At 41.0% G+C, this 57,426-nt stretch carries 59 protein-coding genes, 5 tRNA genes, 1 other RNA gene, 1 pseudogene and 1 riboswitch (1 of these 67 cut by a window edge); of the genes and pseudogenes, 29 read left to right on the top strand and 37 right to left on the bottom strand.

The features are described from left to right. Nucleotides 1-572 carry the 5' portion of an All-trans-nonaprenyl-diphosphate synthase gene (gene sdsA, locus FTV37_RS05630; protein WP_078191391.1) on the bottom strand. 406 nt of this gene lie to the left of the window's left edge, so 572 of the gene's 978 nt are visible here — the first part of the coding sequence; its start codon is at nt 570-572; its stop codon lies off the left edge, out of view. 459 nt (nt 573-1,031) lie between these two features. On the opposite strand from sdsA, the gene rplU reads away from it, so the two are divergent. The 10 genes from rplU to FTV37_RS05575 all read left to right on the top strand — a co-directional run bounded on the left by rplU (nt 1,032) and on the right by FTV37_RS05575 (nt 9,451). Continuing rightward, nucleotides 1,032-1,343, top strand: coding sequence for a 50S ribosomal protein L21 (gene rplU, locus FTV37_RS05625; RefSeq protein ID WP_078191390.1), 312 nt, complete (start codon nt 1,032-1,034; stop codon nt 1,341-1,343). Nucleotides 1,344-1,362: 19 nt separating this feature from the next. After that, nucleotides 1,363-1,617 (top strand): 50S ribosomal protein L27, encoded by a 255-nt coding sequence (rpmA, locus tag FTV37_RS05620; protein ID WP_067764378.1) that lies wholly within the window; start codon nt 1,363-1,365, stop codon nt 1,615-1,617. Between the two features lie 330 nt (nt 1,618-1,947). Further along, entirely contained in the window at nt 1,948-2,913 is a 966-nt protein-coding gene (locus FTV37_RS05610; RefSeq protein ID WP_373683559.1) for a hypothetical protein, read from the top strand. Between the two features lie 12 nt (nt 2,914-2,925). Beyond that, nucleotides 2,926-3,189: a YadA-like family protein gene (locus FTV37_RS05605; RefSeq protein ID WP_180063223.1), complete on the top strand. Its 264-nt coding sequence runs from the start codon at nt 2,926-2,928 to the stop codon at nt 3,187-3,189. 232 nt (nt 3,190-3,421) lie between these two features. Then, entirely contained in the window at nt 3,422-4,117 is a 696-nt protein-coding gene (lolA, locus tag FTV37_RS05600) for an outer membrane lipoprotein chaperone LolA (protein WP_111885313.1), read from the top strand. A gap of 176 nt (nt 4,118-4,293) precedes the next feature. Next, nucleotides 4,294-5,070 carry an RsiV family protein gene (locus FTV37_RS05595; RefSeq protein WP_180063222.1) on the top strand — a complete coding sequence of 259 codons (777 nt, stop codon included), beginning with the start codon at nt 4,294-4,296 and terminating at the stop codon, nt 5,068-5,070. A 117-nt stretch (nt 5,071-5,187) separates the two neighbouring features. After that, nucleotides 5,188-6,459, top strand: a complete 1,272-nt coding sequence (serS, locus tag FTV37_RS05590) for a serine--tRNA ligase (RefSeq protein ID WP_180063221.1) — start codon at nt 5,188-5,190, stop codon at nt 6,457-6,459. Nucleotides 6,460-6,532: 73 nt separating this feature from the next. Then, the gene (gene cysG / locus FTV37_RS05585) at nt 6,533-7,933 is read left to right on the top strand and encodes a siroheme synthase CysG (protein WP_168378121.1); all 1,401 of its coding nucleotides are present in this window, start codon (nt 6,533-6,535) and stop codon (nt 7,931-7,933) included. 369 nt (nt 7,934-8,302) lie between these two features. After that, nucleotides 8,303-8,782 carry a tRNA (cytidine(34)-2'-O)-methyltransferase gene (locus FTV37_RS05580; protein WP_111885295.1) on the top strand — a complete coding sequence of 160 codons (480 nt, stop codon included), beginning with the start codon at nt 8,303-8,305 and terminating at the stop codon, nt 8,780-8,782. A 168-nt stretch (nt 8,783-8,950) separates the two neighbouring features. Beyond that, nucleotides 8,951-9,451, top strand: a complete 501-nt coding sequence (locus FTV37_RS05575) for a hypothetical protein (protein ID WP_218947560.1) — start codon at nt 8,951-8,953, stop codon at nt 9,449-9,451. 110 nt (nt 9,452-9,561) lie between these two features. Here the strand turns inward: FTV37_RS05575 and FTV37_RS05570 are convergent, their stop codons facing one another. Both FTV37_RS05570 and FTV37_RS05565 read right to left on the bottom strand, forming a co-directional pair. Continuing rightward, nucleotides 9,562-11,175 carry a PT dipeptide repeat lipoprotein gene (locus tag FTV37_RS05570; protein WP_180063220.1) on the bottom strand — a complete coding sequence of 538 codons (1,614 nt, stop codon included), beginning with the start codon at nt 11,173-11,175 and terminating at the stop codon, nt 9,562-9,564. Nucleotides 11,176-11,245: 70 nt separating this feature from the next. After that, entirely contained in the window at nt 11,246-11,641 is a 396-nt protein-coding gene (locus FTV37_RS05565; protein ID WP_180055768.1) for a hypothetical protein, read from the bottom strand. A 152-nt stretch (nt 11,642-11,793) separates the two neighbouring features. On the opposite strand from FTV37_RS05565, the gene FTV37_RS05560 reads away from it, so the two are divergent. From FTV37_RS05560 to FTV37_RS05550, 3 genes are all read left to right on the top strand, one after another. Further along, entirely contained in the window at nt 11,794-12,990 is a 1,197-nt protein-coding gene (locus FTV37_RS05560; protein ID WP_180063219.1) for a cupin-like domain-containing protein, read from the top strand. Between the two features lie 71 nt (nt 12,991-13,061). Continuing rightward, nucleotides 13,062-13,865, top strand: coding sequence for a DUF6502 family protein (locus FTV37_RS05555; RefSeq protein ID WP_180034460.1), 804 nt, complete (start codon nt 13,062-13,064; stop codon nt 13,863-13,865). Then, the gene (locus tag FTV37_RS05550; RefSeq protein ID WP_180063218.1) at nt 13,852-14,496 is read left to right on the top strand and encodes a hypothetical protein; all 645 of its coding nucleotides are present in this window, start codon (nt 13,852-13,854) and stop codon (nt 14,494-14,496) included. The genes FTV37_RS05555 and FTV37_RS05550 overlap by 14 nt, the downstream gene beginning before the upstream one ends. Before the next feature lie 119 nt (nt 14,497-14,615). On the opposite strand, the gene FTV37_RS05545 is transcribed toward FTV37_RS05550, so the two are convergent. The 7 genes from FTV37_RS05545 to rpoD form a co-directional block, all read right to left on the bottom strand. Then, a complete protein-coding gene (locus tag FTV37_RS05545) occupies nt 14,616-16,013 on the bottom strand; it encodes an APC family permease (protein ID WP_078192195.1) in 1,398 nt (465 codons plus the stop codon). A gap of 265 nt (nt 16,014-16,278) precedes the next feature. Next, nucleotides 16,279-17,463: an iron-containing alcohol dehydrogenase gene (locus tag FTV37_RS05540; protein ID WP_180063217.1), complete on the bottom strand. Its 1,185-nt coding sequence runs from the start codon at nt 17,461-17,463 to the stop codon at nt 16,279-16,281. Nucleotides 17,464-17,466: 3 nt separating this feature from the next. After that, nucleotides 17,467-18,000, bottom strand: coding sequence for a hypothetical protein (locus FTV37_RS05535; RefSeq protein ID WP_168378113.1), 534 nt, complete (start codon nt 17,998-18,000; stop codon nt 17,467-17,469). Between the two features lie 76 nt (nt 18,001-18,076). After that, nucleotides 18,077-18,730 carry a lipoyl(octanoyl) transferase LipB gene (gene lipB / locus FTV37_RS05530; protein WP_180063216.1) on the bottom strand — a complete coding sequence of 218 codons (654 nt, stop codon included), beginning with the start codon at nt 18,728-18,730 and terminating at the stop codon, nt 18,077-18,079. A 53-nt stretch (nt 18,731-18,783) separates the two neighbouring features. Further along, nucleotides 18,784-19,077 carry a DUF3144 domain-containing protein gene (locus FTV37_RS05525; RefSeq protein WP_180063215.1) on the bottom strand — a complete coding sequence of 98 codons (294 nt, stop codon included), beginning with the start codon at nt 19,075-19,077 and terminating at the stop codon, nt 18,784-18,786. A gap of 56 nt (nt 19,078-19,133) precedes the next feature. Next, nucleotides 19,134-19,421 (bottom strand): YbeD family protein, encoded by a 288-nt coding sequence (locus FTV37_RS05520; protein ID WP_180063275.1) that lies wholly within the window; start codon nt 19,419-19,421, stop codon nt 19,134-19,136. Nucleotides 19,422-19,548: 127 nt separating this feature from the next. Then, nucleotides 19,549-21,438, bottom strand: coding sequence for an RNA polymerase sigma factor RpoD (rpoD, locus tag FTV37_RS05515; protein WP_078192191.1), 1,890 nt, complete (start codon nt 21,436-21,438; stop codon nt 19,549-19,551). A 399-nt stretch (nt 21,439-21,837) separates the two neighbouring features. On the opposite strand from rpoD, the gene FTV37_RS05510 reads away from it, so the two are divergent. Both FTV37_RS05510 and FTV37_RS05505 read left to right on the top strand, forming a co-directional pair. Continuing rightward, on the top strand, nt 21,838-22,047 hold the full coding sequence (locus FTV37_RS05510) for a PA3496 family putative envelope integrity protein (protein ID WP_078191373.1): 210 nt from the start codon (nt 21,838-21,840) through the stop codon (nt 22,045-22,047). Nucleotides 22,048-22,114: 67 nt separating this feature from the next. Then, on the top strand, nt 22,115-22,639 hold the full coding sequence (locus FTV37_RS05505; protein ID WP_078191372.1) for a YecA family protein: 525 nt from the start codon (nt 22,115-22,117) through the stop codon (nt 22,637-22,639). 80 nt (nt 22,640-22,719) lie between these two features. On the opposite strand, the gene FTV37_RS05500 is transcribed toward FTV37_RS05505, so the two are convergent. From FTV37_RS05500 to FTV37_RS05480, 5 genes are all read right to left on the bottom strand, one after another. Continuing rightward, on the bottom strand, nt 22,720-23,136 hold the full coding sequence (locus tag FTV37_RS05500) for an ABZJ_00895 family protein (RefSeq protein ID WP_180063214.1): 417 nt from the start codon (nt 23,134-23,136) through the stop codon (nt 22,720-22,722). 124 nt (nt 23,137-23,260) lie between these two features. Then, nucleotides 23,261-23,671 (bottom strand): ABZJ_00895 family protein, encoded by a 411-nt coding sequence (locus tag FTV37_RS05495; protein ID WP_180063213.1) that lies wholly within the window; start codon nt 23,669-23,671, stop codon nt 23,261-23,263. 21 nt (nt 23,672-23,692) lie between these two features. Next, the gene (locus tag FTV37_RS05490; RefSeq protein ID WP_111885305.1) at nt 23,693-24,304 is read right to left on the bottom strand and encodes a DedA family protein; all 612 of its coding nucleotides are present in this window, start codon (nt 24,302-24,304) and stop codon (nt 23,693-23,695) included. 363 nt (nt 24,305-24,667) lie between these two features. Further along, nucleotides 24,668-24,964 carry a hypothetical protein gene (locus FTV37_RS05485; protein ID WP_180023226.1) on the bottom strand — a complete coding sequence of 99 codons (297 nt, stop codon included), beginning with the start codon at nt 24,962-24,964 and terminating at the stop codon, nt 24,668-24,670. Between the two features lie 194 nt (nt 24,965-25,158). After that, on the bottom strand, nt 25,159-26,091 hold the full coding sequence (locus FTV37_RS05480) for a rhodanese-related sulfurtransferase (RefSeq protein WP_180063212.1): 933 nt from the start codon (nt 26,089-26,091) through the stop codon (nt 25,159-25,161). Nucleotides 26,092-26,303: 212 nt separating this feature from the next. Here FTV37_RS05480 and FTV37_RS05475 point away from each other — a divergent pair, with 212 nt between their 5' ends. Then, nucleotides 26,304-26,792 carry a DUF1289 domain-containing protein gene (locus FTV37_RS05475; RefSeq protein ID WP_168378110.1) on the top strand — a complete coding sequence of 163 codons (489 nt, stop codon included), beginning with the start codon at nt 26,304-26,306 and terminating at the stop codon, nt 26,790-26,792. A 62-nt stretch (nt 26,793-26,854) separates the two neighbouring features. Then, a pseudogene (locus FTV37_RS05470) lies at nt 26,855-27,453 on the top strand (LysE family translocator). 88 nt (nt 27,454-27,541) lie between these two features. Here FTV37_RS05470 and ribB read toward each other — a convergent pair. Further along, nucleotides 27,542-28,201, bottom strand: a complete 660-nt coding sequence (gene ribB, locus FTV37_RS05465) for a 3,4-dihydroxy-2-butanone-4-phosphate synthase (RefSeq protein WP_078191365.1) — start codon at nt 28,199-28,201, stop codon at nt 27,542-27,544. A 103-nt stretch (nt 28,202-28,304) separates the two neighbouring features. Continuing rightward, nucleotides 28,305-28,458: riboswitch (FMN riboswitch) on the bottom strand. Nucleotides 28,459-28,628: 170 nt separating this feature from the next. On the opposite strand from ribB, the gene FTV37_RS05460 reads away from it, so the two are divergent. Together FTV37_RS05460 and FTV37_RS05455 are read left to right on the top strand one after the other, a co-directional pair. Then, a complete protein-coding gene (locus tag FTV37_RS05460) occupies nt 28,629-30,470 on the top strand; it encodes a DUF2157 domain-containing protein (protein WP_180063211.1) in 1,842 nt (613 codons plus the stop codon). After that, nucleotides 30,467-31,081 carry a GDYXXLXY domain-containing protein gene (locus FTV37_RS05455; RefSeq protein WP_257224212.1) on the top strand — a complete coding sequence of 205 codons (615 nt, stop codon included), beginning with the start codon at nt 30,467-30,469 and terminating at the stop codon, nt 31,079-31,081. The genes FTV37_RS05460 and FTV37_RS05455 overlap by 4 nt, the downstream gene beginning before the upstream one ends. A gap of 131 nt (nt 31,082-31,212) precedes the next feature. Here the strand turns inward: FTV37_RS05455 and panD are convergent, their stop codons facing one another. From panD to FTV37_RS05400, 11 genes are all read right to left on the bottom strand, one after another. Further along, nucleotides 31,213-31,593: an aspartate 1-decarboxylase gene (gene panD / locus FTV37_RS05450; protein WP_180063210.1), complete on the bottom strand. Its 381-nt coding sequence runs from the start codon at nt 31,591-31,593 to the stop codon at nt 31,213-31,215. 150 nt (nt 31,594-31,743) lie between these two features. Further along, entirely contained in the window at nt 31,744-32,319 is a 576-nt protein-coding gene (pth, locus tag FTV37_RS05445; RefSeq protein WP_168378106.1) for an aminoacyl-tRNA hydrolase, read from the bottom strand. A 20-nt stretch (nt 32,320-32,339) separates the two neighbouring features. Further along, nucleotides 32,340-32,636, bottom strand: coding sequence for a 50S ribosomal protein L25 (rplY, locus tag FTV37_RS05440; RefSeq protein ID WP_168378105.1), 297 nt, complete (start codon nt 32,634-32,636; stop codon nt 32,340-32,342). Nucleotides 32,637-32,734: 98 nt separating this feature from the next. Then, on the bottom strand, nt 32,735-33,688 hold the full coding sequence (locus tag FTV37_RS05435) for a ribose-phosphate pyrophosphokinase (RefSeq protein WP_078191360.1): 954 nt from the start codon (nt 33,686-33,688) through the stop codon (nt 32,735-32,737). 37 nt (nt 33,689-33,725) lie between these two features. Then, nucleotides 33,726-33,800, bottom strand: a tRNA-Gln gene (locus FTV37_RS05430). Nucleotides 33,801-33,891: 91 nt separating this feature from the next. Beyond that, nucleotides 33,892-33,966, bottom strand: a tRNA-Gln gene (locus FTV37_RS05425). A 28-nt stretch (nt 33,967-33,994) separates the two neighbouring features. Then, nucleotides 33,995-34,069 (bottom strand) — tRNA-Gln (locus FTV37_RS05420). A 38-nt stretch (nt 34,070-34,107) separates the two neighbouring features. Beyond that, nucleotides 34,108-34,182: transfer RNA gene (locus FTV37_RS05415), tRNA-Gln, on the bottom strand. Nucleotides 34,183-34,185: 3 nt separating this feature from the next. Then, the gene (gene ispE, locus FTV37_RS05410; protein ID WP_180011570.1) at nt 34,186-35,025 is read right to left on the bottom strand and encodes a 4-(cytidine 5'-diphospho)-2-C-methyl-D-erythritol kinase; all 840 of its coding nucleotides are present in this window, start codon (nt 35,023-35,025) and stop codon (nt 34,186-34,188) included. Between the two features lie 28 nt (nt 35,026-35,053). Then, entirely contained in the window at nt 35,054-35,632 is a 579-nt protein-coding gene (gene lolB / locus FTV37_RS05405) for a lipoprotein insertase outer membrane protein LolB (RefSeq protein WP_180005450.1), read from the bottom strand. Between the two features lie 9 nt (nt 35,633-35,641). Beyond that, entirely contained in the window at nt 35,642-37,354 is a 1,713-nt protein-coding gene (locus FTV37_RS05400; protein ID WP_180063209.1) for a hypothetical protein, read from the bottom strand. 78 nt (nt 37,355-37,432) lie between these two features. On the opposite strand from FTV37_RS05400, the gene hemA reads away from it, so the two are divergent. Beyond that, nucleotides 37,433-38,716, top strand: a complete 1,284-nt coding sequence (hemA, locus tag FTV37_RS05395; RefSeq protein ID WP_078191358.1) for a glutamyl-tRNA reductase — start codon at nt 37,433-37,435, stop codon at nt 38,714-38,716. Between the two features lie 55 nt (nt 38,717-38,771). On the opposite strand, the gene FTV37_RS05390 is transcribed toward hemA, so the two are convergent. Further along, nucleotides 38,772-40,700, bottom strand: a complete 1,929-nt coding sequence (locus FTV37_RS05390) for a DNA primase (protein ID WP_180055762.1) — start codon at nt 40,698-40,700, stop codon at nt 38,772-38,774. Nucleotides 40,701-40,911: 211 nt separating this feature from the next. Further along, the gene (locus FTV37_RS05385) at nt 40,912-41,904 is read right to left on the bottom strand and encodes an outer membrane protein assembly factor BamD (RefSeq protein WP_180021948.1); all 993 of its coding nucleotides are present in this window, start codon (nt 41,902-41,904) and stop codon (nt 40,912-40,914) included. Nucleotides 41,905-41,975: 71 nt separating this feature from the next. On the opposite strand from FTV37_RS05385, the gene rluD reads away from it, so the two are divergent. From rluD to FTV37_RS05365, 4 genes are all read left to right on the top strand, one after another. Continuing rightward, nucleotides 41,976-43,028, top strand: a complete 1,053-nt coding sequence (gene rluD, locus FTV37_RS05380) for a 23S rRNA pseudouridine(1911/1915/1917) synthase RluD (RefSeq protein ID WP_078191355.1) — start codon at nt 41,976-41,978, stop codon at nt 43,026-43,028. 44 nt (nt 43,029-43,072) lie between these two features. Further along, nucleotides 43,073-43,813, top strand: a complete 741-nt coding sequence (gene pgeF / locus FTV37_RS05375; RefSeq protein WP_180063208.1) for a peptidoglycan editing factor PgeF — start codon at nt 43,073-43,075, stop codon at nt 43,811-43,813. Between the two features lie 40 nt (nt 43,814-43,853). Further along, nucleotides 43,854-44,405, top strand: a complete 552-nt coding sequence (locus FTV37_RS05370) for a flavodoxin family protein (protein WP_180059759.1) — start codon at nt 43,854-43,856, stop codon at nt 44,403-44,405. 233 nt (nt 44,406-44,638) lie between these two features. Continuing rightward, nucleotides 44,639-45,967 carry a hypothetical protein gene (locus FTV37_RS05365; RefSeq protein WP_180063207.1) on the top strand — a complete coding sequence of 443 codons (1,329 nt, stop codon included), beginning with the start codon at nt 44,639-44,641 and terminating at the stop codon, nt 45,965-45,967. Nucleotides 45,968-46,018: 51 nt separating this feature from the next. Here FTV37_RS05365 and smpB read toward each other — a convergent pair whose 3' ends face one another. After that, the gene (gene smpB / locus FTV37_RS05360) at nt 46,019-46,492 is read right to left on the bottom strand and encodes an SsrA-binding protein SmpB (protein ID WP_078191351.1); all 474 of its coding nucleotides are present in this window, start codon (nt 46,490-46,492) and stop codon (nt 46,019-46,021) included. Nucleotides 46,493-46,629: 137 nt separating this feature from the next. On the opposite strand from smpB, the gene coaD reads away from it, so the two are divergent. The 4 genes from coaD (at nt 46,630) to FTV37_RS05340 (ending at nt 47,942) form a co-directional block, all read left to right on the top strand. Continuing rightward, complete coding sequence (gene coaD / locus FTV37_RS05355; RefSeq protein ID WP_078191350.1) at nt 46,630-47,121, top strand: pantetheine-phosphate adenylyltransferase; 492 nt, start codon at nt 46,630-46,632, stop codon at nt 47,119-47,121. A 1-nt stretch (nt 47,122) separates the two neighbouring features. Further along, entirely contained in the window at nt 47,123-47,386 is a 264-nt protein-coding gene (locus FTV37_RS05350; RefSeq protein WP_078191349.1) for a YfhL family 4Fe-4S dicluster ferredoxin, read from the top strand. A gap of 26 nt (nt 47,387-47,412) precedes the next feature. Continuing rightward, nucleotides 47,413-47,792, top strand: an RNA gene (rnpB, locus tag FTV37_RS05345) — RNase P RNA component class A. 73 nt (nt 47,793-47,865) lie between these two features. After that, a tRNA-Met gene (locus FTV37_RS05340) sits at nt 47,866-47,942 on the top strand. Between the two features lie 68 nt (nt 47,943-48,010). Here the strand turns inward: FTV37_RS05340 and FTV37_RS05335 are convergent. From FTV37_RS05335 to FTV37_RS05320, 4 genes are all read right to left on the bottom strand, one after another. Next, nucleotides 48,011-48,589, bottom strand: a complete 579-nt coding sequence (locus FTV37_RS05335) for a hypothetical protein (RefSeq protein ID WP_180063206.1) — start codon at nt 48,587-48,589, stop codon at nt 48,011-48,013. A 307-nt stretch (nt 48,590-48,896) separates the two neighbouring features. Continuing rightward, the gene (locus FTV37_RS05330; protein ID WP_168378097.1) at nt 48,897-50,336 is read right to left on the bottom strand and encodes a P-loop ATPase, Sll1717 family; all 1,440 of its coding nucleotides are present in this window, start codon (nt 50,334-50,336) and stop codon (nt 48,897-48,899) included. A gap of 32 nt (nt 50,337-50,368) precedes the next feature. Beyond that, entirely contained in the window at nt 50,369-50,983 is a 615-nt protein-coding gene (locus FTV37_RS05325; RefSeq protein WP_168378096.1) for a CatB-related O-acetyltransferase, read from the bottom strand. Nucleotides 50,984-51,067: 84 nt separating this feature from the next. Next, nucleotides 51,068-51,478 (bottom strand): RidA family protein, encoded by a 411-nt coding sequence (locus FTV37_RS05320; RefSeq protein ID WP_180005422.1) that lies wholly within the window; start codon nt 51,476-51,478, stop codon nt 51,068-51,070. A 138-nt stretch (nt 51,479-51,616) separates the two neighbouring features. On the opposite strand from FTV37_RS05320, the gene FTV37_RS05315 reads away from it, so the two are divergent. Next, nucleotides 51,617-52,204 carry a TetR/AcrR family transcriptional regulator gene (locus FTV37_RS05315; RefSeq protein WP_180063205.1) on the top strand — a complete coding sequence of 196 codons (588 nt, stop codon included), beginning with the start codon at nt 51,617-51,619 and terminating at the stop codon, nt 52,202-52,204. 77 nt (nt 52,205-52,281) lie between these two features. Here FTV37_RS05315 and greA read toward each other — a convergent pair whose 3' ends face one another. The 3 genes from greA to carA all read right to left on the bottom strand — a co-directional run bounded on the left by greA (nt 52,282) and on the right by carA (nt 57,252). Next, entirely contained in the window at nt 52,282-52,758 is a 477-nt protein-coding gene (gene greA / locus FTV37_RS05310) for a transcription elongation factor GreA (RefSeq protein ID WP_078191345.1), read from the bottom strand. A 107-nt stretch (nt 52,759-52,865) separates the two neighbouring features. Further along, the gene (carB, locus tag FTV37_RS05305; RefSeq protein WP_180063204.1) at nt 52,866-56,096 is read right to left on the bottom strand and encodes a carbamoyl-phosphate synthase large subunit; all 3,231 of its coding nucleotides are present in this window, start codon (nt 56,094-56,096) and stop codon (nt 52,866-52,868) included. Nucleotides 56,097-56,109: 13 nt separating this feature from the next. Beyond that, nucleotides 56,110-57,252, bottom strand: a complete 1,143-nt coding sequence (carA, locus tag FTV37_RS05300) for a glutamine-hydrolyzing carbamoyl-phosphate synthase small subunit (RefSeq protein ID WP_168378093.1) — start codon at nt 57,250-57,252, stop codon at nt 56,110-56,112. Nucleotides 57,253-57,426 lie beyond the last annotated feature (174 nt).

Raw genomic sequence — 57,426 nt, 5'->3', positions numbered from 1 at the left:
CCAGTCAGAATCGCTGCACCTTCGGTAGCGAGCTCAAATAAACGCGAAGTTTTACCGTGAATAATATCTAAATAAGTTTGTTCAGTAGTTTCGGGTTGGTGCTGTGATTGAAGTTGTAAAACTTCACCTTCAGCAATTTCACAGGTACCCGTTGAAAAGTCTTTGAGTAATACCTTGCTGTCTAGATCCACCAATAAATCAAAAGCACGAGAAATTAGAAAATCACCCACAAGTACGGCAGTTTGATTATTCCATGTCGCATTTGCGGTTGGGCGACCACGGCGTAAACCCGATTCATCGACTACGTCGTCATGAACCAAGGTTGCGGTATGTAGCATTTCAATAATTGCTGCAAGTTTACGGTGTTTTTCTAAATCTTCTGCGCCACAAGCCTTTGCTGCAAGTAAGCACATAATGGGACGCATGCGTTTACCGCCTGCTTCGACTACATGTTTACTGACTGCCATGACCAAGGCAACTTTAGACGTGATCCCTTCATTAATAAATTTGTCCATCGCAGCAAAGTCAGTAGCAACAGGCGCGAGAATATCTTGCTTAAAGTCGATGGTCATATGAAGAGAAACCTCAATAATTTTTGAATTACAGACGTAGTGTAGCAATTTGTTATATGAATAACAGATAAGAACTTACTCAATTGACTTAATCTTAAGTGATTTTTTTCATCAAGCGGAAGTATTGTACTTATTTTTTAACAGACTTTTATCTTTAGCATGTTGTTTGAACAGCATGTTGTTGATGTAAGTCCAGTGTATATTAGCGAATTGTTGCTAAAAATCTATGTCAAACCTTGCCAAAAGCATGATAAGTGAAATAGAGCACTCATTTTAATGGTTTTAATGACACTGTTTATATAATAAACGCATACTCATCTAATATTTTACGGAAATGACTTGTTGTTTTTCGGGTTATCCCTTAAAATCTTTGCCTTTGCGAAACCCCAGTGACGATCGTTTTAAGATCGGTATATCCCTTTACCGGCACGACAACACGGGCATGTTTGGAGTACTTAAATGTACGCAGTAATCCAAAGCGGTGGTAAACAACACCGTGTAGTTGAGGGTGAAACCCTTAAAGTAGAATTATTGAAAGCTGAAACTGGCTCAACTGTTACTTTTGATGACGTGTTGATGCTTGTTAACGGTGACAGCATTCAAATTGGTGCACCAGTAGTAGCTGGCGCTAAAGTAACTGCTGAAGTAGTTAGCCATGGTCGTCACGACAAAATCCGCATCATCAAAATGCGTCGTCGTAAACACTATCGTAAACAACAAGGTCACCGTCAATGGTTCACTGAGTTGAAAATTACAGCTATTTCAGGCTAATTACGAGGAGTAAGTAGACATGGCAACTAAAAAAGCCGGTGGTTCGACTAAAAACGGTCGTGACTCGAACCCAAAAATGTTGGGTGTTAAAATCTACGGCGGTCAATCTGTGACTGCTGGTAACATCATCGTTCGTCAACGTGGTACTGAATTCCACGCTGGTGTAAATGTAGGTATGGGCCGTGACCATACTTTATTTGCAACTGCTGACGGCGTTGTGAAATTCGAAGTGAAAGGCCAATTCGGTCGTCGCTACGTATCTGTTGAAGCGTAAGCTTGAATAGAAAAAAAACCCGCATTTTTGCGGGTTTTTTTTCGTCTGAATAAAATATGAGGTATTTTTTAGATTGTTACAAAGGGTTTACAAATCAATAAATCACCATAAATAGTGATTTAAATCACAAAACATAAAGAGCGTAATAGAGGAGTACAAATACAAAAAAAGGATAGGGACATGAATAAAATATTGAATACAGTTTTTATCAATGCTGACTATCAGAAAAGGAATTGTCCTGATAAAAGCCAACAAATTGCATTTTAAAAGACACTACAACTTGGTGAAACAACTTCAATCGCTATTAAAGCTGTACCAAAATTACTTGCTGTGAGTATTTTACTTTCTCTAGGTTCAATTGCATGGGCTGGTGGGAGTGGCTCGTCATATCCTGAGCATACTTGTAATCGTTGCAATAGTGGTATTCCTGGGCCAGTAGGGCCAATGGGACCTCAAGGTCCTGCTGGTGAGACAGGAGCAACAGGTGCACAGGGTGAGACTGGAGCTAAAGGTGACAAAGGAGATACTGGAGCAACAGGCGCTACAGGTGCTACTGGTAAAGATGGATTAAATGGCCGAGACGGCATCGATGGTAAGGATGGGTTGAACGGTCTGAATGGTAGCAATGGTTTAGATGGTGCAAGTGCTTATCAAGTTGCGGTGAACAATGGTTATGAAGGCAATGAAGACCAATGGCTAGAAAGTCTACATGGTGCAGTTGGCGCACAAGGGCTAACAGGTGAAAATGGTTTCAGTGCATATGAACTTGCGATAAAAAATGAATTTGTCGGTACTGAAGTTGAATGGTTATTGAGCTTAAAAGGAACAGATCCGTACATTAAAATACAATCAAACGTTGCCAATATAGCACCTAAACCAACTGCGAATGGACAAGATGCGATTGCAGTTGGTGCAGGTAATAAAGCTGATGGTAATCAGTCTATTGCCCTCGGTGTAAACAATACAGTCAGTGGTGATGGATCTGGTGCATTAGGTACCAATAATACAGTCACTGGTAATAATACCTATGTGGTTGGTAACAATATCAACACCTCTGCAAATAATGCTGTTGTACTTGGCAATGGTTCAAGCTCTGACCGCAATAATACGGTTTCCGTTGGCTCGGCTGGTGCAGAGCAGCAAATTATCCATGTGGCAGCTGGTACGGCAGACACCGATGCGGTAAACGTGAAACAAATGCGTCAAGCAGATCTAGAAGTGTTAAATAGTTCAAAAGCATATACAGATCAGCATGGGGCAAATGTACTTAATCAAGCCAATAGTTATACCAATTAACGTGTGAATGAATTGAACCATAATTTCAATAAATTTAAAGATAATGTTTACGGTGCTGTTGCTTCAAGTATTGCAATCGCCTCCTTACCTCAACCCACAGATGCTGGATATAACATGTTCAGTGTAGGTATGGGGACTTGGGAAGGTTCACAAGGCTATGCAGTAGGTTTTGGTGGAGTAACTGAGAGCAATAAATATGTGTATAAATTGGCTGCAACAGGGAACTCTGAAGGTGACTTTGGCGCTGGTGCATCGATCGGTTGGCAATGGAAATAACTCAATATTGGATTATTAAAATTGCTAAATCGTTGTTTAACTATTTGAAAGGCATTTGAATCAAATCAAGTGCCTTTTTATTTTATATTTCTCCATCATGATGAATAAAAAACAGCAATTTGCATTAATAACCATACAAAACTTCTTATTTTCTCTAAATTTAGTCAATGAAAGTGGTTTAAGATGGAGCCATCTAACAAATTGCGTTGATGCAAATATAAAAGGTGAATCTATGAAAATGCTTCGTAAAACCATCTGTGCTATGGCATTAGGTGCAGCGACACTGGCACCGGTTATGAGTACGACAGTATTCGCGGCACCAGTTGCAGCGTCGGAGCAGCAGGCAACTGCCAATTTGGTGAAACAATTATCGGGTATTAAAAGTTTTACTGCTAACTTTCAGCAAACTACAAAAGTGACCAACCCGAAAGCTACTCAAAAGAAAGGTTTAAGTGCGCAGCATATGAACCAAACTTTTACTGGGGTCATGAAAGTTCAGCGTCCGGGTAAATTCTATTGGGAAACAACCAGCCCATCTAAGCAAACCATTGCGACTACAGGTAAAACGGTTTGGATCTATGACCCAGACCTACAACAAGCGGTACGCCAAAGCTTAGATGACCAAGTTGCGAATACGCCTGCATTATTATTGTCAGGTAATACAGCTCAAATCATGAAGTCTTATCGTATTACACAGCCGAATAAGACCAAAACCTATTACACCTTATATCCAAAAAGTGATGATGGCGTGTTTCAAAGCTTAACCATTAGTTTTGGTGCGAAAAATGCACCGACCTTAATGATCCTCCAAGACTCATTAGGTCAAACCACGCATGTACGTTTCAATAATGTGAAGGTGAATGCATCCATTCCTGCATCAACCTTTAACTTTGTGCCACCCAAAGGTACAGACATTATTGATCAATAATTGTTATGAACGAAAAAAAGCAGACATTGGTCTGCTTTTTTTTATGGAAAAATGTAAAGAAAGCAAGCTGAATTCAAGTGAAATTTAGTAGTATGCTGATATTCACAGGTTGCTTAAATGAAGTGACTTGTGGTTTTGATTGTTGCTCTAGGGAACTTTGGGATGAAAAAAATCATATGAATAATATAGCTTGGGCTGTTTCAGCAGTGGTTTTAATCGGGTCATTAACGGCCTGTCATCCTCGAAATGAACCTGTTGAAGGTGCAACAACGGAACAGAAGCCAGCGGTCGTCGCTGATGTGATTCCACTTATTCAATCTAAATCTGTTGCGATGCAATTACCAAAAGCACAAGCTTGCGATGCGGAAGGTTGTACCCAATATACGATTCAAACGGTTGAAACCAATGTTGATTGGATTAATCAATATTTTACTGACCGAATTAAAAAGGCAGATCCAATTGCATTTTCAACTGAGCCGAATCAAAAAATTGATTTATCGGACAAGACGGATGCAGGCCTAAGTCAAAGTACCACTTCTGTTCGATATATTAGTCAGTGGGGACATATCGCAACTTTTGCGATCGAAAGCTATACCTACGCAGCGCATGCTGCTCATGGCATGTCTCATGTTGAATATGTCAATTTTGATTTAAAAGCCAAAAAACGTTTGGCTTTACAAGATGTCTTGGTCAAAGGTGCAGATGCGAAAGTGATTAGCGCACTTTTTGATGCCAACTATATGTGGTTAGATAGTCACGATATTGAACGTTCAAAACTACAGTTAAGCGATAATTTTTATTATGGCGCGAACGGGATCGTATTCGCTTATCCACTGTATGAATTGGCGAGCTACGCAGAGGGCATGCCTGAGCTAAAACTTCCATATTTTATGGCTAAAGGGCTATTTAAACCTGAATATTTACCAAGTTTGCCAAATTACGAAACCAAATAAGACAATTTGCAGCAAGATTATTGGTCTAATAAGGGGCAGCTGTAAGCTCGGTCACTGTATTTTTGAGTGTTAAGAGCTTACACTATAGCCAGTTTTTTTCTTTACTTAAGATTGGCTATGATCGACCCGAAATTACTCAGAAATAATATTGAGGCTGTAAACTTAGCCTTAGCAAAACGTGGTGTTCAACTCAACGTAGCAGAGTGGGCAGACCTTGAAGCTCGCCGTAAGGAAATTCAGTCTAAAACTGAGTCGTTACAAGCTGAACGTAATGCTGGTGCAAAACAAGTTGGTCAAATTAAAAAAGCTGGCGGTGATGCATCTGAAATCATGGCACGTATGTCTGCCATTGGTGATGAAATTAAAGCGGCTGAACTCGCACTTTCTGACCTTCAAGCTGAACTCGAAGCCAAATCTTTATCGATTCCAAACTTACCTCATGAGTCTGTGCCAGAAGGTAAAGACGAAAATGACAATGTTGAAGTTCTAAAATGGGGTACACCACGTCAGTTTGATTTTGAGATCAAAGACCATACTGACCTTGGTGAAATGATGGGCGGTTTAGAATTTGAAACCGCAACCAAATTGACTGGTACCCGTTTTAGCGTACTCAAAGGCCCATTGGCGCGTTTACAGCGTGCAATTACCCAATTTATGTTAAATACACATACCTTGGAAAATGGCTATACAGAAGCGTATGTACCTTATTTAGTTAATGCAGATTCTTTACGTGGTACAGGCCAATTGCCTAAATTTGAAGAGGATTTATTCAAACTTCAAGGCGAAAAAGAATACTACCTGATCCCGACCGCAGAAGTGCCTGTAACCAACTTCGTGCGTGACGAAATCATTGACCCAGAACGTTTGCCATTAAAATATGCAGCGCATACGCCATGTTTCCGTAGTGAAGCGGGTTCGTATGGTCGTGATACACGTGGTTTAATCCGTCAACACCAATTTGACAAAGTAGAAATGGTTCAGATTGTAAAACCTGAAACTTCGATGGATGCTTTGGAAGAATTAACGGGTCATGCCGAAGGTATTCTTCAAGCATTAGGCTTACCATACCGTAAAGTCGTTCTGTGTGGCGGAGACATGGGCTTTGGCGCAATCAAAACGTATGATTTAGAAGTTTGGGTACCAAGTCAAAATACCTACCGTGAAATTTCATCTTGCTCATGCATGGGTGACTTCCAAGCACGCCGTATGAAAGCGCGTTACCGTGCTGACCAAAAGAAAACTGAGTTTGTACACACGCTGAATGGTTCAGGTTTGGCAGTTGGTCGTACTTTACTTGCCGTGATGGAAAACTATCAACGTGCAGACGGTTCAATTGAAATTCCAGCAGTACTTCGTCCATATATGGGCGGTGCTGAATTTATCGATTAATAGTCGATAAAGTGCATACATTTGTGCACAAAAATTGCTTAAGACAATCAGATTTAAACTATTGAGGTCGTGTGTGGATATCTTTCCAATCTCTTTGAAGTTGCAGCAGCAACCTTGTCTGATTGTTGGTGGTGGTCGAATTGCATATCGAAAGGCTGTGCTGCTTGCAAAAGCGGGCGCTCAGCTGACAGTTTGCTCACCTGAAATTGAAGATGATTTATTGAGCTTGGTTAATAAAACCCAAGGTCAATATCTCAACTCGATTTATCACGAATCGGTTTATCAAGAAAATGCCATTGCGCTGCGTCAGTTTCGTTTAGTGATTGCAGCAACCAATGACAAAGCTGTCAATCAGGCGGTATTTGAAGCCTGCGAAGCTGAAAATGTCTTGGTCAATAGTGTTGATGATCCGCCGCATTGCCGTTTTATGGTTCCTGCGATTATTAACCGTTCTCCGCTGGTCATCTCCGTAGCATCCAATGGCACATCGCCAGTACTCTCGCGTCAAATACGCACCCAGTTAGAAAGCTCAATACCGCATGGCATGGGCAAACTGGCTGAGTTCTCAGGTAAGTGGCGCGCAGCCGTTAAATCCAAAATCGTCAATCCAGATGAACGCCGTATTTTTTGGGAAGACTTGTATGCAAGTCCGCTCAAAGAGCAGGTATTTAATGACAATTTGACCGAAGCCAATCGTTTGATTGAACAGGCCATATTGGAATGGAAACAGCCGAAAGGCGAGGTGTATTTGGTGGGTGCAGGGCCGGGTGATCCTGAACTGCTAACTTTAAAAGCCCTGCGTTTAATGCAGCAAGCGGATGTGGTGATCTATGACCGTTTGGTTTCTCAGCCGATTATGGACCTCTGCCGCCGTGACGCTGAAAAAATTTACGTAGGTAAAGCACGATCTAATCATGCTGTTCCGCAAGAAGGCATCAATGCCTTACTGGTGAAATATGCAAGTGAAGGCAAACGTGTCTGCCGTTTAAAAGGCGGAGATCCATTCATCTTTGGCCGCGGCGGTGAAGAAATTCAGGAACTTTTTGCGGCAGGCGTTGCCTTCCAAGTCGTTCCAGGGATTACTGCTGCATCTGGTTGTTCGGCTTATGCAGGGATTCCTTTAACGCATCGTGATTATGCGCAAAGTGTACGCTTCCTGACAGGCCATCTGAAAGAAGGTTCGCCTGAGCTGCCTTGGAATGAGTTGGTTTATCAAAATCAAACGCTTGTGCTGTATATGGGCTTGGTCGGTCTAGAAAAAATTTGTGAGAAACTCATCGCGCATGGGCAGCGTTCAGACATGCCTGTCGCATTGGTTTCTAAAGGGACGACACCTGAACAAAAAGTCGTGGTCGGGACATTGGCAGATATTGCATCTAAAGTCAGTGAATACCAAATTCAGGCGCCTACATTGACGATTATTGGTGATGTGGTGAGTCTGCGTGAACAGCTTCAATGGCATGAGCGAGGATAAGCAACGCAACGCGTTGCCCGAGCGCAAGGCGAAGGCTATGCCTGAGCAAAGAGGATAAGCAAGTTCTGGTATTGTCCAATTGCAATGCGCAAACTAAGCAAAGAGGATAAGCAAGCTGCTCAATTGTCCAAATGCAAGGCGAAGGCTATGCCCGAGCAAAGAGGATAAGCAAGTTCTGGTATTGTCCAATTGCAATGCGCAAACTAAGCAAAGAGGATAAATAAGTTCTGGTATTATCCAATTGCAATGCGAAAGCTAAGCAAAGAGGATAAACAAGCGCTTGTAGTATCATCTAAACTTATGCTTTAGCTTTGTAACTATAGCCTGAGTTTTAAGCCATTATTTAACTAAAGAGTAGAGAAAAAAACTGTGATCCATGTTGTTTTATACGAGCCAGAAATTCCTGCAAATACAGGGAATATCATTCGTTTATGTGCCAATACTGGAGCGCAGTTGCATTTGGTCAAGCCATTAGGCTTTGAGCTGGATGATAAAAAACTTCGCCGCGCCGGTTTGGATTATCATGAATGGGCGCACATGAAAGTGTGGGAAAACTTTGAAGAATGCCTTGCGGGCTTAAAAGCGCAAGGTATTGAGATGGATGCCATTTATCCATTAACCACCAAAGGATTTGAAACACCGCATACCTCTAATCTAAATCGCCCTGTAGCATTGTTGATGGGGCCAGAAACACGTGGTTTGCCAGAAGATGTCCGTATGATGTTCCCGAAAGAACATTGGATTCGCCTGCCGATGGCACCAAATTCACGCAGTTTAAACTTGTCTAATGCTACTGCTGTGATTTTATATGAAGCTTGGCGTCAGCAAGACTTTAAAGAATTGGTCTAAGTGTGATCTGTTCAAAAAGCCGCTCTATCGAGCGGTTTTTTATTGGGAGTGAACACAGTGAACCGTTTACAGCAATGAAGTTTTGTAAAATAAGGGCTTAAAAACTTCAGCATCAATATAAAAATGTGTATAAGAACACTGTGAAGAAATAAAACGGGTACTTAAAACTTGAAATCTATAAATTTAAAAGCTTTTGGTGTCGTGATTGCGACCGGATTCATTTCATCAATGAGTTGGGCTAATCCAACCGTATCGAACACAACAGAACAGACACCAGTGACCGTCACTGCTACTACAGAAAATGTTCCAGTTGTACCGAAGGTTGAGGTAATCAAGCCTTTTACTAAGGCTGAAATCAAGCAGGGCATGCTGGAAATGCAGCAAAGACAAAATCAGCGTATTGAGGAATGGGGAAAAACACTAAAAGCCGACGATTTTGAACGTTCATGGTATGGTGGTCGTCAATTGAAAAAGTCTAAGCGTCAGGAAGTTTGCGGGATCTATCAGGGTTTAGTGAATGAAACCTATGGGTTGGCACAAAAAAATAAAGCAAGATTGAGTCAAGCGGATCAAAAACAAATATCAGACCGCAACCAATTTATTCAAAGCTTAGGTTATGAAAATAATATCGTTGATACCAAGATGGGTTTTAATTGCCGCTTAAAATAAGTGATTTTTATCACTGCTTTGATTTATGTGAATGATCCATGTCCTTGATGTAAAAAATAAAGGACATGGAAAAGCTTAAGTACTTTTAAAAGCTCGAGAAACCTAGTGAATTAATCAATTAAATTAAAGTCACTCAGTTCTGTTTGCAGATGTTTTGGATTGTTTGCAAACAGCAGTTGACTACTAGTGTATAACCAACCGAGTTGACCTTGCTGCTGAAGACGTTTCAGCAAGACATCGTTAAACGTCGACGTTGCAAAGACAGTTTCGCTAAAGACTTTAAACTCACCGACATTAGTGTTTTCACTGTCTTTCATAAACAGCATGCCGTTTTTGGTGGTTGAACTCATATCTAAAGCACGGCTGACTAAGCGGTAACCGTCTTTAGCTTGCTCATCAATCAACGCCTGTAATTTTAAGCTGCGCTCTACACTATTGCTGCCGGTAGGGTAAGTTTTATAGCGATAGCTGTAAGTGCCATGGTGTGCGCTGCTATTTATACAGGTTGCAACTTTAGGACTATTTTGTTTGCCGTTCAGAACTTCAGGTCGTAAACCTGTGAAATAGCTTTTGAACTGAATAATACGGCAGCCTTGGGCACCCAGTGTATTGAGCATTGTTTCTAGCTGCACTGGGTCAACGAGTGGGGAAACATAGCCGCTGTCGTAGGTATATGTCGCGGTATCATTTTCCTTTTTAATGAAATAATCTTTGAAATTCAGGGCATTGGTTGGTCTGACGCTATGCAAGTATTGATAGCCTGATTTACCTTTTTCATTTAACTGATTACGCCATGTAAAATAAATGTCAGCGGTAGAAGGTGCTGCACGGTCTGCCACAATATGATTGAAACGTGTATTTTCATTGGCAAGTTTCATGTAGCTATTAACATTACCATTGTCCAAAGTTTTAGAATCATAGCCAATTAACTTATAACCGCTTTGTCCCATTGTATTGAGCTGAGCCAAGAAGTTTACTGTGTCGGTGGTATTAATAAAATTCTCAGACTTAAAATCTGCAGTTGTGATTTTGGTTTTCGGTTTTAAATTGGTGAAGAATTCATTGGTGTTTTTTGTATAGCAGCGGCTGTCCTTGAGTGGGTCGGTAATTAGACCTCGTTGCATGATGATATAGCTTGGATTTGAAATCGTCGCGTTAATCACGCAGAAAGAATTATTATTTAAAAAAGTTAAGACGCGGTTGCTCGTCGCGCCACCTCTGACTGGTTGAAACTTAATCGAATGATATTCAAAGTTATTTAGTGTTGCAGCCGGCTGTATTTCACTCATGACCATGTCATGAAGTAATTGATAGCGTTTGGAAATAAATTCACCGCTGCAAGTTTTACTTGAACTATTGTGTACCGCATATTTTAGTTCTTCGTTCAGTGAACTGACTGAATTTTCACTGGTTTTATGAATTGAAATTTGTGGCAAATCACAATTACTGTTACCGAGGGCAGAGTTCCCTTGAATCCATTCTCCTGTGAATTTATCCGCTACAGTTGTTGGCGTTGGCGTTGGCGTTGGCGTTGGCGTTGGCGTTGGCGTTGGCGTTGGCGTAGGTGTAGGTGTAGGTGTAGGTGTAGGTGTAGGTGTAGGTGTAGGTGTAGGTGTAGGTGTAGGTGTAGGTGTCGCGCCATCATCATTGGAGCTTGATCCACCACAGCCCACCAATGTCGTAAATACAGCAGCGATAATACTGATTTTGTGATTACTATTCATGACTAGTGCTCAATAGAGTGAAGTTGTTATGTACGGCTGATGCCGTTGTATACACTTTTAAAATCTAGATTTATTGCACAAGGTGTGACTCAATCCAGCCATTGCCATGTTCTGTGGTGACTTCGATCAAACCTGTTTTAGTCATGTTTCCCGCAAAAATAATATCTGCATTTTTTGACAGTTTATTAATGACTTGGCTCGATTTATCGGCAGTTTTATAAAGCGGTAGATTATTAATTTTAGGTCTAAGTTGCTGTCCCATACTGAAACCATTTGCAGCATAATTTGAATTAGTCGTGGCCTGACTGCCTGTCCATTCTTTTGCGGTATTCGATACTTCTTTGGATGTTTCATTAAATTGATTCAGTGTATTTCTTAAATCACGCATGGTATCGGCAAAACCTGCATATACTGATATTGAAGCTAAAGACAGACTGCTAACGATGACTAAATGACGAATTTTCATGAACTTTCTCCTTTACTTTGTTATGTCATTCCGCGTGATATTTGACGGATTCATAACATTCGCGGTGTTTAAATAATTATAAAATGCGAAAATTTAGCATTTTTAAAATAGATCATTTATACTTCACTTGTAAAGAGGGTGGAGTGGTGAAAATGAATGTAGAAAGCCAGAGTGAACATCTAAAGCAAAGTAAAAATTGGTATCAGTCCTTACCGACGGAATGGCAAAATTGGTTGAATGAAAATATTGAAAATGGTTGCGATGTACAGAAAATAAGTCTAATTTTACAATCACATGGATTAAGCCCAAGGGCGGATCAATACTTATTTTCTGATGCAGACCAACTTTCAGAACAGCTGCAAAATGAACTTTTGGAATACAGTCTTGAGGGCTTAGAAACAGATGAAATTTTAGAAAAAATTAAGCAAAAAAATATTTCAAATCATTTGATCATTCAGTTTTTAAAGCATGTAAACAATAACGTAATTTTTAAAAAACTGAAGCAAGTACAGCAACAGCAGAATAAACAGCGTTGGCTATTACAGGTGATGGGTCAATTGAATCAATTGAACGACCACAGTCCATCCACAATCGATTGCATAGAAACACCTGATTTTGAAACATTTATAGAGCGGTATTATAGCCAGATGCGACCGGTCATTTTAAAAGGTGGGATGCAACATTGGCCTGCATTGCATAAATGGAGTCCTGAATATTTTGCACAGCATTTTGAAAATGAGTTGGTTGAAGTCCAGATGCATCGTGAGCAGCATCAAGATTTTGAAAAAAAATCGGTACAATTGAAACGTATTATTCTGATGCAAGATTTTGTCGCACAAATTAAAGCCACTAAGCACAGCAATGACATTTATTTAACTGCGAATAACGCCGCTCAAAATAAGCAATTTATGCAAAAGATTAGTGAAGATCTAGGTGACTTCGCCAAAGGTTATTGTCAAAACGAGATCAAAGATCGACATTTTTTATGGTTTGGCCCTGCAGGCACATTTACACCACTGCATTATGACTTAACCAATAATATGTTGGCACAAATCTATGGACGTAAAAAAGTGACTTTGATTCCTGCATGGCAAATGCCGTATATGTATAACGATCATTGGGTATTCAGTCAGGTTTCAGACGTCGCAAAGGCTGATCTAGCAGACTATCCATTGTTAGAAAAAGTGACGCCATTTGAGTGCATTTTGCAACCTGGAGAAACCTTATTTATCCCAATTGGCTGGTGGCATAGTGTTGAAAGTTTAGATATATCGATCAGTGTTTCATTTACGCATTTTAATGTAAATAATCATTTTTTTACTGAATATCCTCAAGATCTCATCAGATGAAAATTGTGAAGTAGATTAAATAATGCGAAAATTTCACCTACAGAGTATTTCTTTATTTGTTGGCTAATTGCATGACTAAACTGCCGCTGGACGATGCCCAATTCAATTTACAGCAAGTGCTGCTTTTAATGGGCTATTTAAGTGAATGGCTCATTCGTTCAGGTGTGGGCTATACGGAGTTTACTGCTGCATTGAAGCCGATATTTTATGAACAGGCAGAGCTGGAACTGGCGCGCATTGAGCAAAAACCGACAATTTCAGCGATCAGTTTGCTGTCTGGCCTGCACCGTAAAGATGTCACCGCTTATAAGCAGACTGTACAGGCGGGTAAGGCGCTGACTGAAGCGCCGGTCTCAGAACCGATCAGCGTGCCGTCCAGAGTTGTTGGCCTATGGCTGGCTGAAGGCTGGAAAGAGACTTTGCCTTTTTACAGCGAAACCGAAAACAGCTTTGAACATCTGGTGAAACGGGTATCTACAGAACGCCACCCGCGTTCTGTCTTGAATGAACTGATCCGTTTAGGGGTCGTCACTGAGCAAGCAGAGAATGTATCGCTGCAAAAAGGCCAGTTTATTCCTGACCCCTCATTGCAGGAAGCCCGGAAAATTTTGACAGCTAATTTGAGCGCGCATTTGGCTTCAGGCTTACATAATTTGTTTCAAAATACAGGTGATACTTATCTGGAACAGGCAATTTGCGCAGATGAATTAACTGAAGAATCAATTAAAATTTTACATAATGAAAGCCTGAAATTATGGCAAGAATATTCATTGCGCTTATTGAAAATAGCATCGGAAAGATGCGCTATAGATGAAGGAAAGCCTGATGCGACACAAGCCTTCAGATTTGGAGTTTATCAGCATGACCGTGAGTAAGCCGCTCAAGCTGTTCAGTATTTGCATGCTTTTCGCAGCAATGTCAGGATGCGGGGATTTATTTGGCGCAGGAGGCGTCAGCTTAGAAGGGACAGGCAACGGCAAGCCGACCGTGCCGGGCATGGGAAATGCCGGTGAGGATAAAACAGATAAAGTAGCGGATTCAGATTATAAGCTGAATCTGTCATTGGGAGCATCAGCGGTAGATTCCTGCAATTTAGTGATTCGTGAATTGCAGTTCATCAATACCGCATCCGATACCGCGGTGTTTCAAAATTCAGTGATCCCTGTGAACTTTGATAAAGACGGCATTGTGCCGGTCACAGTGCAGCTGACTTTGGAAAACGCCAATGCGTCCGCTGTGGAAATTGAATATGCGCATTGCGATGTGCCGCTAATGCTGCAGAATGCCGCTGCGGATGTGCAGTATTTTCCGGTGCGCGAATGCAGCGCAATGAAAACAGAGCTGCTGGCTTCGGATGAAATACGCAGTTTTAGGCTGAATTACAGTCTGGATACAGCTATGCAAGGCAATTGGAGTGTGCACAGCAAGCTGAAAATGAGTGTGCCGGGACAGCCAGCAGAACAGTGTGAACCGCTGCTGCTGCCGATAAGCCTGACATTGAAATGATCAGGTGCAAATCATGCAGGGAAGTATATGCAGCCTGCTGAACCGCTGCATCTGAATCAATAAAATACAACATAAAAAAAGGCGCTTTAAGCGCCTTTTTTGTTTAGAGATAAACTTGCTTAGAATTTATCATCAAATTCGTTATGCTGCGGTGCAGGGTGTTTAAAACCTTTAGTTTTATAACCAAGGTATAAAATACCGAACATTGCCCACCATAAACCATATTTCAAAGCAGTTTCTTCAATTTCTAACCACATCGCAAAGATACTGATAAAGCCAAGCATTGGAATAACCACGAAGCTAAAAATATCTTTGGCTGTTTTTGTGCGGCCATCACGAAGTGCATAACGTGAAATCACAGATAAGTTCACGAAAGTAAAGGCTGTCAATGCACCAAAACTAATCATCGAAATGACAATATCAAGATTCATAAAGCCCGCAGTTAATGCAACCGCACCTACGATCATGATGTTATAAGACGGGGTGAAATTTTTCGGGCTGATATGACCGAAGATTTTCTTATTAATAACACCATCACGGCCCATAACATACATTAAACGTGATACACCTGCGTGAGCAGAAATACCTGATGCCATTACTGTCACAATCGCAAAAGTTAAAACATAGGATTGGAACAGTGAGCCGCCGACGAGCATGAGTATCTCTGGCTGCGTTTCAGCAATATTCTTGAAATAGTTGCCCGGCTCAGCAGGGAAGAACAGCTGCATGAAGTAGGTACTAATAATGAAGATAATCCCTGCGATTAAAGCAGTTAAGAAAATCGCTTTCGGCAGTGTTTTCTCAGTATCTTTGGTTTCTTCTGCCAATGAACTTAATGAGTCAAAACCAGTGAACGAGAAGCACAGTAATGTTGCACCTGTAATCAGTGCACCCACAGACGTCAGCTCATTCCAGAATGGCTCAAGGCTCCATAATTGGTAGCGTTCTGCCGCAGAAATCGGGCCATCAGCATTGAAGCCCATTTGAAGCTTGCTGTAGACCATCCACGTGAAAATACCAATTACTAATAACTGCACAAGTACAATCAGGCTGTTGAAGTTAGCAACAAAACGCGCGCCGCGTAAGTTAATTCCAGTCATGAATGCCGTTAGCACAATGACCCATACCCAGTGGTTTACTGTTGGAAATAGTGCTTCAAGGTAAATCACTGCAAGAATAATATTCACCATTGGAGATAATAGGTAGTCTAACCAAGAAGACCAACCCACCATGAAACCAACGTTCGGGTGAATAGATTTTTGGGCATAGGTATACGCAGAACCCGAAGAAGGGTAGCGACGGATCATATGACCATAACTAATCGAGGTAAACAGAATTGCAATAAGGGCAATAATGTAAGAAGTCGGCACGTGTCTATGACTTTCTTCAGAAACTAGACCGAAGGTATCGAACAAGGTCATCGGCTGAATGTAAGCCAAACCAATAATAATAATGTGCCAGAGTCCAAGCGTTTTTTGCAGTTTAGCTGCCGATTGAGTCCCAGAGATATTTGTCAACGGCGTTATCCTCTTATCGTTGATCAAGGATCAGTCATATTCTAAGGATCGTTTGAGACGAACGATCCCCCCTACGTTTTAAAACAAAAGTGCGCCAATCTACTCCAAATTGGTACATTTTGTCAGTAACTTTGAAATTATTTTTAGCAGAAATTATGCCAGTTTGATTAAAAAATAACTGATATTGCGTTCTGCAAGTGAAAAGCCCGATGTTTAAAAAAACATCAGGCTTAATTTTTCGCTATATTCGCTTATTTTTCAGCAATTACCAAGCTTTTTTTAGAATAGTTTTGAGGTCTTCTAAGCTGGTTTCTTTAGGATTATAAATAATAGATCCATCATTCAGTGCTTTCTCTGCCACTTCATCTAATTGAGCTTCAGTCACTTTACCTGTTTCACTCAAAGTACGTGGTAATTTGGTCAAACTAAACAAGCGGTCACGCATGGCTAAAAGCGTTGAAATGGCTTTTTCAGCGCGGAGGTTGGCCGGTGTTTGTGCATAAATATCAGGACCAGCCAGTGGTAATAGCAATTCAGCAATCTTATCGCCATTCACTTCTTTGTTGTATTCCAACACATACGGCAAGAATAAGTTCATGCATAAGCCGTGGGGCAGGTGAGCGACTGCACCCAGCGCATGGCCTAATGAATGCACTAAACCAACCATTGAGTTCGAGAATGCAATTCCTGCCATCGTAGAAGCTTGTGCAAGTTCTAAGCGTCCATGCGCATCGCTGGTATTATCTAATACACCAAATAAGCTATTGCTAATTTTCTTGATTGCGGCAGTAGCATAGGCATCTGAAATAGGGTTTGCCGCCATGCACGTATAGGCTTCAATCGCATGCGTCATCGCATCCATCGCTGTCATCGCCGTAAGATGGGGTGGTAAAGTTTGCGTCATGCGTGGGTCAAGAATTGCCGCATGTGGCATCAAATAATTCGATGCAAAGGCCATTTTGACATTCTTTTCAGGGTCAGAAACCACAGCGACCATAGTCACTTCCGAACCTGTCCCCGAAGTTGTTGGAATCACAAAAAATGGTTTTAAAGGTTTAGGTAAGTTGTGCGCACCTGAGTATTTCAGTAAGTCATCACCACCTTCAGATACCAAGATGTTGGTTGCCTTAGAGGTATCAATCACTGAACCGCCACCGACAGCAATAATGGCATCACATTGGTTGTCGCGGTAAAGTTGAGCCGCTTTACGTACGGTTTCTAAACTAGAGTCTGGCGGAACATCATCAAAAATATAGCCAATCACCGTCTCGGTGCTTTCAAATGCCGCTTCAATCGGTGCAAGTAATTGATTACTGCGAACGCCTTTATCCGTAATGATCATGGGGCGTTTAGCACCCAAAGTAGACAGTTCGAATGGGATGTGTTCTAAAGCAGCATGGCCAGCAATCACTTTTACAGGACAGAAAAATTCGTAATATGGTTTAGCCATGTGTTATGCGCTCCGTTTTAAATAAGACTGGGCTACTTTTAAATAAATATTTGCAGCACCGCTCAGTTTTTCTTTTAGGCTTAAATGTGTTGGATATTCTTTGACAGCCAATTCAGCCACCAATTTAGGTAAAATTAACGCTTCCATTTTGTTGAGACAACGCACCAATCGGATTGCATAAGACAAATCACCATCGGCGATCATGCGGTCATTGGCAAAGGCTTGTGCGGTACTTTCTTGAAATGAGAAGACCAAAAAGGCATGACTCAAATGCTTAAACGTAATGGTTAAGTCCGGCTTTTGAGTGCCGGGTGTGAGGAGTTTGAGTTGGTGGTCTTCCGTGACTTGCGCGACAAATGCAGCACCATTAGGAAAAACGTTCATAGATAAAATAAAATTAACTGGAAATTTAGCAACTTCTTGTTTAATTTCTTCATCGACCTGGCTCGCCATGACCAGACCTCTGCCAATCACATCCATCATGAGTTTGACATAGGCCTGCTGGAGCGCGGGTTTAACGGATTTAGTTGCAATCACGTGTACATCCCTTATCTATAATTATTAAATTTAGAGCTTTTACTCTAAATTATTTTATTTGAGAAAGCAAAGTCTTTTATAGTTGTTTGACTGTTACGTCTTTAAAGTAACCACTGTTTTTCAAAGTATCAATGATATCGACGCATAAGTTTTCAAATTTAGGGTAGTCCTGTACTAAATCTTGTATGCGTACCATTTCCAATCCTGCATAGCCACATGGATTGATGGTATGAAAACCAAATAAATCGCAATCAATATTCAGTGCTAAACCATGATATGAACGACCTTTACGAATTTTAAAGCCCAATGAACCAATTTTTCGTTCATTGACATAAACACCCGGCGCATCAGGCTTGGCATAAGCTTGAATACCATATTTGTTCAGCAAATCGATCATGATGGTTTCGGCATACGAGACCAATGTACGAACATTCCAGCCTAAGCGATTTAAGTCAAACATGAAATAAGCGACCAACTGACCCGGTCCATGCCAAGTGACTTGTCCACCACGGTCTGTTTGTACCACAGGGATGTTACTTTGCACCAAAATATGTTCAGGTTTGCCAGCTTGCCCCTGAGTTAATACATCGGGATGTTGCAATATCCACAGTTCATCAGGTGTGTTTTCATCGCGCTGTTCAGTATAAGTTTTCATTTCGACAAAACGATCTTCATAGGGAGTCAGATGATTGTATTGGCGAATGATTAAAGTTGGTTTTGCAGCGATCATTACAACAGGATTTCCTTGGCAGCGTTAAATTGATTGGTCGTTGAATTATGTCGTTATTCAGGAGGGATAAACATATATTCTTTAAAATTTTCGATGTATTCATCTAAATTTTCTTCAAGCATTTTGCGATATTCAGCAAGGAAATATTCGATGGTTTCTTGTTTTGCATTAGCGAGCTGTTCTGCTGTTTCCCATCCACATGCGCTGATCCAAGCATTAAAACGGGATGTTGCAAAAAGCATAGAGGCGCTTACTTTCCCTTTTCCTATCTCTTCCGTAATTTGCTGATTAGATAACTGAATGTGTTGATCCGCTCGCTCATAGAATTCATCATCAATATTTTGCATTTTATTTTATTCTCACAAAAAAAGTCCAAAACACTTTCGCATTTTGGACTTTTTAATTATAGCGCTGTCTTAATTAAAGGACAGGCTGCAAGGTCAGCGTATAAGGCATGAACTTGTTCCAACTCTTCAAAGCGCAGTTGAGCAGTTAAAGAGTGGTATTTACCTGTGCGTGACGGCTGTATTTTTACTGTGTCACCATCAAATTCAGGGAAGTGCTTCTGTAAAATATCAACAACAGCAACTCGAAGTTCTTCACCTGCATTACCAATCAATTTAATTGGGTAGTCCATAGGGAAGACCCAAAGATGCTCTTGCAATTCACGTGAAGGAGCGCGATTAGTCATATCAGTCATGGGACACCTCATTATTTAAAAATACCTGCAATGAGCAGGTATTTGGAATCATTTGCTACATGCTCATAATATGGGGCGGAAAACTCGATATTCAAGCCTGCATTGTCCTAGTTATAGGTTAGTCATTCTCAAGGAATGAACGCAAATGCTCTGAACGTGATGGATGGCGAAGTTTACGTAAAGCTTTCGCTTCAATCTGACGAATACGTTCACGAGTTACGTCAAACTGCTTACCCACTTCTTCCAATGTATGGTCGGTTGGCATATCGATACCGAAACGCATTTTCAAGACTTTCGCTTCACGTTCAGTCAAGTTTTCAAGAACTTCACGTGTTGCTTCTTTTAAGCCTTCTGACGTTGCAGCGTCAATAGGAGAGGTGATATTACCGTCTTCAATGAAGTCACCAAGATGCGAATCTTCATCATCACCAATTGGTGTTTCCATTGAAATTGGTTCTTTCGCAATTTTAAGCACTTTACGAACTTTCACTTCGTCCATTTCTAGACGTTCACCTAATTCTTCTGGTGTAGGTTCACGACCCATTTCTTGAAGAAGTTGGCGAGATACACGGTTGATCTTGTTAATGGTTTCGATCATGTGTACTGGAATACGAATGGTACGTGCTTGGTCGGCAATCGAACGCGTAATCGCCTGACGAATCCACCATGTTGCATAAGTCGAGAACTTATAACCACGACGATATTCGAATTTATCCACCGCTTTCATCAAGCCAATGTTACCTTCTTGGATCAAGTCGAGGAATTGCAAACCACGGTTGGTGTATTTTTTCGCAATCGAAATTACCAAACGTAAGTTCGCTTCAACCATTTCCTTTTTCGCACGGCGAGCTTTCGCTTCACCAATCGACATACGTTTAGAAATGTCTTTGATGCCTTTAACATCTAAGCCAAGTTCTTTCTCGATGTCAGCGATTTTTTGTTGGAATGCCAAAACGTCAGGGCGGACTTTTTCAAGATAGCCTTTCATTTCTGCAGGTGCTTTAGCAATTTGTTCATCTAACCAAGCAAAGTTAGATTCTTGACCTGGGAAAGACGTACGGAATTGAGTACGGTCCATACGACCACGACGTACTGCATAGCGCATAACTTCACGTTCAGAAGTACGGATTTGGTCATGGGTATTACGAATCAAATCAGAGATGATGTCGAATAAACGTGGTGTGAATTTGAACATCATGAACACAGTTGCAAGTGCTTCAAGTGCAGCAGCAGCTTCTTTACTGTTACGACCATGTTTTTCAATTGCGGCTTTAGTGACTAACCATGCTTGTTCAAGCTCAGTGAAACGTGCTTTAGCAATTTCAGGATCTGGACCAGATTCGCCTTCAGAATCATCATCACCTTCAGACTCTTCTTCTTCATCGTCATCATCAAGTTTGACATCTTTAGTTGGCTTGTTGGTTGACGCTTCATCTTCATCGATCTCAGAATCATCTTCATCGATCACTTCTGGGATGGCTTCGTCAGATTCTGGATCTAAATAACCAGAAAGAATATCCGCTAGACGGCGTTCACCCGCTTCATAATCTTTGTATTCTTGCAGTACAACTTCGACTGCATTTGGCCAATAAGCAATAGAATGTAAAACGTCACGAATACCTTCTTCGATGCGTTTTGCAATGCTAATTTCGCCTTCACGTGTCAAAAGCTCAACTGTACCCATTTCGCGCATATACATACGCACAGGGTCAGTGGTACGACCGGGTTCATTTTCAACAGATGCAAGTACAGCAGCGGCTTCTTCTTCAGCAACTTCGTCAGTCGCTTCGCTGCCACCTTCAAACATTGTATCGTCAGTTTCTGGTGCACGATCATGTACCGGAATACCCACGTCATTCAACATCTGAATGATGTCTTCAATCTGTTCACTTTCAGTGATTGAGTCCGGGAGATGATCGTTAACCTCGGCGAAAGTTAGGTAACCTTGCTCTTTGCCTCGGCTAATCAGAGCCGCTACTTGAGAAGTAGGGGAAGTCATATCGCTCATCTTTGCTTACTCTTCGTTGAATCTGTGGCAGTAAAAAACCGTGCATTTTAGCACGATCGTCTCATTAAATCTTGTGAATAGCTGGCTTATCCCATTAGGACGGTACAGCATCAAGCTGTCCAATGAGATATTAAAAATTTAAATTCAGTAATTTAGGTGGGGCTGAAATTGTTGTTTTCAAGTTCATCCCATGCATCGATTATTTTATGGGTCAACTGTGACTGTCATAAAAATGAAGGACGCAGGGTGGATTATATCATGCCACAGGTTTTGGTAAGAAAAAAAGCCCTATTTTTAAAGTTTAGATGTTAAAAAAACAAATAAAACTTGACAATATTTTATATCCCATATAAATAGCGGCTAGACCCCTTCAATTTTTTTCATTATGAGGTAGTTTTGGTGTCTTCTACAGATTTTGAACTAGATGATAACTACGGTGATGATGATGTGAATTTCGATGAGGCCAGTGCAAAAACTAGCGCGAAAGAATCGTTAGAAAAGCGCCGACTTATTGATGACCTTCTGGCTCAGCGCCGTCTTGAACGTGAGCTTAAAGATTTTGATTACGACATCGACGATGACGATGATTTTGATGACGAAGAAGACTAAATAGCGATTTAGCATAGCGCTTGAAAATGCTATGCTTACGCATTAAGTTTCTAACTCTGGATTTGAAATGAGTGCTTTAGATTTAGACCTTTTGAGTGACTATCTAGACGGCGATGACAACGAGCATGGTCTAGATTTTGCAGCGACTCATGGTTTTTTATGTGCAATTGCAGTAGGCCCAGCTTTTGATAAATGGCTAGACGAACTTTTTGATAACAATCAGAAAAAAGTACCTGCTGAAATTATTGCACAAGTAAAAGCATGGCTCGAATCGATTCGTCAGAATCTTGCCAATGAAGATGGTATTGAATTTCCATTTGAAATTGAAGAAGCCGATGTTGAATCAAGTCTTGGTGACTGGAGTGTTGGCTTCGTTGATGCCATGTTCCTAAACGAAGATGCATGGTTCACCGACGAGTTTGAAGAACAATTGGTAGATTTAACTTTGCCAATCATGGTGTTCAGCGGCATTGATGAAGAAGATCCACAAATGGAATCTTTCCGTCGTAATGGTCAGTTGATGGATGAACTTGCAGAAGAAATCCCAACCAATTTGAACGAATTATATTTGATGTATCACACACCAAATTAATTTCGACGAAATTTAAAAAAAGCACCTTGGGGTGCTTTTTTTAGCGCTATACCTTTTCAATTCAAAGTTAGTCTAAAGGCTTAACTACGTTTGGCTTTTAAGAAGCTCTTTGCCATCCATCCAAAAGATAAAGCCAACATGAGATAATGGATTAATAAGCTAAAGCTGATAGCAAGCAGCCAGACCCAAGCGGGTAATTCCGTTAGCGCCATTTGAATAAAGGCTTGGGTTTCAGGGAAGATCAAGAGACAAATGACAGTCGCGACGACACTAATCAGTACGGAAGCTAAAATACAGCTCCAAATCAAAGTTCGCTTTTCTAACTTATTTGGCACTCGCTGATGGTCTTTAACAAAGCTAGATGCTGCAGCAAGACCGCCCACGATGAGACAGGTAATAGATGAACCACCAGGTAAATCAAAGAAAGATTCGATGGCTGCGACAGCAACCATGGCGAGTGCATAAGCAATGCTAAATGTGATGATGTATTTTTTCATTATTTAATGTTCATGTTTTCATTATATAAAGTGCGAGTATAACTTACCTGAAGTGTCTTCACTGAATTTTAACTTTCATTGAAGTGGTGATGATTTAAATTTTAACGCAATACATTGAAAAAATTTATAATTTTTTAGCGCAATAGTCTGCATACCAACCATAGGCAATATGAAATATTGTGCCATGAATGGCGACCAAACAAAGCATAACCACAGCAGTTAGCCCGATGCCTGCATGATCTACAGACTTCATAATGCTTTCGGCATTGGGATTCATTAGCACCAAGAACAGCACAAAAAAGCTACCAATGATGATTGCAACGGCACTGGAGCCCCAAACCAGTTGGATCTTTTCATTGTTGCTAGGCACGCGTTGTTCTTTCTTTACAAAATGCCCAACGCTGATTAATGCACATGCCACCAATGTAGGAATTAATGTAATACCACCTAGATTTAATCCAAAAATTAATACGGTAATCAAAAGCACCAAGGCGATGCTATAAACAGCAGCAAAGTGTAGGAGATAGTGTTTCATTTAAGCCCCAAAAACAAAAAATTAACGAGGTCGACGTTGATGTCGACGGTACAAAATCCAAGCAATAATGATGACTGTGATCAGAATAATCACATGTCCAACTTTACTAAATATTTGCTGCATTAACTGCTGATTTTCACCTAAATAAAAACCCATACAAGCTAAAAAAGTGGTCCAAATAATCGTACCTAAACCACTATAAAACATAAACTTCCAAAATGGCATGCGGCTCATTCCAGCAGGAATACTAATGAGAGAACGCACAGCTGGAATCATTCGTCCGAAAAATACAATGCGGTGACCGTATTGCTCAAACCATGCTAGAGATTTTTTTACATCTGCCGACTTGATAAATAAATACTTTCCATAGCGATCGACGAAGTGAAAGATGGATTCATGCTTAAATTTATAACCAATCCAATATAGCAATGCAGCCGCCAGTAAAGAACCGACACAACCTGAAATAATGACACCAATGAGGAGTAGTTGACCTTGGGAGGCAGAATAGCCAGCCGAGGGCATAATGATTTCAGAGGGGATTGGGGGGAAGACATTGTCAAGAAACATGAGTAGGGCAATACCGAGATAACCCAATTGTTCCATGATTGAAATGATCCATTCAGTTAAAGTCATGGTAGCTAAGGCAGAGAAAAGGTGTATTTATCCTATGTTGAAAAGCGCAGTGGGTAAAGTTCCGTTTTAAATATTCCTGAAACCACCTAAGCAAAAACAACAAATATTGAGTTCACCTTGTATTAAGTAGCACGTAGGCTGAATTAGAAGGAAAAGTATGAATACGTGATGGCATTAAGCAATGCTGAATGATATAAGGCTGAATAATTGAAAGGCTTGGATCATAGTTTTTATAGTATTGAACGTACGCTGTTCAGTTTGGATTTTATTTTGATGTCGGAGCTTTAGCAGCTTTAAAAATCGTTTTATATACTGAACAGCGTAGGACTAGGTTGCAATAAGTGACGTTGTAAGGTGCATAAATTAATCATCATGTTCCATATTTAATAGTGTGTGAATATAGACTTGGCGTAAGCTCAGAGATAAAGCAAATGGAATCACGCAAAGTCCAAGAATGTTGAGCATAGTGGGTTGTAAGTGCAATGTATAAGCAATAAATAAGGCAAAAATTGCACCAATGCATGTAGCAACACTGACTATCAAAATATGCGACTGTTGGTTAAGGAGGTGTTTTAATTCTCCTACACTTTCTTTTACACGGGGAGCGGGTAAAGCAAGGCGCCTTGAGGTTGCAATTGGAGAGTTGATTAATTTTGGCATAATGCTTTCCTTTTCAATTATCTATAATGATTTTCTCGGATCAATTGATCAGAATAAGCATAAATGCGCGAACTGATTCTCGTAAATAACCAGATATAGTTATTTTGTCAAAAAAATTAAGTCACTGTTGAGAATGCGTAAAAAAAGCCCTAAAAATAGGGCTTTTATTTATATATCGTTACAACAAATTTTCCTTAGAGACGCTTACGTTTTGCTGCCACAATTTGTGATTGACGCATACGGAAGCCTGCTTTTTGCTGTTCAGTAGTTTTGTCGATACAGTATTTGCATGATACGCCGTGTTCGTAGCTCGGAAGTTCAACTTCAGCAGGAGCCAGTGGCCAACCGCATGCGTGACATTTGATATTTTCGCCTTCTTCCATACCGTGAGTGACAGCAGTACGACCGTCAAATACGAAACATTCACCTTCCCACATGCTTTCTTCAACAGGGGTTTCTTCTAAATATTTTAAGATACCGCCTTTAAGGTGATAAACCTCATTAAAGCCTTCTTGAAGTAAAAGTGAGGTTGATTTTTCACAGCGAATACCGCCTGTACAGAACATGGCAATTTTCTTATCTTTATGCTGCTCAAGCTCTTTTTTCACGTATTCCGGGAATTCACGGAAAGTCTCAGTTTTCGGGTCAATCGCACCCTTAAATGTACCTGCTTTGTATTCATAGTCGTTACGTGTATCAATTAGGATTACGTCATCACGTGCAATTAGTTCATTCCATTCTTTAGAATCAAGATAGTGACCGACTAAATCACGTGGTTTCACTTCCACACCTAAAGTCACGATTTCTTTTTTCAGTTTGATCTTCATTTTACGGAATGGTTTATCCGTACTATGCGATTCTTTGTATTCCATCGCATTAAAGCCTTCATTGAGAAGGAATTGATGGATGATATCTACAGATTTACGGTCACCGGCTATAGTACCGTTAATTCCTTCACCTGCCACAATTAGAGTACCGCAAAGGTTGATGGTTTTTACCAAGTCTAAAAGACGTTGTTGAAGATCGGCAGGATCTTGAACTTCTTTGAATTGATAAAGTGCGGCAACAACCCAACCAGAGGTCGCTTGCTGTTCTACAGGTGCAAGCTGTTCTACAGTAGCGTTCATGGAGTACTCCAAATGAATAAACAGGATAAAAATTAAGGCGCACATTCTACCGTGATTTGGATGAATAAGCGAGTAAAGCGATGGCTTTTAACCACACATTTGATCATAGCTTCATTTCAGTAGTTTTAGCGTGTATAGTCATGCCGAGTTGTTTTTATCCCATAAATATTGGTTGTTTTTATCCCATAAATATTGATTGAATGGAGCCGGTTTTGAGTACTGATCGTCGAATTGCCTCGTTAACCCCATGTGCAGGGCGTTGTTCTACGGTATTTGGTGATTCAGTCTGTCGTGGTTGCCGCCGCTTTAACCATGAAGTCATAAAATGGAATACCTATACAGCAGAGCAACACACGGCCATTTGGTGTCGTTTAGATGCACAATTAGATCAAATTTTAATACCGATGTTGCCGCAAGCAGATATCATCCATGTCGAAGGCTTTGTCTTGTCTAAGCGAGTTCGCTTACGTCCAGATGCAAGCAAAGGCCGTAAACTGTATCACGCACTCAAGCTCTGCGAAAAAAACCGTCATTTCACAGATGAAAGTGGACTCGGGATACATTACAAACAGGTGCGACCGTTGTGGGATGAATTTGAACGTCGTGTTTTAGCACTCGCCACAGCCAGCTATGATTTGGCATTTTTAAGAGCAGATGCCATTCGCTTGCATTTATTGCAAAACATGGATGAAGAGGACTAAGTCCTCTTTTTTTATTTATGAAATTTATCGTGATGTAAAAAAATAAGTGAAGGAATCTCAGCGTGAATTATTCGGAGTACTTTTTATATTGTGTGGCAGTCATCGTAATGATTGCAACACCTGGACCTGTCATGCTGTTGGTCGCAAGTTCAGGTTTACAAGGCGGATATAAAAAGGCATTTCAAACCATTGTCGGGACAAATTTTGCGTCACTGATTTTGATTGTGCTGTCAGTGTGTATTTTAAAAGGCATTTTAAATGTTAATGCGCATTGGCTCGATGGCATCAAAATACTGGGTTGTTTATATATTGCTTATATTGGTTTTGATATTTTAAAAGAAGTAACTATACAGCCCACTGCACAATCTCTGCAGTTAAAAGCAGCACAAGGGGGCTTTAAGAAAGGATTGATCGTGGGAATTTCAAATCCTAAGGATATTATTTTTTTCCGCAGTTTGTAGGAATTACTCCTCATCTTAATCTGAGTTTAATTGTGTTGACCCTGAGTTGGATCGTTTTAGATTTCGCAACTTTGTCTTTGGTGTATTTGTCTTTTCATCGATTGTCGAAATCACGCTGGTATAAAAAATTGTTGGCACTGTGTGGGCTGATTTTAGTGGTAGTTGCCATCTACGGGATCTATAGCATATTCACGGTTTAATTCTTAACTTGAAATGTGCAGTAAAAAATAAAAAAAGGCTGATTCAATCAGCCTTTTTATGAATGTGTAGAGCTTTAATTAATTCGCACTAGAGATTGTGCTGTAAACGATATTGCACAATTTCTTCAATGGTGAGTACAGTCAAATGATGGGTTTGTGCATACGCTAAAACTTGTACGCCATTGGCCATTGTGCCGTCTGGGTTGGTTAATTCACACAAAACACCTGCAGGTTTTAAACCGGCCAGACGTGCCAAATCAATAGTCCCTTCAGTATGTCCACGACGGGTCAATACGCCGCCTTCACGCGCACGTAAAGGAAAAACATGACCCGGACGGTTTAAGTCACTAGCAACAGCACCATCTTTAATTGCGGCTTTGACTGTAGTTGTTCGGTCTTTTGCTGAAACTCCAGTAGTAACACCTTCCGCAGCTTCAATAGTTACGGTAAAGGCAGTTTTAAAATGGCTAGAGTTATCAGACACCATGGGTGGAAGTTCTAAATGATTGGCTTGAGCATCGGTTAAACACAGGCAGACAATTCCTGAACCGTCACGAATCATACGTGCCATGGTTTCTACAGTGAGTGTTTCTGCAGCAACAATCAGGTCGGCTTCATTTTCACGGTCAAAATCGTCCATGACTAAAACAGGCTTGCCTTGACGAATGTCTTCTAAGGCTTGCAGCATGCGCTGTTCTGCAGGTGGAAGGGCAGAAAAGAAAATTTCGGGTTGAATTAAACTAGACATTGAAACGCTCGCGTAAATTTTAGATACGGTTGAACATTTCAGGACATGTGAAATAGTGGCGTTACGATATATATTGAAAATGATCAATGATATAGAGATGTGACGTCGTCTTCTTTCATCCGGACTATACCGTCGGCTCAGGCATTGCACCTGATCTGCGAATCGCGTTTAAACGATTGGCTCGTGGGCTTTTTGCAGGGCTTTCAGCCCAGCAAATTTACCACCGGTGGGGAATTTCACCCCGCCCTGAAGCGATGTGTCTTGAGTATAGACCTGTTTGAGTGATGATGGGGGATTATTGCTTAGAATCATTTGCAAAATTTTAGATAAGTAAAGTTATAAGATTGGATTTGTAAGCATTTATATAAAGTGTGTCAAAGCATGCTATCGTGCCGATAAATCAACCATGATTGCATAATGATAAAAAATGACCGCTCCTCAGCATTCTCAGCAGCAGAATATAAAGCTGCATCGTTCACAGTTAGATCAAGAGTTTTCAACAGATCTGTTCCAAGATGTACAGGTCATTCGGTATCTGCAAGTGATTGGTGTTGCACTGATAGCAGCCAGTTTCGTGTATTTGATCGCGGCAAACTGGTTGATGTTGCCAAAATTCATTCAATTGGCAATTCCAATGTTGCTGTTGCTACTGAGTGCTGTGACGAGTGTATATTTTGCAAGGCATGCTTGGATTCAGCAAAGTTTAGATGCTTTAAGTGCTTTGTTGCTCGGATTGAGTTTGGCTGTGATTGGACAGGTCTATCAAACAGGTGCAGACAGTTATCTGTTATTTTTAGTCTGGGCTTTGCTGCTTTTACCTTGGTTATATCGACCGAATATCGGAGTCTTTGCGTTACTGTGTTTGATCAGTCAATTGGCATTATTTTTATATTTTAAACAAAGCTATTTAATCGTTGATCATTCTTGGTGGTATTTACTCTGTATGAATGTATTGACGGCAATTTGTGTGACCTATTGTTTGAAATATTATGCTGCACTGCGCTTAGTATTTATTGCATTCATTACACTAATGTCGATGTATTGCATGTTTTTATACTGCGGAAATGGGGCAGAGCAGTATCAATGGCAATATTTAATTTTTGCATTGTTGCTTCCAATTTATCTGATTATCTATTTTTATCGACAACATCGTGCATTAGAAACCAGTTTGCAAGCTGCAGGTCTCGCCGCGAGTTTCAGTATTTTGATTTTCCAATGGGCAGAACATATTTTATCTGACTCGAGTGCAGGATTGTTGGTTTTTGCCTTGCTGATATTTGCTTGGTTTGCGGTGATCAGTTGGGCACTGATGAAATTTCTGCCACAGACTAAATTTGCAGTTATTCCTTTAGCGATTGGGGCATGGTTCGCAGGCATTATTTTATCGAGCTTATTGCTGACCTATTGGAAGGCGTTTTCAATCGTCATGGGCTTAGTTTTTGTGGCTGTGGCTTGGTGGTTGATTCGACGAGCTAAAAGTATCTTTAGTCGCCAATTTGCTTACTGCTTATGGGTATGTGGCCAATCTGCGGTCTTCATACATACAGAGAGCTTGACCGATAGCATTGGGTTTATTTTAGTATTACAAATTGGCGTTATCTTGCTCTGTTTGTTTAGTCGAATGCATTGGTTTATTGTTTTTATTCAACTCATTGCAGGATATGGCCTTGCAGTGGCCACACTATTTGATGCCGATCTTTTTATGAGCGATGAACATGTCATCTTAGCTGTGATTGGATTGAATTATATTCTACTGATTTTCTTGCTCGGGAGTGCAACAGCTTGGTTGCACTCGATGTATCGAAAAAGTGTTGTGTTGTGGATGTTATGCATCGTATTGGCGGGTGTGGTGTTGCAGACCTTGTCAAATAACGTTCTACATTTTGAACAGACCCAACATGGTGTTCTTGACCTGTTTATCGTTTATCTACTGCCTGTGGTTTGGCTTGGCCTTTACATCGCAAATCAGCAAAAACAGACGGGGCGCGAAAAATGGCTGTTACTGCTATTGGGCCTTGTGCTGATTGCGATGGGCTATTTTGAAATTTTCTTGTTATTGGTTTTATTGGCATGGGCGCAGGTCTATCAGCAATCTTTGGTTAAAGCCCTTTGCATCGTGTTGATCATTTTTAGCTTATGGATGCTGTATTACAATTTAGGGTTGAGCTTTTTACTGAAAAGTTTAACGATTTTGATCTCTGGTCTTTTGCTGCTTGGCATCACCAAAATGTTAACTGCGATACAGCATAAACAAGGGGAAGGAGCATGATGAACATACTTAATAAAAAAATGCTTCCTATTGGTTTGGCTGTACTCAGTATTCTTTTATTTGTACTGATGATTGCACGGCATGAATGGCATCTGGCAAACAGTCAGAGTATTTATGTAAAGCTGCAACCGGTCGATCCTCGCTCTTTGATTCAAGGAGATTATATGGCCTTGAATTATCAGCTCTATTTTGGTGGTCAGTCATCAAAAGAGCAATCTGCCAATGGGCAGGCTGCCAAAGCAAATACAGAAGAAAATGTACACCGTGACTATTTTGTAGATCAAAAAAGTATTGTGAGTTATGTGCAGCTTGATGCACAGCGTAGAGTGATTCGAACCAGTTTCAACCCAGAGTTGTTAGCGCAGTATCCAAGCTCATCTACAAAACTGGTGCTCAAAAATCCTGACAATAGATTTGAGGGTTTATATCCCGCGGCGAGCAGCTTTTTATTTGCTGAAGGCTTGGAAGCGTGCTATCGCGATGCGCAATATGCAGAGCTAAAGGTACAAGAAAATGGTCAGCCTTTGTTGGTGGGTTTGGTCGGAGAGCATTTACAGCCCTTTGATTGTAAACAAAACCAAGCATGGTGGAAGGGCCCGAGAGCAGGGTAGACAAATTGGGCTGTTGAGTTGTATGTAGTGATATGCGTCTAATACTGAATTTTTGCAGTCAATAATGCATAGTTCAGCCATAAAAAAGCCCGCAAATTTTGCGGGCTTTTTAGAATCTTTAAATGCTTGAATTAAGCAACTTGAACTGGAATACAGTTCGCTGTGTGGTTCACAGTGTTGTTTGGGTTCGCATAGACTAAACGTGGCTTATGTGTATTTGCTTCAGCTTCTGTGAAATCGCCAAAAGTTGCGATAATCATCAAGTCGCCAATATCTGCTTGGTGAGCAGCACCGCCATTTACAGAGATAATGCCAGAACCTTCTTCACCACGAATGGCATAAGTGGTAAAACGCTTACCATTAGTCACGTTCCACATATGAATTTCTTCATACTCACGGATACCGGCTAAATCTAGAAGAATACCGTCAATTGCACAAGAACCTTCATAATGTAATTCTGCTTGTGTAACGACGCAACGGTGGATTTTAGCTTTTAATAAACGAGATAGCATGGCTAGCGTCTCCTTGGTAGACCTAAGATCGTATCTTATGGTGGAACAATCTCTTGAATGCTGGGTGAGCAGTCAAATGCAAGCGCATTTTGCTCTGAAATCATTCAGATGGCAATAAGTATTGTTCAACAATTTGTGGAATTGTCAGTTCTATTTGTAAGCGTTGATCTGGTTCATGGCTTGCTGAATCTCACCACTTACCAACAATTTAGTACGTGATAAGGCATGTGCAATTGCATCATCCATTAAACCTTGTTCACTACTTGGTGCTTTACCTAAAACATGGCCTGAGACACGTTCTTTAGAACCAGGATGACCAATACCAATACGTAAACGATGGAAATTTGGACCAATATGCGGGACGATATCGCGTAAACCATTATGACCACCATGACCACCGCCCGTTTTCAGGCGAATGACACCCGGGTTCATATCGAGTTCATCGTGTGCGATAAGCATTGCTTCAGGAGCAATTTGATAGAATTTGGCGAAGGGAACAACACTTTGACCTGAGAGGTTCATAAAGGTTGTGGGTAACAGCAGACGAACGTCTTGACCTTCGATATTACCACGACCACTGATGCCTTTATATTTAGGATCAGCTTTAAGTTGGATGCCATATTGTTCTGCAAGGCGTTCTACAAACCAGAAGCCTGCATTATGGCGGGTTTGGGCATACTCAGAACCTGGGTTACCCAAACCAACAATCAGTGAAAGTTTGCTCACTCATTTACACCATTTAACACTTATGCGCGTTTGAAGTCAGCGTGCATAGGAGTGTTTTTAGCTGGGTGACGTTGTAAAGCTTGGATTTTAACGCTTTCAGCTTTACCGTCGATGTTGATTTCAACAACTTCTTCAAAGAACGCGTTGCTTTCTAAAGCTTTAACAAGTTCGCGAAGTTCTAAAGTAACTGCTACAGGTTCAGCTGCACCACCGTAGATGATTGCTGGTACTTTATTTTGAAGACGAAGGCGGCGGCTCGAACCTTTCCCTTGTACTGCTTCTTCACGTGCTACTGCATTTAATACGAAGTTTGCCATGATAGACATTCCTATTTAAGTTTAATTGACTAGACCTTCGACCAGTCTAGTGATAGAAAGCCCCACCAAAAGGCAGGGCTTTTAAATTTAGCGCTATATTATAGATAAGAATCGAACATTGCGCTAATAGATTCTTCGTTGTTAATACGACGAATTGTTTCAGCAACCATACTTGCAACTGAAACTTGGCGAATCTTACCAAGAGCTTGAGCTTCTTCTGAAAGCGGAATGGTGTCTGTTACAACCAATTCGTCAATCACAGAGTTTTTCAAGTTTTCTAAAGCTTTACCAGAAAGTACTGGGTGAGTTGCGTAAGCAACAACTTTGCGAGCACCAAAAGTTTTTAGTGCGTCAGCAGCTTTACACAATGTACCTGCTGTATCCACCATATCATCAACGATGACACAGTCACGGCCTTTAACGTCACCGATCAAGTGCATTACTTGAGATTCATTCGCTTTTTGACGGCGTTTGTCGATGATCGCAAGATCGATATCACCCATTTGCTTAGCAACAGCACGCGCACGTACTACACCACCAACGTCAGGAGAAACAACCATTAAGTTGTCGTGTGACTGTTGACGAAGATCTGCTAAAAGCGCAGGAGTACCGTAGATGTTGTCTACAGGAATATCGAAGAAACCTTGGATTTGGTCAGCATGAAGGTCGATCATGACAACGCGGTCAATACCAACAGTTGTGAGCATATCTGCAACAACTTTTGCTGTAATTGGCACACGGCTTGAACGTGGACGACGATCTTGACGAGCATAACCAAAGTAAGGAATGACAGCAGTGATACGACCAGCACTTGCACGACGCAAAGCATCAGCCATAACTAAGATTTCCATAAGGTTATCGTTAGTTGGGGCACAAGTTGGTTGTACGATGAATACGTCTTTACCACGAACATTTTCAGTAATTTCGACAGCGATTTCACCGTCAGAAAATTGACCTACAGATGCAGCACCTAGAGGGATGTGAAGGTGGCTAACGACTTTTTGGGCGAATTGTGGATGTGCAGATCCACTAAAAACGACAAGATTGGGCATGAAGCACCCTTGGCGGTTGGCAAATTAGGGAATTAGATGGCAGGGGCGGCTGGATTCGAACCAACGGATGCCGAGATCAAAACCCGGTGCCTTACCACTTGGCGACGCCCCTAATGCGGCAGAACTTTAATATTTTTGCGGTATTTTGTCAAGTTGAAACAACAAAGATACTGCAAATTATGCTCTGTCTTTTTTGAAGAAAATGGCAGGGGCGGCTGGATTCGAACCAACGGATGCCGAGATCAAAACCCGGTGCCTTACCACTTGGCGACGCCCCTAAATTGATGAAATAGCGAATAAAGTAAATGGCAGGGGCGGCTGGATTCGAACCAACGGATGCCGAGATCAAAACCCGGTGCCTTACCACTTGGCGACGCCCCTAATACTTTACAGCAATTACATCTACAGGTGAAAAATGATGGCAGGGGCGGCTGGATTCGAACCAACGGATGCCGAGATCAAAACCCGGTGCCTTACCACTTGGCGACGCCCCTATATCAAACTTCAAAATGACGTAATGGTGATTCTTGTAAACTGCGAACCAAGTAAGATTTACATGGTGCATTTTTCAATATGTCATCAATATTCATATTTTCAGTTACTTCAGTAAATACACAAGCACCTGTACCTGTAAGCTTTGCGGCACCGAACTGATCTAAGTACTGCATTGCTTCATCGACTTCGGGATATAAGCTTCGTGCCACAGGCTCAAAGTTATTTCCAAAATCAGATGGCGTTTCCTGATAGCCGCAAAATTTAGTGGGCTTTGAGTCTCTTGTCAACGTTTTTTGTGAAAAAAGCAGTTGAGTGCTGATAAAACAGTCAGGTTTCAGCACAATGTACTGTTTTTGAGCTAAATCTATGAATGTTAAGTGTTCACCGATGCCTTCAGCCCATGCATTTAGACCATGTACAAACACGGGAACATCTGCCCCAAGTTGTAAGCCGAGTTCTGCTAGTTGTTCAGTATTTAGACCACATTTCCACAGTTGATTGAGCACAATAAGGGTTGTTGCTGCATTGGATGAACCACCACCGAGCCCTGCACCCATCGGAATATTTTTTTCGATGTGGATTTTTTGTGCAGTCAGTGCTTTAGCAAACGGTTTGAGTATTTGAGCAGCACGATAAATTAAATTTTGCTCTAGATTGACGCTGTTTAAGCCCTCAATTTGAATAAAATTTTCATCAGCAGAATTTGCAAGTGGGTGAAATTCCATCCAATCAGATAAATCGATGAGCTGAAAAATCGTCTGCAATTCGTGATATCCATTAGGACGTCGGCCAGTAATGTGCAAAAACAAATTGAGTTTTGCAGGAGAAGGTACACGAATCACAGAAGTCATAGCTCAGCTTTTAGGCAAATTAACGATTTTGAATCACCATTGTAATACGGTTTTCCTGACCGGATTCAAGTGCTTGTTTTAAAATTAACTTGTTCGGTACCGTCGCAGTCTCGTTATAGCTTAGGTCAACCGTCCAACCATCTTCAATAATCTGTTGTGGGCGCTGTGCAGTATCGCGTTGAATTTTTGCTTGTGTGGTTGCAGGGCGCGCCTGTACCCAGTCGACGAGGTGGGTAATGGGAGCTTGCCAACCAGTAGCACGTTCCAGTAATTCTTCAGGTGTTTCTGCTTCAATTAAACCGGTTTTTGCACTGTTTAACTGAACTTGACCGGGTTTACCGCTGATTTGAGTTTTTCCAACACCTAATATGCCACTCAGTTCGATATCATATTCATTGCGGTCTTGAACCCAAGTAAAAAAAGCACTTCCTGACTGTTGTGGCGTGCGCACACCAATCTTACCTTGTAAGTTGAATTGATTTGCAGCGACTTCTTCAGGGCTGGGTTGATCGGGTGTTTTAACATATTGCTGACAACCGGTAAAAAATAAAGCGCAGCAGGTCAGGGCAGATACCCCAAATTTTGAAGATACTTGCATAAACTCTTTCTAACTCTTTTTCATGGGTTGGGGTAACAATAACGAATGTAGTTGCTCTAATTGCGGATCATTCGGATGTTTTTGTTGGAGTTGTTGTAACAACGCGTCAAATTTATTCATATCACCTTGCATGAAGACTGATCGTGCGTAGCGAATGCCAATTTTTAAACTATTACTCAGTTCATACGCTTTGGCCAAAATAGATGCAGATGTACTAAAATCATTTTGCAAATAACAAATATAACCGAACGTATCTAAAATTGAGGCTTGCTCAGGAGCATATTCCAAGGCATGTTCGACATATTTTCGGGCTTCATCTAAGCGTCTATTTTGTACCGCCAAAGTATAGGCATATGCATTTAAATAGGTCGGGCTATTGGGTTCAATTTCAAGTAATTGTTTTAGTAATTGGTCGAGTCTATCTTTATCTTGATGGGCGTCGAGCAGTAGAACTTCGGCATAAATGAGCTCTGGATCTTCAGGTAAGTTTTTTACCGCTTCATCAAGTAAACGAACTGCTGCTTTTTTATTGTTCATGCGTTTTAAAATATCTGCCTGAGCAAGATATAAAAAACTGGCATGTTGAGGATAATTAACCCGCTCTTGGGTTAAAAAGCGCAGTGCATCATGCAGCTTATTTTGCTGGCTAAAAATGCTGATCATATTGCGCCGTGAAACTGTATAAAGACTGCCATCAACAAGGCGATAATAGGCTTTTGCCGTTTCATAATGCTGTTTGCGTTCAGCATTTACTGCGAGATAGTAATACGCTTCATTTTGGTATTTGCTCGAATAACGTAACTCCACCAAATACTTTTCGGCTTTTTCATAAAGCTCTAAGTCAATACTGGTCAAACCTGCCATAAATAGCGGTTCTTCAGCAGATGTCCATTTCTTTAGTATATCTTCGAGTTTTTCTAGACCTAATTCTGACTGATTGATTTTAATTAAATATTTTGCTTCGGCTAAGCGAACTTCCATATTATTACGGTGTTTACGGCTGGATTTTTCGAACCATTTTAAGGTTTCTTCTTCATCACCTAACGACATAAGTAAATTGGCTTTCATTAGGATATAGCCAGTCACTTTCGGGCGTTTTTTCAGTGCTAAATTAATGGTGTCTAAGGCATCAGCAAAGGCACCATTTTGAGCTTGTAAACCTGCGACTAAGACCAAAATAGAAGGGTTGGTTTTTTCCTTGCTAGCGGTCAGTGCTTGAATCAGATAAGCGCGATCTTCCTCTGATTCAGGGGAAATACCCGCCAATATTTGTTCTAAATCTGCATTTGGGTCAATGGTTAAAATTTTATCAAGTGTTTCGGCGGCAAGCTCATATTCATGGGCTTTCAAAGCAATATGTGATAAATAAAATAATGCTGGTACATCTTCAGGTTCTTGCACAACCCAATGTGTGGCAATGTCTAAAGCTGCTTGTAGATCATTTTGCTCAATTGCAACGTTTAAAGCACGTTGTTTGACCATGGTGGATTTACTTTTGATTGCAAGCACGGTGTAGTTATGAAGCGCGGTTGGAATGTCGTTATAGGCTAAGGCAAATTCCGCAATCATACTTTGTTTAATTGCATCATATCCTGAATTTGCATGGTAAACTTCTCCCACGGCCCGAATTGGGGCAGTAGAAGCCATGCTACCGACAAGTAAGAATGTGGTAGAATACTGCTTTATTGTCTGGCCGTTCAGTCGGCTATTTGTTAGACGCAATTTTTCTTGATCCAAGTAATGCTTTTTATGACACCGATGTTGCACAATAGCATAAATTTAGCGAAATGATGATCTGATATGTCTTTCTTTGCATTGGGTGTCAACCATCAAACCGCTTCTGTAGAGCTGCGTGAACAGATTGCATTTAACCCTGAAAAGTTAACTGCACTGCTTGAACAGCAAAGCCATACGCCTGAACTCAATGACATGGTGGTGGTGTCTACATGTAATCGTACCGAAGTCTATGCGATGTCTGAAAATGCAGACATGGTATTGAATTGGCTCGCCCAATCAAATGGTATCGATGTAAAGCAATTGTCAAATCATGTGTATCGTTATGAAAATGCACAGGCGGTGACACACCTCATGCGTGTGGCTAGCGGCTTGGATTCGCTCATGCTTGGTGAGCCTCAAATCTTAGGTCAAGTTAAAACGGCTTTGTCATTAGCCAAAGATGCCGAAACTGTCTCCCCAAATTTAAACCGTATTTTTGAATATGCCTTTTATGCGGCAAAACGAGTGCGTTCTGAAACAGCAGTCGGAAGTCATGCGGTATCGATGGGCTATGCTGTTGCTCAGCTCGCTTTACAAGTCTTTAGTCAACCTGAAAAATTGACGGTCATGATTGTTGCTGCTGGTGAAATGAATAGCTTGGTTGCGAAGCATTTGGCCGAAATGGGTGTGGGTAGAATTATTATCTGTAACCGTACACGTGCCCGTGCTGAAGCTTTATCCCAAGAGATTGCTCATCGTGTAGAAGTTGAAATAATTGATTTTGCAGATTTGGCAGACAATTTACATCGCGCAGATGTAATTTCAAGTTGTACTGGAAGCTTGCATCAAGTGATTTATTTTGCGGATGTCAAAGCAGCATTGAAAAAACGCCGTTATAAACAAATGTTGTTGGTCGATTTGGCGGTACCCCGTGATATTGAAGCCAAAGTTGAAAGTTTAGATGGTGTTTATTTATATGGTGTAGATGATCTGCAAACAGTCATAGAAGAAAACTTGGCTCAGCGTCGTCAGGCGGCAGTTGAAGCCGAAGTGATGGTCAATCAGCTTGCGACAGATTTAATCACACAGCAAAAAGTGAATTTGGCTGGTTCGACGATTCATGCATACCGTGAACATGGGGAGTCATTACGTCAAGAAGAGCTGGCTTTGGCCTTGAATCGTCTACAAAAGGGTGAAGATGCTGCGAAGATTATGCAAGAAATGTCGCATCGTTTAACCCAAAAACTATTGCATCCGACCTCTATCGTGCTGCGCAATGCTGCGATGGCGGAAGACCCAGCATATTTTGAAATGATAGAGCAAGATTTAGTTAATGTGGCTGAAAATCGCCGTAAACCAAAAAAATAAATAAGCTGATTCATTGAATAGCATGTCGTTCACAGCTTGAACTTGAAGTTAAAACTTAATCTTCAAGGAGGGTGAGCGATCTTTTTTTATCAATATCATAAATACGTTGTTTTAAATTACGCATTTCAGCAAGGCTAGAAAACTTATTCGACTTGATCTTGAGTTGTAAGAATTGATATTGCAATTTTGTCGATAAATCTGCTGCAAGTTTATCTGCCTGTTCAGGTGATGACGTATAGTCACTGATATTGGCATGCTCTAAAATATGTTGTAATTCATGATGATGAGCTGCACATGCACCGAGTACATAATAGGTCGATAACTCTGGGTCATCAGGCAATTCATCAAAAATCACATTGAAAATATTTAAAACGTGATAAAGCAAGAGATCTTGTGAAACTAAGGCGCGTAAAGGCTCAAAATGAATGTAGAGATAAGGATGATTGATTAAAATCGCAATCACATATTCTTCGGCATCAATTTTTGTACTAAAGCTCAATGATGCATCATTATTGACTTGAGGCTGCCACTTTCGGCTAAACCCTAATTTTTCACGGAAATATTGCTGTAGCAAATAACGATATGAACCACCTTTCGGCAACAGTTCAGTCAGTTGTCTCAGTTCGCCCATCACCTGACTTTTACCTTCAGGCGAAGCAACATTATGATTTTGCGTTAAATGTGCAAAAACAAACTCAGAAAGTAGCGGTGAGGTGTCCAGTAAACGTCGAAAATTTTCAATACCTTCACGGCGGATCAGTGAATCTGGGTCGTGGTCATTTGGCAAAACAAAGAATTTAAGTTCACGTCCATCATTCAGTAATGGCAGTGCAATTTCGAGCGTACGACGAGCTGCTTTTTGACCTGCGGCATCACCATCAAATGCAATGGTAATACGGCTATTTTGCTTAAATAAAATGTTTAAATGTTCTGTATTACTGGCTGTCCCAAGAGTTGCTACAGCGCCATGAATGCCATATTGCTGAAGGGCAATGACATCCATATAACCTTCGACCATTAACCAGTCTTGGGCTTTTTGTTTACGGCCTTCATATAAACCATAAAGTAACTGGTTTTTATGGAAAACTTCAGAGTCTGGAGAGTTGATATACTTCGGTTTGATTTCATCATTTAGGGCACGACCACCAAAACCGACCACACGACCTTTCGCATCTCGAATCGGGAAAATCACCCGCTCGCGCAGTAGGTCAAAGTCACGACCACTGTCACTGGTTCGAATCAAACCGAGAAGTTTGAGTCCTTCGATATCTTGTGGAAAGGCTTTTTCTAAATGTTGCCAATCTTCAGGGGCATAGCCTAAGCGCCAATAGGCGATGGTGTCTGCACTGAGACCCCGTTGTTTAAAATAAGCTTGCCCAATTGGACTGAGCGGAAGTTGTTGTTCATAAAACTGTGCGACATTTTCCAGCAAGTCATATAAGTTTCCATCTTGCGGCACATCTTCAAAAGCATTGGCAACTTGGTCAAAGTGAGCAAACGGATCGCTCCCATAAAAGGCTTCTTCGCTATTTTGAAACTCAGCAAATGGGTCGTGTTCGAAATTTACTGCAGCAGGAGCAGTCTGTGTTTCGCCTGTTTGGGGCGTCAGAGCTTTTGTTTCGATTGCAGGTTTTTGTACAGCTTTGGGTTTAGATTCGCGTTTATATTTGAGTTTATTGGAATCGTTATTGTCTTTCGGTAGTTCAATACCTGTTTGGCTTGATAAATCCTTCATTACTTCAATAAAGTTACGGCTACCAATATCCATTAAAAAACGGATGGCATTACCATTGGCCTGACAACCAAAGCAGTGAAAATATTGTTTATCGCGATAGACATGGAAAGATGGCGATTTTTCCTGATGGAATGGGCAGCATCCTGAGTAGGTGCGTCCAGTCTTTTTCAATTTCACAAATTGACCAATCACATCGACAATATCGGTGCGATCTAAAATTTGATCAATTGTATGTTGAGGAATGGCCATGCTGTTTTATCTGTCTATCTATTGAATTTGGGCAGTTCGTGAAATATGTTGAAATCAGCAATGCTGTAAGTTCAGTGGGGATGCAGTACAGCATCGTCCATCGAACTATTGTATACCTTTTAATCTAACCGAATCTGTAGATCCTGAAAAGATAAAAGGGCAAGTATTCTAACTTGCCCTTTGTGAAAAATCGACCTTCGTTGCGACTATATTATTCAGCTGCTTCGGTCGATTGTGTTTTTTCATCTTTTGGACGATCGAGTAAGCCAAAGCTTAAACGATTAGTTAAACTACGTTTTTCTTCATCATTTTCAACTACATCTGTAGAGGTTTGCTCAGACATCGTCTGTGCTTCTTTACCGAAAATACCTAAGGTTGCACGGTTAAGGAAGCTGCCTTCACTACGTGCAGCACGCATATTGACTGTACCGTCTGACTTCACAAGTTTTGGATAGTTCAGTTTAAGTACTTCAATGTATTGCTGAGACGTGGTTTTATCACCAAGTTTGTCATAACCATAGGCTACAGTCGCTAGAGCTTCTGGAACTTGTGGCGCTTGCGGATAATGTTCGATCACCCAAAGTGAACGTTCAACAGCAGCTAACCATGCTTTACGCTTCACATTAAAACGTGCCGCATTCATTTCGCTTTCAGCCAATTCTTGACTGATGAACTTCATACGTTGTGCGGCATCGACTGCATATTCGCTCGATGGGTAGCGACGGATAAAGTCGACAAAGTTTTGATAAGCCACTTTGAGATAGCTCACATCACGATGCGATTGCTTTAAAGAAGTATAGCGAAGCAAACCATTGTAGTTTTGCTCCATGTTTGAAACACCACGCACGTAGTACGCATAATCAACTTGCGGATGCTGTGGGTTCATACGAATAAAACGGTCTGCAAGTGCAATCGCACCTTCATAGTCTTTTTGCTGAAACTTTACATACAATAGTTCAAGTTGTGCTTGCTGCGCATAGTTACCTGTAGGGTAATAGGTCTCTAGAGCTTCAAGGTGTTTTGCTGCATCTGTATATTGGTTACGTTCAAGCGCTTTTTGTGCTTTTTCGATATAAATCTGTTCGCTTGATTGTGGACCTGTGTCGACCACTTCTTTCTTTGGATTACTGCTACAGCCTACCATTGCCGATGCAATGCCTATTGTTAGAGCAAGCATTGTCATTTTATATTTTGGTAGCGACATAAAAATTCCTCTGTTAATACGGGCAATGAGCTACAATTGAACTATTAAACCACTTTTGTCTGAATGAGCAAATGAGTCAAGCACAATCTTCCAATTCTAATTTCCCTGAAACTGATTTCAATTTACTTGAAGATTCTGAGGATGCAGATAACCATACTTCAGACTCAACTGCAACACGTTTATCGTTGCAATTTCAATTGGATGAAAGCTATTTAGGACAACGTATTGATCAGGTTTCAGCACTGGTTTGGACTGATTTTTCTCGTGAAAAGCTAAAACAGTGGCTCAAAGAGGGCCATTTGTTGGTCAATGGTAACACTGTGAAACCAAAGTACAAATGCGAAGGCACAGAGTTACTGACTTTAGACGTCGAGTTAGAGGCACAAACCCGTAGCTTACCTGAAGATATTCCACTCAATATTGTCTATGAAGATGACGATATTATGGTGATTAATAAACCTGTCGGTATGGTTGTTCATCCGGGCGCTGGAAACAGTACAGGCACATTGGTAAATGCAATTTTGCATCATTACCCAAAATCTTCAGAGTTGACCCGTGCAGGTTTGGTGCATCGTATCGATAAAGACACTTCAGGTCTGTTGGTTGTTGCGAAAAACCTCGAATCCCAATTTTCTTTAAGTAAGCAATTGGCGAAGAAATCGGTTTACCGTATTTACGATTTGATCGTATATGGCAACATTATTGCAGGCGGTACAGTGGATGAGCCAATTAAACGTCATCCTGTCGATCGCATTAAAATGGCTGTCTTGCCGGGCGGTAAAGATGCGGTAACTCACTATAATGTGAAAGAACGTTTCCAAAACTTTACCCGCGTTCAAGCACGTCTAGAAACGGGTCGTACCCATCAAATTCGTGTGCATTTCACGTATATCGGTCATGGTCTCGTAGGCGATCAAGTGTACGTACCACGTGTACGTATGCCTGCAGGCGCGTCGATGTTATTAGATGACACTTTACGTGGCTTTAAACGTCAAGCGTTACATGCGGTTAAATTGGGTCTTGTTCATCCACGTACAGGTGAAGACATGATGTTTGAAGCACCATGGCCTGAAGACTTTAATCAATTGGTTGAAGTTTTACGTAGCGAAAACAAAGCTTATTAAGTTTTAAACTGATTTACACGCTATAGATAGAAAAGGACGGCAACATGCAATTTGTTCAGGGACTTCCACAGGGTGTTTTTGTGGGACAAACTCGAGTTCATCATGATCAGACGCAACCCGCTGAACAACCTGAACTAGCAGGATTTAATCTGGCATTGCATGTAGGTGATGATGCAGCACGTGTGCAAAAGCACCGAATGCAGTTGTTGAACGACTTTGCTGAATATGGCGTGAATAAAATCAGTTGGATGAACCAAACGCACAGTACGCTATGCCATCGCATTGATGAACAGATCAACTTTGTTGCACCCGAAGGCGATGGTATGGTCACGCAGTCAAAACACCATGCCCTGATGATGATGACCGCAGACTGCTTACCCGTGGTTTTGGGTAATGCTGACGGGACAGAAGTTGCCAATCTGCATGCAGGTTGGAAGGGCCTGGCTAATGGTATTGTGGAAAACACCATTGCAGCCATGCACACTCAGCCAACATGGGCTTGGTTGGGGGCAGCTATTTGCCAAGAGAGTTTTGAAATTGGTGCAGAAGTCAAAGCTGCCTTTTGTTCCAAATACCCAGAACTTGAAAGTGCATTTAAAGCTGGTGTAAGGGAAGGCAAATATTATGCTGATCTTTATGCGATAGCACGTTATATTCTTGCATTACATGGGGTTAAAGCTGTAACAGGTGGCGACCAATGTACCTTTTTGCAAGCTGAAGAATATTTTTCTTATCGCCGTGAAGCGAAAACAGGACGTATGGCAACATTCGTCTTTATGCTTTGAAAATGCTAAACTTGACTGAATCTATCGACTTTTAAATGTTATGTCTTTGACTGCTAAATCTCTTGCTGTTGTTTACCACAGCCCCTATGGGCACACTGCCAAAGTGGCGAATTTCATTGTACAAGGTGCAGAAAAAGCCGGTGTAAAAGTCCATCTCATGAATGTAGAGCATGTGGATTGGGATGAATTGGACAGTGCAGATGCCATCGTTTTTGGATGCCCAACCTATATGGGCAGTATGAGTGCGGCAATGAAATTATTCATGGAGCAATCATCTAAACGCTGGTTAGCACGGACATGGCAAGGTAAGTTAGCCGCTGGTTTTACCAATGGTGGCGGCTTAAGTGGAGACAAATTGGCAGTATTGCAGCAAATCAATTTATTCGCCATGCAGCACGGCATGTTGTGGAGCGGTCTTCCATTGATGCCAACTGGACGAAGCACAACAGATTTAAATCGGATGTCGAGCTTTTTAGGTTTAATGACACAATCGGATAATGCGCCTGTTGAAGTCACTCCACCTACGGGCGATTTAGAAACCGCCATTTGGTTTGGTGAATATCTGGGGTTGTTGTTAAATAAAGTTAATTAATTTGTAAATAAATTATTTGAACTATCATTTATAAATCTTTGAAAACCCTAGTGATGGAAATATTACTGGGTTTTTTTATTGGCCTAAAATCTATGAAAATTGGCATTTCGTATAACTAAGATGTGATGTGCGTCACATATTTCCATTCATTTGCGCCAAAGCTATTGATTTAATCTTCTCATAAATTTCACTCTGGATGAGTGGTAAATATTAAAAAGGATTAAACAATAGTAATGGCATTGACCTTATGTGTTTCTGACGTTGTTTTTGCAGCAGAAGGCTTGGTGGGATTAGCCGATGAAGAATTGTCTGCCATCAATGGTGCGGCATTGATGAATATGTCCTATACCGACCCTATTTTAGTCAACCAACAAATGGTCGATGAAAATATTGGTTTCTACAAACTCAGTTTAGATGCCGTCATGGATTTGAACGTCAATGTCAAAAGTTTGCAACTCGGCTGTGGTGGGGTAAATGGGTCAAATGGCTGTGATATTGATATTCGTCATCTAGCGCTGAGTGGTAATGTAACGTTGACCGATGCCAATGGTAATCCCGTCTTTAATGGTGATCGAGCGTCAACAAGTGCCAAACTAAAAAATCCATTTATTGAATTTGCCATTAAAAACCCTAAACAAGCCGCTTTACGCGAAGTTAAAGGCTTTCTTGTCAGTGCTGAATCTATTACGGGTTTATTGACCACTGGTATTCAAAACACGGGTGCGCCGACAGACGGGATTAAGTCACTGAGCGGTTATATGAAAATTGCACCGACCACAGGGACAGCAAAGACCCAAGCCGCGATCTTTGGGGATAGCAGCAGTGAGACTTTATCGGGGAACTTGGTGATTAACACGATTTGGAACAATGATCGTAGCTTTGTCAGCCAACCTGAAAATAGTCAAGGATTAAAAATTCCTTCAATGAATGTGCCGTTTACCGTTCCTGAAATTACGATTAATGGAAAACGACAAACTCAAGCCATTGCCAAAAATATCAGTGCGACTGTGCCATCGATTCAGCTCAATCGAGATAGCGGTAGCATGCAGGTCAAACTTGACCGCAATTTGTTATGGGTTGAAGGGGCGCAGTTCTTTATGGATTCAGGTTCGTCAATTGATGGTTTGAAAATGAACATTACCTTTGAGCAAGCCTTAAATATGATTCATAACATTCCATTAAATGGCACAGCCGGTTATTTATCGCTTCAATCTCAAGATATCAGTTGGCCAGATGCCAATGCAGATGATATTGCACGTACAGGTTGGTGGATGTCATTTAAAGACCCGATCAATATTGGTAAATTAAATCCAACATCTGAAGTAGATATTTCAGGCGTCTTGCCACAAGTTGCACAAAAAGTATCGCAAATTTTAACCAATGAACCGATTTATATTCCGTTAGGTTCTGCTGTTGGTGCTGCATTTGGTTTACCGATTTATAAAAATGTCGGTTCAATTAACCTCAGCAATGCTGGTGCGGCCAATTTAACTTTAAAAAATCAAGTCTTGGGGAACCAGAAAGTTCGGACCAACTGTTTTGGTGGGTTGAAATTCTGCTAAATGTGCAATGTATCAATAAAAAACCTCCAAAATGGAGGTTTTTTATTGAACTTATTTATGAAAAATACGGGCTTTATCACGCTGCCAATCACGGTCTTTTTCCGTTGCACGCTTGTCGTGAAGCTGCTTACCTTTTACTAGGGCGATTTCAAGTTTGGCATGAGGACCTTTCCAGTAACATGCCAAAGGCACACATGAATAACCTTTTTGGTTAATCGCACCTTGTAGTTTTTCAATTTCACGGCGGTTCAGCAATAATTTACGAGTACGTGTTGCTTCAGGCACCACATGTGTCGAAGCACTCAGTAAAGGTTGCACTTGAGCGCCGAATAAAAATGCTTCACCATTTTTAAACGTAATATAGCTCTCTACGATGGTCATACGACCTGCACGCATTGATTTGACTTCCCAGCCTTGTAATGAAAGGCCCGCTTCAAATTTTTCTTCAATGAAATAATCGTGACGCGCACGCTTATTTAGGGCAATCGTACTGCTACTATTTTTTTTAACTACTGCTTTCGTCATAATCAAAAACTTCCAAACTTAGCACTATTGTACCCGAACTTTGAATAAGATGAAGGTTTTAAATTTACAAGCTGACTTCACCTATAAATCAAGATTTTGTTAAAATACCCATCTACAAAATAACAGAGTACAACTGGATGTCTAAAACTCGTGTAATTTATCCGGGCACATTCGATCCAATTACTAATGGTCATATCGATTTAGTGACACGTGCATCACGCATGTTTGACGAAGTTGTCGTGGCAATTGCAATTGGACATCACAAAAACCCTGTGTTTAGTCTGGAAGAACGTGTTGCACTAGCGCAAGAGTCTTTAAGTCATTTGTCAAATGTTGAGTTTGTAGGTTTTGATGGGCTGTTGGTCAACTTCTTTAACGAGCAAAAAGCAACAGCCGTGTTACGTGGTTTACGTGCAGTTTCAGATTTTGAATATGAATTTCAATTGGCAAATATGAATCGCCGTTTGGACAGTAAATTTGAAGCCGTGTTCTTAACCCCATCAGAGCAATATTCGTTTATTTCATCTACGCTCGTGCGTGAAATTGCACGTTTAAATGGTGATGTCACTCAGTTTGTACCACAAGCTGTTGTGGAAGCCTTTAAGCGTAAACAACAGCAAGGTTGGTAGAGTGTCTTTATATATCACTGATGAATGCATCAACTGCGATGTCTGTGAACCTGTATGCCCCAATGAGGCGATTTTCATGGGGGAACTCATTTATGAGATTAACCCTGATTTGTGTACGGAATGCGTTGGGCATCACGATAAACCGCAGTGTCAGTTGTTCTGTCCGGTGGACTGTATTCCATTGGATCCGGCACATCCTGAAACTCAGGAACAGCTTCAACAAAAGTACGAAAAACTAACTGCTCAAAAAACATCAAGCAATTAGTTGTCAGATTTGTTAGAATGCGCCCCGAAGTGAACCAGACGATCGCTGCTGTGTATAGGTCTCCGTGACTAAAGCAGGGGAGGAAAGTCCGGGCTTCATAGGGCAAGGTGCCAGGTAACGCCTGGGCGGTGTGAGCCGACGGAAAGTGCAGCAGAGAGCAGACCGCCTTCATTATGGTTTCGAGCAATCGAAATCGGAGGTAAGGGTGAAAGGGTGCGGTAAGAGCGCACCGCATGACTGGTAACAGTTCATGGCATGGTAAACCCCACCGGAAGCAAGACCAAATAGGGATCCTTTAGGCATGGCCCATGCTGGATCCGGGTAGGTCGCTTGAGCGTATGAGTGATTGTACGCCTAGAGGAATGATCGTCCTCGACAGAACCCGGCTTATCGGTTCACTTCAACAAATTTTGATCAAATACGCGCATTATGGGCTTGACGATATTTAAATATCCCTCCATAATGCGCGCACAGTTTAAGGCTATGTAGCTCAGTTGGTTAGAGCACCGCACTCATAATGCGGGGGTCACAAGTTCAAGTCTCGTCATAGCCACCATATTCAAAAAAAAGACCACTCCGATTGAGTGGTCTTTTTTTATTTCTAAATCTTCCAAATTTAAAAAATTAACGGTAAACAAAACGACGCATGCCTGCACGTAAGGCAAATGCGCCATGCATATATACGCCACCTAGCCAATACGGCACATTATAAATATCTTCATGGCGATATTTGACTAATGCAAACTCTGCCAATAGTCCTTCAAAGAACATGCCACCAATGGCAAGCATGATGGCCAATATCAGTAGCCATGTACGCTCATAGCTAAATAGCCAGCGAATAAAAAAGCTAATGTAAAAAATCCAACAAAGTGCTTCTGGATGAAAATTGCCAAATCCGCTGAGTATATAGACTATGGCAAATAGTATTAGGCTTTCGACGAGGGGCGCAGTGCCGTCATGATGGCAACTGAGCTGAGTCATCACATAGTGTTTAAGTCGTTGTGTAAGTTGAATATAGCTAAATGCCATGAAAGCAAAGGCAATAAAAAAGCCTGGGAATACCCACCAAGCTTGATGGAAAAATAATGGGTTGGGATAACTAAGTGTCTGGGTATAGACATGAATCGCATCGCAAAAAGTTGCGACGACTGCTGCCAGCAGGGCAAGTATAAATATGCCTGAGAATTGAGTGGTTCTCGTCATCATTCATCCTGAAAAGTAGTAATCTTTTTATTTTGTTGATTCTTTATAGACTGATTTAGTTGAAAAGGCTATGACTAAAGGTGGTTGCAATAAGGATATTATTTCTCTGACTATCTGAGTGCACTATTAAAAACTTTGTAGCTCAGTTGATTGGCTGCATTACTCATGATTTGGTAAAGGTTTAGGTCTCGTTACAACCATCATATTCTGAAGAAAGTTACTCTGATTGAGTGGGTTTTTTATAACTAAAGTAAATATTCTTTTAGATAAAAAAGCACCTAAATTTTAGGTGCTTTAGTTAGAATTATTAACTACGTAGTCCCAAATATTCCCAATAAGAAATGTGTATTGACCAAATGAAATTATTATTTCTATTTATCTGGGTATTGAATAGATCGGGATCATCATTATATGAGGTGAAGTTATTTTCATCTTTTCGAGAAATTAAACCTATTTTATAAGCAAAATTCCCTAGATCATGCGCATCTTTATAATCTAAACCATCAATTTTACCTATTTGTTCAATTGAACGTCCTCTTATGAAATAACTTTCAATAGCAAAAATCAGTTCGTTATAATTATATTCTTTTTTATGGCCTCTGAAGCTGTCAATGAATTTATCTAACTCTTTAAATTGATGCTTATGTTCTTTAATTAGGTCAGATTTTCTCTTTTCACCGAACTTATGTAAAATTTGATTAATGTGCTCTAAGCTTACTTTTTGCTTGCGTGGATTTTCGGCAGCTTTCTCTAATGCCATTCGACATACTTGATTTAGCCATCTTGGTCTCTTATTAGAAAAAGATTGGATAGCAAAAAATATAGATTGTTCTTTATTTTGCCAAGTAATAGGAGATTCAAAGACAACTTTAATTAAATCATGATATTGATTTTCATGATTATATTTTGCCTCTTTTGATGTTGGGTATTTCCTATTTATATAAGCCAATATCTGTTTTGATAAAATGTCCCTAATTTGTCTAGATGACCAACTTATTTCTGTAATGTACTGTTCCCATTTATCTAAATCTTCTAATGTTCTGAGATTTGACCAAACATCTGATCTAATAGTTGATCTTATGAAAAGGCCATTCATTTCATTAGAAAGAGATCTGATAGCGCTAAAGAATGCACCAACACGTGCCTGATTAAGATCGTCATCTAAGTATTTTGCATCAATGTCATCTATAAGTAACCAAATTTCAATGTCCTGATTTTCTTCTTGAAATCTATTGAGTAATGCAACTGGATCAGCTTTAGTGGTAATTTTTTTTTCGGGTAATAATGGAATTTTTAGCGTAAGTCTATCAATCAAAGCGCTTAGTAAATTTCTACCCTTGAGACCATTTAATTCTGATGCTTCAACTAAAGATATTTCTGTATCATTCAAAGCAATATTAATTTTAGAACCAATTTCAATATTTATTCTTTGACAAATTACCTGTTTCCAATAATTTTCGAGATAAGCTTGGTCGGTACTATGAAAATTTCCAAGACCTAATAGATTATTTCCAGTTTCTCGAATTACAAATTTTTTACCATTATCTAAAAGCTTTTGGTGAAAGACTGATAATAAAGCAGATTTCCCCATCCCTTTTTTAGCACTGACTACACTAATTTTTTTGTCAAAATTGAAAAATTTTGAAAATTTAGGGTTTTCTACAAAATAGCTTTCAAGAACATTAATATCTTCATCTTCGCCAGCTTCGTTTCCAAAAACTTCATCGTTTAAATTAATTCTAAGCATTTAATAATATTAAAGTTATAAATTTATTTAATTTAAAGGATATCAAAAAGTATTTCAATACTATCTGTTTGAAACTGCTCCCGCATCTTTAAAAACTGCTTTTCATCTAAGTCATAAAGTTTTAGAGAAAGCAGTTTTTGTATATCTTCTTCAGGGAAGCGGTATTTAATAAGTTTAGCAGGGACTCCGCCTACTACTGCATAAGGCGGCACATCCTTGGTTACTACTGCACCTGTAGCCACCACAGCACCTTCACCAAGTGTAACGCCTTGCATAATCATGGCACGCGAGCCGATCCAGCAGCCATCACCAATGATGGTGTCGCCCGCAGGGACAAAACTCCGTGTATCAAACGGAAATGCTGAAATCCAGTCTGTTCGGTGGAGTTGGTTACCGCCCATCATAATCACGCATTCTGCGCCAAAGCAGACAAAATTACCGATATGTAGCTGGTCTATCGGCTTCTCAGCTGTTGCAGGTTTATCATGCAAATAACGCACCACACAGCGCTCAAAACCTTGATCCCAATATGCAGAATAATATGAATAATTACCTTTGATATGAATATTAGGGTTCTTCACTGTTTTAGAGATGAACTCAAACTCACACCAATGTTTGACAGGTGAATTAATCAATTTTTCAGACATAAACAGTACAACTTAAAAAGGGTAAACCATTATAACCAATTGAACTGATGTCATGCGTCGTTCATCCCTATTAAAAATCAATCGCTAGACCGAAGTGTTTGTAGGGAGGTTTGGGATCCGAGCAATGACTTTAATTTCAAAATCAAAACCTGCAAGCCAATTAACACCTATTGCTGTCCAGTTTGGATAAGGCTTTTGTGTAAACACCTCATTTTTAACTTTCATGATGACTTCAAATTGCTGTTCAGGGTTTGTATGGAAGGTGGTGACATCGACAATTTCATCGAAAGTACAGCCTGCCGCAGCGAGAGTATGGCTAAGATTCTGGAATGCTAGTTTTACCTGTTTCTCAAAATCAGGTTCAGGACTGCCATCTTCACGGCTACCGACCTGGCCTGATACAAAGAGTAAATTTTCCGATTTAATAGCAGCAGAGTAACCATGCTGTTCATACAAGGCATGGCGATCTTGGGGAAATATTGCAATTCTAGTCATGTTTATTCTCATTCAATATCTGGTTTTAAAAGTGGGGGAAAGCAGCTTTATTTTTGACATACGTATCGTATGTCAACATAATTGACATACGCCTGGTATGTCAATTAAAATTTTTGTGATGATGAGGTAATCAAAGCAATGTCTGTTCGTGAAAAAAAAATGGCGGCAACCCGCAAGAAACTGATTGAAGTGGCACGCCGTACGTTTGCTGAGTATGGCTATGCAGACACCTCAATGGATAAACTCACGGCAGAAGCAGGGCTGACCCGTGGTGCGCTGTACCATCATTTTGGCGATAAAAAGGGCTTATTTGCTGCTGTGGTTAATCAAATTGATTCAGAAATGGCTTTATCTGCCCAGAAGTATCTGGAGCAACCCGAAGATCTTTGGGAGGGGTTGATGCTTGAGGGGAAAACCTATATTGAAAATGCCTTGAATCCTGAGTTTCAGCGAATTGTATTACGCGACGGACCTGCGGTATTGGGTGATCCTGCGCATTGGCCGAGTCAAAACAAATGCTTGAGGTCTACACGTGAATGCGTAGAACAGTTATTGGCAGCAGACCGAATTAAAGCAGTGAATTCTGAAGCGGCAGCCATATTTTTAAATGGAGCAGCCATGAATGCGGCGCTTTGGGTGGCTTCTAGCAAGAATCCTGAGCAGGTGTTGTCAGAAGCATTACATGCCTTTCAACTTTTTGCATCAGGATTATTAAAAGAAGGATAGAGCAGGGGTATAATAATTATTTGTCTGATTATAAAAAACCCCTCAAAAGAGGGGCTTAAAATTGCTATCTTAATGAATTAAAGATATTCAACTTTAGAAACTTCGTACTCAACTTCACCTTGTGGTGTGTTGATTTTTACATCGTCGCCTTCATTTTTACCCAAAAGACCACGAGCAATTGGAGAGTTCACAGAGATTTTGTTGATTTTAAAATCTGCTTCGTCATCACCAACGATTTTATAAGTCTTTTGTTCTTCAGTATCTAAGTTCTCAATGGTCACAGTCACACCGAAAACCACACGGCCATTTTGCTCAAGTGATTTAACATCAATCACTTGGCAAGCACCCAATTTACCTTCGATATCTTGGATACGGCCTTCACAGAAACCTTGTTGCTCGCGAGCAGCGTGGTATTCAGCGTTTTCTTTCAAATCCCCATGTTCACGCGCTTCAGCAATTGCTGCAGTAATACGTGGACGATCAACACTTTTAAGTTGCTGTAATTCTTTCTCTAGGGCAATTTTGCCTTCGGGAGTCATAGGATAACGTTGCATTGTTGTCCCTCATGTTTGTAAAAAGAAAAAATCAGTAAAATTTTTACTGACCTAGAAATGAAAAAAAGCCCGCCACCGAGAGGTGGCGGGACTTCTCGGTAACTTAATTAACCTTTAGTAAGGTCTTGTAAGCGGTATACATCCATTGGCAATTTGATTGCTAAAGCTTGGCATACTGCATCAGCACCGTTAAGGGTAGTTGTGTAATACACTTTACCTTGTAATGCAGAGCGGCGGATCGAGAATGAATCTTCTTGAGCCTGTTTGCCTTCAGTTGTATTGATAATGAGGTGAACTTCGCCATTTTTCAAGCGGTCTACGATATTAGGACGGCCTTCAGTCACTTTGTTCACACGTTCACATTCAATACCAGCATCTTTAATCACATCATAAGTACCGCCAGTAGCGATCACTTTGAAGCCAAGATCTGTCAACTGTTTCGCAATACCAACAGCACGAGGCTTGTCAGAGTGACGAACAGATAAGAATGCATGTTTTACTTCGCCTTCCGTTGGTAGGCCTGGTAAACGGTCATTAGAGCCTAACACAGCTTTATAGAACGCTTCACCAAATGTTTTACCTACACCCATCACTTCGCCTGTAGATTTCATCTCAGGGCCAAGAATTGGGTCAACACCAGGGAATTTGTTGAATGGGAACACCGCTTCTTTTACAGAGAAGTGTTCAGGAATAATCTCTGTAGTGAATCCTTGAGATTCTAGAGATTGACCTGCCATACAACGTGCAGCAACTTTTGCTAAAGATTCGCCGATACACTTAGATACGAATGGAACAGTACGTGATGCACGTGGGTTCACTTCTAAGATGTATACGTCAGTACCTTTAACCGCAAACTGTACGTTCATCAAACCGATTACGCCAAGCTCTTTTGCCATAGCGATGGTTTGACGGCGCATTTCGTCCTGAACTTCTTTAGATAAAGAGTAAGGAGGAATAGAACATGCTGAGTCACCTGAGTGAATACCCGCTTGTTCGATGTGCTGCATGATACCGCCGATCACAACGTCTTTACCGTCAGATACGCAGTCCACGTCAACTTCAATCGCATCGTCTAGGAAGTGGTCAAGAAGTACTGGCGCTTCGTTAGATGCTTGAACCGCATCACGTAAGTAGCGTTTCAATTCGTCGTCGTTGTACACGATTTCCATCGCACGGCCACCAAGGACATACGAAGGACGTACTACAAGTGGGTAGCCAACTTTTGCTGCTTCAGCCATACCTTCTTCAGCAGATTTTACAATGCTGTTGTTTGGTTGACGAAGTTGCAGACGTTGAATCATTTGTTGGAAACGTTCACGGTCTTCTGCACGGTCAATTGCGTCTGGTGATGTACCGATGATTGGTGCACCAGCTTCTTCTAAAGCGCGAGCCAATTTAAGCGGAGTTTGACCGCCGTACTGAACGATAATGCCTTTAGGTTTCTCGATACGCACGATTTCAAGTACATCTTCCAAAGTGATTGGTTCGAAGTACAAACGATCTGATGTGTCGTAATCCGTAGAAACCGTTTCAGGGTTACAGTTCACCATGATGGTTTCATAGCCGTCTTCACGCATTGCAAGGGCAGCGTGTACACAGCAGTAATCGAATTCGATACCTTGACCAATACGGTTAGGACCGCCACCGATGACCATGATTTTGTCACGGTTCGATGGGTTCGCTTCACATTCTTCATCGTAAGTTGAGTACATGTAAGCTGTGTCAGATTCGAATTCTGCAGCACATGTATCTACACGTTTGTAAACTGGAGTTACGCCCAAGTTCCAACGGTGTTTACGGAATTGTTTTTGTGAAATGCCCATCAAGTCCGCAATGCGAAGGTCAGATAAACCTTTGCGTTTGAACGAACGGATGTTGTCCGCATTCAAATCACCAAAACCTAAAGTTTTGATTTGGTTTTCAGTTTTGATGATGTCTTCGATTTGAATCAAGAACCAACGGTCAATTTTGGTTGCTTCAAATACTTCATCAAGGGTGAAACCGTGACGGAATGCATCGCCTACATACCAAATACGCTCTGGACCTGGAACTTTCAATTCAACAAGAATTTTCTCACGTGCGCCTTCAGTGCCCACAGCGATTTTTTCGTCAAAACCGCATGCGCCTACTTCAAGACCACGAAGCGCTTTAGACACAGATTCTTGGAAGTTACGGCCAATTGCCATGACTTCACCTACAGATTTCATCTGAGTCGTCAAAGTTGCGTCAGCTTGCGGGAATTTCTCGAAGTTGAAACGAGGAATTTTCGTTACAACATAGTCAATTGCAGGTTCGAAAGATGCAGGTGTTGTACCGCCAGTGATGTCGTTTTTCAACTCATCAAGGGTATAACCTACAGCTAATTTCGCCGCGATTTTTGCAATTGGGAAACCAGTTGCTTTAGACGCAAGTGCAGATGAGCGAGAAACACGTGGGTTCATCTCGATCACAACCATACGGCCATCTTTCGGGTTGATACCGAACTGAACGTTAGAACCGCCAGTTTCAACACCAATTTCACGAAGTACAGCTAAAGATGCATTACGAAGAAGTTGGAATTCTTTGTCTGTCAATGTTTGCGCAGGAGCAACAGTGATTGAGTCACCAGTATGTACGCCCATTGGGTCAAAGTTTTCAATGGTACATACAATGATACAGTTGTCGTTTTTGTCACGAACAACTTCCATTTCGTACTCTTTCCAACCAATCAATGATTCATCAATTAAAAGTTGGTGAGTAGGAGAAAGGTCGAAACCGCGTTCACAGATCTCGATAAATTCTTCTTTGTTGTATGCGATACCACCGCCTGAACCACCCATCGTAAATGATGGACGGATAATCACAGGGAAACCGAAGCGTGCTTGAATTTCAAGTGCGTGTTCCATGCTTTCTGCAACGTCAGCGCGAGGGCATTCCAAACCGATTTTGCGCATTGCGATATCGAAAAGTTTACGGTCTTCCGCTTTTTCGATAGCTTCTTTCGTCGCGCCAATCAATTCAACATTGTATTTTTCTAAAATACCGTTGGCATCGAGTGCAAGGGCACAGTTCAATGCTGTTTGACCACCCATTGTAGGAAGAACTGCGTCTGGGCGTTCTTTCTCAATGATTGCAGCTACAGTTTGCCAAGTGATCGGCTCGATGTAAGTTGCGTCTGCCATCGCAGGGTCAGTCATAATGGTCGCTGGGTTAGAGTTCACCAAAATAACACGGTAGCCTTCTTCACGAAGGGCTTTACATGCTTGCGCACCTGAGTAGTCAAACTCACATGCCTGACCGATCACAATCGGACCAGCACCGATAATTAAGATGCTTTTAATGTCTGTACGTTTAGCCATGATGCTTCCTTAATTACTTCTTAGATGCTTCGATAAGTTCGATGAAATGATCGAACAGTGGTGCGCAGTCATGTGGACCAGGGCTTGCTTCTGGGTGACCTTGGAAACTGAACGCAGGTTTGTCTGTACGATGAATCCCTTGTAGGGTTTGGTCGAACAGTGATTTGTGCGTAGCTTTCAAGTTTGCAGGTAATGTTTCTGCATCTACTGCGAAGCCATGGTTTTGCGAAGTAATCATCACAATACCAGTTTCCATGTTTTGAACAGGGTGGTTGGCACCGTGGTGGCCGTGAGGCATTTTCACAGTTTTTGCACCTGATGCAAGTGCAAGAATTTGGTGACCCAAGCAAATACCAAATACTGGTACATTGCGAGCATCTTCTACAATTGTTTTTACAGCTTCAATTGCGTAGTCACATGCAGCTGGATCGCCGGGGCCGTTCGATAAGAACACGCCATCTGGATTCAATGCAAGTACGTCAGCAGCAGGAGTTTGCGCAGGCACGACAGTCAATTTACAACCGCGGTCTGCGAGCATACGTAAGATGTTGGTTTTGACACCGTAATCGTATGCAACAACATGGAATTTAGCTTCAGGCTGAGAGAAACCTTTACCTAATGTCCAAGAACCTTCAGTCCATTCAAAGCCTTCAGGGTCACAGCATTCTTTTGCAAGGTCTAAACCATTTAAACCACCAAAAGCGCGTGCTTTAGCTAAAGCTTCTTCTTCTGTAATGTTTTCGCCAGCAAGGATACAACCATTTTGTGCACCTTTTGCTCGCAGAATACGCGTTAATTTACGTGTATCGATGTCTGCAATAGCAACAACATTGTGTTGTTCAAGGTAATCACCAAGTGATTGCTCAGCACGGAAGTTGCTATGCAATAAAGGTAGGTCACGAATGATCAATCCGTTAGCCCATACTTTATGAATTCGACCTGACTCAGCGTCTTCATCATTACAACCTGTGTTACCGATATGTGGGTAAGTTAGTGTCACAAGTTGTTGTGCATAACTAGGGTCAGTCAAAATTTCTTGATAGCCAGTCATTGCTGTATTAAAAACGACTTCACCAGTCGTACTACCCGATGCGCCAATAGAAGTACCTTTAAAGATAGTTCCGTCGGCAAGGGCTAAAATTGCTGGGGTGCTCAAACCAAAGCTCCTGAAATTTAGGCTGTAAAAAAGCGAGAAGACGAAAAAAAAGGAAGGCTGCTTAAAAACCTACCCTCCTTACATCTGCTCGCTTGAACTTAACACGGCATTATACGCAGAAAGCCACTGAAAGTCCATCGTAAATATCAGGAATAAAGCAGATAAAGCGCTTGC

The organism is Acinetobacter sp. YH16042 (genome assembly GCF_013417245.1).
GTDB lineage: Bacteria > Pseudomonadota > Gammaproteobacteria > Pseudomonadales > Moraxellaceae > Acinetobacter > Acinetobacter amyesii.
Note: the sequence above shows the minus strand (reverse complement) of the source record. Positions and strands in the feature narration are given on the sequence as shown.

Excerpts from the sequence above, each read along its gene's own strand:
- FTV37_RS05525 (WP_180063215.1), bottom strand. The coding sequence starts at position 19,077 with ATGCAAAATATTGATGATGAATTCTATGAGCGAGCGGATCAACACATT.
- lipB (WP_180063216.1), bottom strand. The coding sequence starts at position 18,730 with ATGATCGCTGCAAAACCAACTTTAATCATTCGCCAATACAATCATCTG.
- FTV37_RS05520 (WP_180063275.1), bottom strand. The coding sequence starts at position 19,421 with ATGACTAATCGCGCTCCTTCACGTGAATTGCAAGAGCATCTTTGGGTC.
- ribB (WP_078191365.1), bottom strand. The coding sequence starts at position 28,201 with ATGTCTAGTTTAATTCAACCCGAAATTTTCTTTTCTGCCCTTCCACCT.
- FTV37_RS05505 (WP_078191372.1), top strand. The coding sequence starts at position 22,115 with ATGAGTGCTTTAGATTTAGACCTTTTGAGTGACTATCTAGACGGCGAT.
- FTV37_RS05435 (WP_078191360.1), bottom strand. The coding sequence starts at position 33,688 with ATGCCCAATCTTGTCGTTTTTAGTGGATCTGCACATCCACAATTCGCC.
- FTV37_RS05330 (WP_168378097.1), bottom strand. The coding sequence starts at position 50,336 with ATGCTTAGAATTAATTTAAACGATGAAGTTTTTGGAAACGAAGCTGGC.
- rplU (WP_078191390.1), top strand. The coding sequence starts at position 1,032 with ATGTACGCAGTAATCCAAAGCGGTGGTAAACAACACCGTGTAGTTGAG.
- serS (WP_180063221.1), top strand. The coding sequence starts at position 5,188 with ATGATCGACCCGAAATTACTCAGAAATAATATTGAGGCTGTAAACTTA.
- greA (WP_078191345.1), bottom strand. The coding sequence starts at position 52,758 with ATGCAACGTTATCCTATGACTCCCGAAGGCAAAATTGCCCTAGAGAAA.
- FTV37_RS05460 (WP_180063211.1), top strand. The coding sequence starts at position 28,629 with ATGACCGCTCCTCAGCATTCTCAGCAGCAGAATATAAAGCTGCATCGT.
- FTV37_RS05550 (WP_180063218.1), top strand. The coding sequence starts at position 13,852 with ATGACCGTGAGTAAGCCGCTCAAGCTGTTCAGTATTTGCATGCTTTTC.
- FTV37_RS05485 (WP_180023226.1), bottom strand. The coding sequence starts at position 24,964 with ATGCCAAAATTAATCAACTCTCCAATTGCAACCTCAAGGCGCCTTGCT.
- FTV37_RS05480 (WP_180063212.1), bottom strand. The coding sequence starts at position 26,091 with ATGAACGCTACTGTAGAACAGCTTGCACCTGTAGAACAGCAAGCGACC.
- rpmA (WP_067764378.1), top strand. The coding sequence starts at position 1,363 with ATGGCAACTAAAAAAGCCGGTGGTTCGACTAAAAACGGTCGTGACTCG.
- rpoD (WP_078192191.1), bottom strand. The coding sequence starts at position 21,438 with ATGAGCGATATGACTTCCCCTACTTCTCAAGTAGCGGCTCTGATTAGC.
- lolA (WP_111885313.1), top strand. The coding sequence starts at position 3,422 with ATGAAAATGCTTCGTAAAACCATCTGTGCTATGGCATTAGGTGCAGCG.
- FTV37_RS05370 (WP_180059759.1), top strand. The coding sequence starts at position 43,854 with ATGTCTTTGACTGCTAAATCTCTTGCTGTTGTTTACCACAGCCCCTAT.
- FTV37_RS05335 (WP_180063206.1), bottom strand. The coding sequence starts at position 48,589 with ATGACGAGAACCACTCAATTCTCAGGCATATTTATACTTGCCCTGCTG.
- rluD (WP_078191355.1), top strand. The coding sequence starts at position 41,976 with ATGAGTCAAGCACAATCTTCCAATTCTAATTTCCCTGAAACTGATTTC.
- FTV37_RS05320 (WP_180005422.1), bottom strand. The coding sequence starts at position 51,478 with ATGACTAGAATTGCAATATTTCCCCAAGATCGCCATGCCTTGTATGAA.
- FTV37_RS05565 (WP_180055768.1), bottom strand. The coding sequence starts at position 11,641 with ATGAAAATTCGTCATTTAGTCATCGTTAGCAGTCTGTCTTTAGCTTCA.
- rplY (WP_168378105.1), bottom strand. The coding sequence starts at position 32,636 with ATGGCAAACTTCGTATTAAATGCAGTAGCACGTGAAGAAGCAGTACAA.
- hemA (WP_078191358.1), top strand. The coding sequence starts at position 37,433 with ATGTCTTTCTTTGCATTGGGTGTCAACCATCAAACCGCTTCTGTAGAG.
- coaD (WP_078191350.1), top strand. The coding sequence starts at position 46,630 with ATGTCTAAAACTCGTGTAATTTATCCGGGCACATTCGATCCAATTACT.
- FTV37_RS05495 (WP_180063213.1), bottom strand. The coding sequence starts at position 23,671 with ATGAAACACTATCTCCTACACTTTGCTGCTGTTTATAGCATCGCCTTG.
- pgeF (WP_180063208.1), top strand. The coding sequence starts at position 43,073 with ATGCAATTTGTTCAGGGACTTCCACAGGGTGTTTTTGTGGGACAAACT.
- FTV37_RS05325 (WP_168378096.1), bottom strand. The coding sequence starts at position 50,983 with ATGTCTGAAAAATTGATTAATTCACCTGTCAAACATTGGTGTGAGTTT.
- FTV37_RS05390 (WP_180055762.1), bottom strand. The coding sequence starts at position 40,700 with ATGGCCATTCCTCAACATACAATTGATCAAATTTTAGATCGCACCGAT.
- smpB (WP_078191351.1), bottom strand. The coding sequence starts at position 46,492 with ATGACGAAAGCAGTAGTTAAAAAAAATAGTAGCAGTACGATTGCCCTA.
- carB (WP_180063204.1), bottom strand. The coding sequence starts at position 56,096 with ATGGCTAAACGTACAGACATTAAAAGCATCTTAATTATCGGTGCTGGT.
- FTV37_RS05455 (WP_257224212.1), top strand. The coding sequence starts at position 30,467 with ATGATGAACATACTTAATAAAAAAATGCTTCCTATTGGTTTGGCTGTA.
- FTV37_RS05570 (WP_180063220.1), bottom strand. The coding sequence starts at position 11,175 with ATGAATAGTAATCACAAAATCAGTATTATCGCTGCTGTATTTACGACA.
- FTV37_RS05500 (WP_180063214.1), bottom strand. The coding sequence starts at position 23,136 with ATGAAAAAATACATCATCACATTTAGCATTGCTTATGCACTCGCCATG.
- panD (WP_180063210.1), bottom strand. The coding sequence starts at position 31,593 with ATGCTATCTCGTTTATTAAAAGCTAAAATCCACCGTTGCGTCGTTACA.
- FTV37_RS05540 (WP_180063217.1), bottom strand. The coding sequence starts at position 17,463 with ATGGCTAAACCATATTACGAATTTTTCTGTCCTGTAAAAGTGATTGCT.
- FTV37_RS05595 (WP_180063222.1), top strand. The coding sequence starts at position 4,294 with ATGAATAATATAGCTTGGGCTGTTTCAGCAGTGGTTTTAATCGGGTCA.
- FTV37_RS05560 (WP_180063219.1), top strand. The coding sequence starts at position 11,794 with ATGAATGTAGAAAGCCAGAGTGAACATCTAAAGCAAAGTAAAAATTGG.
- FTV37_RS05385 (WP_180021948.1), bottom strand. The coding sequence starts at position 41,904 with ATGTCGCTACCAAAATATAAAATGACAATGCTTGCTCTAACAATAGGC.
- FTV37_RS05490 (WP_111885305.1), bottom strand. The coding sequence starts at position 24,304 with ATGACTTTAACTGAATGGATCATTTCAATCATGGAACAATTGGGTTAT.
- FTV37_RS05365 (WP_180063207.1), top strand. The coding sequence starts at position 44,639 with ATGGCATTGACCTTATGTGTTTCTGACGTTGTTTTTGCAGCAGAAGGC.
- FTV37_RS05315 (WP_180063205.1), top strand. The coding sequence starts at position 51,617 with ATGTCTGTTCGTGAAAAAAAAATGGCGGCAACCCGCAAGAAACTGATT.
- FTV37_RS05555 (WP_180034460.1), top strand. The coding sequence starts at position 13,062 with ATGACTAAACTGCCGCTGGACGATGCCCAATTCAATTTACAGCAAGTG.
- lolB (WP_180005450.1), bottom strand. The coding sequence starts at position 35,632 with ATGCAAGTATCTTCAAAATTTGGGGTATCTGCCCTGACCTGCTGCGCT.